Genomic DNA, 57,671 nt, shown 5'->3' with positions numbered 1-57,671 from the left:
CTAGATTATTAAAAAATGTATCAAGTGAGTATGAATTAAGATTTGTTTTTTTTGGAGGTGAAGAAATAGGAGGATTAGGCTCCAGACATTACATAAAAAATTTGTCACCTGATGATAAAAAGAATAATTAAGAGTGAATGAATTCTGGGACAAGTCAGAGATGAATCTTTTAAAGGCACTGGTACTTTAATGTAGTAACTGTATTACCAAAAGAAGATAGGAATCTGGCAACAGCTTATTCAATGCTGGCTACAAAAGATGTATTAACACTTGATGCCATGTTTGCACGGCTTGGTTATACAAATCCAGCTAAAATGCCTTATGCCATATATTCACAGGCAAGTGACAAGATAAAACCAAATATTGTTATAGGCCTTGGTTCAAAACTTCAGATTTTTCAAAATGAGATAGTTTAGAATTTAATAGCAACAAGTGATATAGATCTAACGGAACCTAAATATGAAAAGGTTGCTTATTTTTGTATAATATTTGATTTTACTAAGAAGATATCTACATTAAGGTCCAGGGGCATAATATGCTTTGTAGTATTTCAGAATATAGCCCAGCCGCAGAATAGATATCCTAACAATGCGTGGCTAGAGATTTTGGGTAATTGTGACAGTCAGCTTTTTTGGGTACATCAGATGATGTGGCAGCAAAGCAGGTTTCTGATCACATGGAAAATTCTACAGTAGAAACTCATTCTGAAAACAGGAAATCAGGAATTGAAGGACTTACAGACTTTGGCTCAAAGAATACATCTTCAAGTAAAAGAAATTTATTGAACCCTGATGAACTTCTTAAGCTTGATAAAAGGATACCTAATTAAGTTTTCTTGACAATTATGGTGCTAAAAGCAGCAGTTCCAAACAAAATAAAGATAATTCCAAAAAGGAAGACAACAGATCATTTTGGTAAATGCAGTTTTATAATAAAGTTTGATATTTAAATTGGTTCTATAATCCACTTGATAGAATTAATATCTATCATATAGTCTTAGTTAGTAAACAAAATTATGGTTTAACTCTTGTAGCACAAGATGTTAATTTAATAAAATTTTTGTATACAAAAAGTAAAAATTCGTATATAACAAAATTAGAAAGTAAGAAAATAATAATTTAGTAAGGAGATTATATTATTATTTAATTAAGAGAAAAATCTCAGATTACAATTCCAAAAGAAGTAATAAAAAAGTTAAATTAAAAAATTGGTGACAATATAGATATTTATGCTAAAGATAATAAAATAGTAATTAGACCAGTAGTCGTAGTCCAAAAAGATCAGGTGTGGTTTTGGAGTAAAGAATGGCAGCAGGATGAAAAACAGGCAGATAAAGATATAAAGAATGGAAAAACAAAAAAGTCTGATTCTATTGGGGAGTTATTTGAAGATCTTGATAATTGAGCGTACGGATAAGTTCACTAAATTTATTAAGCATCCATATGCTGAATTTCATCCATCACTAAGAATAAAAAGAATACAAGATATTATTAATATTTTTGAGATGATAATTACGATGGATGTTAGGGAAACATGGCAGTATATAGAAGATGGAATACTGCTTAGAAATATAGGTAAACACGATAAGACGTTAGGTAACCTATAAATTACTTAGAGTCTTATTTTTTTATTGCATTTTAGTCTATATATTACAAATGGTAGTAATCCTAAAAGAAATATTTTTTATCACTATATCTATTAGTTAGCCCTCTATGAATTGATATTTTATCAGGCAGAATTGGCATTAACAAAATGATTATAATTATAGGTACTATTAATATTAGGATATCTAGTATTATGATTCTTTTATTAAATTTCATTTATAACACCTCTTATATTTATATAATTCCAAATAAGTTACTGTCCTAAACAATCTCAAAAAGCTTATCAGAATTTTTTTAATAGGTTTTACCTTTTATGAAAAAATTCTAAACACATGGTATATAATTAATTTAGAAAAGATATTCATATAAGAATAGTTATTTAATATGGAAGAGGGTATTTTAGTATGAACAAGAAAAGTGCAAAATCAGTTTTTAAAGCTGCACTTATGACCGTGGTTTTAACGACAGCTTTATCAGTTGGATCTGTTAAAGCAGCACAAGGACAACCAACAAGAGTAAGTGGTGATAACAGATATGCAACAGTAGCAAAGGTTGCAACAACAAACTGGACAACTTCAGACAATGTAGTACTAGTATCAGGTGAAGGATATGCAGATGCATTAGTAGCTTCTGCAGCAGCAGAAAAATATTTAGCACCATTAGTATTAATTGATAAAGACGATTAAGATGCAATATTAAATGCTTATAGAATATGTAAGAATTAATACTCTACAAACAACTGATTTAGAGTTAGTTGGTGGACCTGGGGTTATATCGCAAGGTTTTGTAGATGAGATAACACCTATATAGCTATAGCTCCATCATACATTCAGATGACACTTCTTTTTAATAGACAGTCCTAATTATCAAATGGAAAACCCCAAATTGTATTCTCATTTCTTGAGTATTCTCTTTAAACTTCCGATATCTAATAGATTCACTGTTTCAAATTTCCCTTTATAAAACACAGCATAGTTATTAAAAACACAAGGCAATTCCTTTGCTTTTTGTAGTATATCCACTTGAATTAAAGATGCAGGAACATCATTCATTTCACAATACTGTTTTATCTTCTCAATATTTTGATAGATATAAGGGCATTGCATATCATAATAAATTGTTAAATCTCTACATTCAATTTCTTGTTTTTTAGAATTTTGTGTGAACTTTGGTGTTGTTCCATCAAAAGAAAGTGCAAGCAGTTCATATCCATTGTCGGTAGTATCAACAACCTCAAAACCAAACTTCTTTGCAAATGATTGATCAGAAAGCCAATGTTTTTGTTTCTTTGCTCCGAGCATGCAAATGCCTGATTTACCATTTTCTCTTGCATCTGCCAAGCAATACTCCATTAGTGATTTACCATACCCTTTTCCTTTATAACAACCAGAAACCCATAAACAATATATATAGTAATAGTTATCACCAGTTATAGGGACCCAAGCTGTTTCAACAGGGGCATATTCAATAAAAACTGTTGCCTTTTCATTTAACTTTCTAAAAACGTGACCTTCATTTAGTCTATCAGAAAGCCATCGCCTTTTTTTGTCAATACCTTGGTGGGGTTTTTTACTGCGTATAATACAGCATAAATGTTCATTAGAAAGATTTTCTGTTGTTAAGTTAACAAAATCAGTACACATATTTTAATTTTCCTCTCTTATAAATTACTATTTATAATACTTAGTCTTAAGTTGAAATTTGTAAGTCCTATACGTTGTAATTGCCTAATTTACTTATAAATTCCTGTATCTCAGAATTTACCTGTTCTGGATTGTCTCCGTTTGAAAAATGTGCTGCATTATTTATTATATGGAGCGGATATCCCTCTTTCTTTGACCATGCTTGACAATATTGATTTACCTTTCCAGTTTTATCGAATTCGCCAAGCAAAATCAGTACTGGAAAAGAAAAACTAACATCTTTATTTTCCTTTGTAAAGGTACCATAAGCAATATCCATTTGTTCAATGATTTGTGATTTTGTAAATGGTGCAAGCATTTCTATCATCTTGTCATATGAATACTTCGTTCTGGAAACGGATTTTGCCATGCTTTTTCGCAAAGCATTTTTTGAAAAACATTTTGCTAGTAAAGCAATATGTTTTAACCACCAAATATCTAATCCTGAGTAATAGCTAATACCAAAAGGTGTGGTATCAAGTGCTATAAAACCTTCTACTTTTTCAGCATAACGAAACGCGAACTCCTGACTGGGATAACCACCCATAGACATCCCGACCAATATTACCTTATTAACTTTTTCCTGATCCAATATTCTCATTAGATCATGTGCACAATTTTCATATGTAAAATTTGAATATGGGCGTGAAAGACCATGGAGAGGAACATCCCATGTAATTACTGTATATTCTTGTTTAAAGTATTCAACTTGTTTTTCAAACATAGAGTGATCGGCGGTTACTCCATGCGTAAAAACGATACATTTTGTGTGCGGATTTTTGTTACGACTAATCCAATAATAAACGATGCCTCTTCTTGTCTTTAACTCCTTACCCTTCACCTTATATAACCTCGCTTCCGTATACATAAAACATTAAATAACCTTGCAACCATTCCTGATAAATTACTATTTATTGAGTTGTTTTATATTTCTCATAAGCCGCATTGATTTATTATTTTGAACAGCCTTTATTTCAATCTCCAAAAATATCAAATTATAATAAAATTATAACACCAATAAAAGTGAAATTTTGAGTCAATAAAAAAATAATTTTATAAACAAGTTTATTTATCAAATAGTCATAACATTTGCTTCAATATATTTAGTAGAGACTCCTCCACCCTAACATATAATGTTATTAGCATATCCTTTATTAAATAATTCAACTGCTTTTACAACTCTTTCTCTCATTATAGGAGAAGGTTTTCCATCCTGTAATGCATGAAAGCCTAAAATAATTATCACATCAAATCTATTCATTTTCAATTTTGTTTCGGGAGACTTATAAAATAAAAGTGGATATAAGTTGATTAATACAAGGATTATGATAATAAGAATAAAAACACTTATTGCTATATACTTTAATAAAAGAATAAAAATATTAGCATCCATTTTCTTTTATACTCCATTCATTGCGTATAATTTATTTATATATGTTTCATAGTTCTTTACTTTTATGTATTAAATTATATTTTGGTAAACATATAGTGTATAAATTTCACTGATGGTTGCTATCTCTGATAACTTTCTTAGCCTTTAAATAGAATAGAAGTTCTTTTTTATCTTCTATATTCCAATCTTTAAAGTCCTGGAGCAGATTAATTATGTGAATAAAATCTGCATCATCAATGGTGCTAGAGAATATACTATCCTTTGAATCTTCTATGAAATAAGAAACTGGGGTTTCAAGGGCAGCAGCAATAAGCTTTAGATTTTCAAAGGAAGGATTACTTCTGCCATTTTCAATATCACTTAAAAAGGATATAGATATTTTACCATTAATTTTAGTAGATAATTGTTTTAGTGAAAGTCCAGTTGCTTTTCTAATCTTTCTTAATTTAGTTCCTATTATACTCATAATATAAGCCTCTTTTATTCCGTAAATAACGTAATAATTAGAGTATAAACAAAATCAGAAAGAATGTAAAATAGCAAGAAAAAATTACAGATATTACGCAAATAACATAACTATTGCTTGAATTAATACGTCAAAATCGTATAATAATATTATGGAGGTGGTAGATTTGGACAATATAGGTAAAAAGGTTAAGGAAGAGAGATTGAAAAGAAGATTAAAACAGTATGAGTTAGCAAAGAAGGCAGGTATTTCTAATACATATCTTTCAGATGTTGAGGTTGGAAGAACAAATCCTTCAATAAAAACATTGGACAAACTATCGAAAATTTTAGAAGTGGATATTAGAAAATTTCTCTAATGTTAAATAATTAATATTTGAGGTGATGAAAAATGATGACAATTTATAGTATAAAATAACTGATATTAATAATAGAATTAAATATGTATAAATAATACATATTATATTTTTGTTTCCTTTATACCAATATATCCCCAAAACTATCCACCATTTTTTATGTGAAAGATAAATAACAAGTAATGCAGATATTAGCAAGATGTTAGGGGACGATATATTTTGAATGAAGTAAAAGATAGATTGATAATTAAAGAAAAGATAGAAAATTTGAGAGAAAAACTTAATAATGATATCATCAAAAATGTAGAATGCAAAGATATTGAAAAAAATAAAGATATATTGGCCGCAAGTGAAGAACTTGATAATGTTATAGTTGACTATATTAAGAATTTTAATCAAGAAATTTGAAGTATTTTATTCGAAATTTATAGAAAAACACAATTCTATTTCATAAAATCAGAGAGGTTCTTATTTTTAATGGGAGTCTCTTTAACTTTATACTGCAAGAAAATATCAAATTTTAAAGCAATGTAAATAGGTTGAAGTTGTTAACTAAGTGTTCTAAAGGAAAGGTAAAGAATTTTCTTTTTCAAATAAGACATCTCCAGTACTTATAAGAAAGAAAAAGAATAATAATTACACAGGAATTGTATTACCTGTTAGATTGGCAGCGAGGGGAAGAACTAATGTTAAGTGAAAAAGATATAAGAGCTACGGCTAGTAATAAAGCAGGGTTATATAGTATAATAAAACATTTTTTAAGAAGCTTATATTATAGAAGCTTCATATTTTTAGTACAATATAATAACCAATTATGGGCATGTGGAAAATATCTTTAGAAAAAGATATTTTCCACATGCTATTTTTTGAGCTTGTGAAAAAAGCTATTCTGGACTTCATTTTTATGTAAAATATATAATACTATGGGACAATGTTATAACGATTAAAACCATTTTGTAGCGAATTACCTTTATATAGAATTATTTTATTTCTACCTTCATTTTTAGCTTTATATAGAGCAGTATCTGCATCACTAAGTAGATTATCTATATTGTTAGTTAGACTAGGATAAGTTGAAACCCCTATTGAAATTGTTATATGAATAGTAGTTTTATTAGAAATATGAAATGAATAAGCTTCAACATTTTGTCTTATTCTTTCAGCAACTTGGATTGCGTCTGCAGTTGGACAATTTAATAGTAATACAGAAAATTCTTCACCACCATTACGGGATATGATATCAAAGGCTCGGCAGGTGTTGGTTAGAATGTTAGCCAAATTTTTCAATACAATATCACCTGAACCATGACCATACTTATCATTTATTTCTTTAAAATAGTCAATATCTAAAAATATTAATGACAAATATTGAATTTCCTCTTTTTTTTGTACTGCGATGCTAATTCGATGTAAACTTTTATTAAATTGCCTTACGTTATTCAGGCCAGTTAAAAAATCTATTGAAGCTTCAGTTCTAAGGGTTCTATATGCTTCAAAAGCTTTTGATAAATGTTCCATAAATTTATATACAAAATATGTTAAAAGTAAATTATTAAGGTAGTAAATTATTAAAAACTGAACTAGCAGCTGTGTATTTTTTATAAGAATTATACTTCCAATAGAGCTTACTACCAATGAATATAAAGTAGAATAAACCCATTTATTTTTTATTGTTGTTTTAGTATTTGAGATAAAAATAAATCCAATTATTAAAAACAAATTAATCACTAAAAAAAATATAGAAACTATAGAAAACCTGAATATCAAGTAAAATAGAACATTAATTATAACAGTAGTTACAATCGTAGATAAAGTTCCTCCATAAATGGATGATAAAATAATTGGTAGAGCATGAAAATTGATTGATAAATCAGGCATAACTTTTATAGGAAATAATATCAATAATATTTCTAGTAAACCACCAATCATACCAATAAAGAGTTTTTCACGTATAGTTGTTGATGACTTTGAAATTAGTATTTTATCTTTAAAAAAAATACTAAGGACACTTATAGAGGTTATAAAAACACAGGAATTGATAAAAAATTCAATAATCATCATATACACCTCTCTACTCAAAATGATTTTGTTAAATATTAAGTCTATATGATATTCGGATAGTATTATACGGACTTTACATTTAACAGAAACGAATTTACTATTTATTTGTTTAAATATGTCGAAAAAATAATTATTTTTTCACTATTAGTTTTAATATAATTATATCATTAAAACAATAATGCAATAAATTTATAAATTACTGATATATTTTGATATTGTAAGATTTAAGTAATGTGCTTACTTCTTTTATGAATTATCATAAAAAACTGTGGCTTTTTTATGAAAGTGCTTATATTAATTACTGAAAGCTTTTGTTATCATCTAAACAATAAATAAATCAAAAAAATTAAGAGGGTGGTTAAATGAATAAAACTGTCAATGTAGGGTTGGTTGAAATGAATTCAAAGCTTGGAGATGTAGAGGAAAGGGAAGGGTCAGACTATAAAGTTTTTAACACTAAATTAGGGAAAATAGGGATTATTATATGTTGTAATGCTGGATTTCCCGAAGCATGTAGAACATTGGCACTTGAAGGAGCAGATATGGTGTTTATTCCTGCAGTATGGAGAATACAAGATGAATATATGTGGGATCTCAATCTTGCTTAGAGAGCTCTTGGAAATGTACTTTTTACTATAGGTGTAAATAGAGTTGGAATAGAAGAAAATTTGCATTTATCTGCTTTCAAGCTTCACCCATAATTTTAGAAGCTGCATCAATAAAATAACTTATATTTATATGTTTTTTAATTGCTTTTTTAATCATATTTATCTCCAATGTTTAAAATATTAGTTTTTGCTTAAGTAGCTAAAATAAAATCTATCGGAAAATTTAATCATGATAATAGGTATGCTAATGTCAAAACAAATAGTGCTATTGGATTATGCAAATTGAGAATAATGTTTAAAGGAATTGAAAATAATATGTAAAGAAATAAATTAATTTATAAAAGGAGGTATAAAGGTGAAGTTAGAAATTGGAAACTTTCATGTCAAGGATATTGTTTTTGGTAAAGTAACAAGCTATAAGGAGGGTATTTTAACAATTAACAAAAAAGAAGCTTTAGATTATGTATTGGAAGATGAGCATATTACTGAGGCAGATCTTTTAATTGTAAAGCCTGGAGATAAAGTTCGTCTTGTTCCAGTAAAGGAAGCTATTGAATGCAGAGTTAAGGTTGATGGATCCACATTATTTCCAGGTGTAACTGGAGATGTAATTCCAGCTGGTAATGGACGTACACATGCACTTAAAGATTGCAGCTTGCTTGTAGTTGGCAAGCATTGGGGTGGGTTTCAGGATGGTTTAATTGATATGAGCGGTGAAGGAGCTAAGTATACTTATTTTTCACAGCTAAAAAATATTGTTCTTATTGGAGATACAGATGAGGACTTTGAAAAGAATGAACAACAGAAGAAAAATAAAGCTTTGAGATGGGCGGGACATAAACTGGCCGAATATATAGGAAATTGTGTAAAGGATTTAGAGCCTGAAGATATTGAAACCTTTGAATTAGATTCTATTATGAAAAGGCATGAAGCTGTTAAAAAACTTCCAGGTGTTGTATTTGTTATGCAGCCTCAATCACAAATGGAAGAAATGGGATATAATGATCTAGTTTATGGATGGGATGCAAATCATATGGTTCCAACATTTATGCATCCAAATGAAGTATTGGATGGAGCTGTGATTTCAGGAAGCTTTATGCCATGTTCATCAAAGTGGTCAACTTATGATTTTCAAAATAATCCAACTATTAAAAGACTTTATGCAGAGCATGGAAAAACACTTAACTTCTTAGGAGTTATAATGTCCAATCTTAATGTAGCATTAGAGCAAAAGAAACGTTCAGCCTTATTTGTAGCTCAAATGGCTAAATCCTTAGGTGCAGATGGAGCCATCGTAGCTGAAGAAGGATATGGAAATCCAGATGCAGACTTCATAGCGTGTATAGTAGCTTTAGAAGATGCTGGAGTTAAAACTGTAGGAATTACTAATGAATGTACAGGTAGAGATGGAGAATCACAACCTTTGGTTGCTCTTGATGAAAAAGCGGATGCTATAGTTTCTACTGGAAATGTTTCAGAGTTAATAGAACTACCTCCAATGGAAACTGTTATAGGCGAATTACAATCTTTAGCTAGAGATGGTTTGTCTGGTGGTTGGGCAAATGATGAAATATTAGGACCTTCAGTAAGAGAAGATGGTTCAATTATTATGGAAAACAATGCTATGTTCTGTGGAGATCAGATTGTTGGTTGGTCACCAAAGACAATGAAAGATTTTTAAGGAGGTGTAGTTTAGATGAAGAAAGCAATTTTATATTTGAACCAATTCTTTGGTCAAATAGGCGGAGAGGATAAGGCAGATTTTCAACCAGAAATAAGAGAAGGGTTAGTTGGACCTGCTTTAGAATTAAATAAACAACTTAAAGGTGCAGAAGTAACTCACACAATAATATGTGGGGATAACTTTATGGGTTCAAATGAAAAAGAAGCAGTAGAAAAAATACTAGGATTTTTGGATGGTAAAGAATTCGATATATTCTTTGCAGGACCTGCATTTCAAGCTGGCAGATATGGAAATGCCTGCGGAGTTATATGTAAAGCTGTAAAAGAGAAGTTTAATGTACCAGTAATATCATCTATGCACATTGAAAATCCTGGCGTTGAGATGTTTAAAAAAGATGTATATATCTTTAAAGGTGGAAATAATGCTGGCAGAATGAGAAAAGATGTAAAGGCAATGGCTGACTTTGGAAATAAAATACTTAATGGAGAAAAACTGCTTTCTGCAGAAGAAGAAGGCTACTATGGAAGAGGAAAAAGACATCAAGTTTGGCTTGAATCAGGTAAACCAGCTGCTGATAGAGTAGTAGAAATGATGATAAAGAAATTAAATGGTGAAAAATTTGAAACAGAACTGCCTATTCCTAAAATGGATAGAGTTCCAATAGCACCAGCTATTAAAGATTTAAGTAAAGCAACTATAGCTTGTGTAACAACTGGAGGTATAGTTCCTGTAGATAACCCTGATAGAATTCAATCTGCTTCAGCAACAAGATGGGGTAGATATGATATATCAAATTTAGACGATTTAGAAGGAGGAGTCTTCAAGACAATCCATGCAGGGTTTGACCCTGCAGCAGCAGATGCAGATCCAGATGTAATAGTTCCATTAGATGCTTTAAGAGCATACGAAAAGGAAGGAAAAATAGGTAAACTCCATGAGTATTTCTACTCTACAGTTGGAACTGGAACTACCCAAGGTGAGGCTGCTAGAATGGCAAAAGAAATTATTGTGCATCTAAAGGAAGCCGATGTAAATGCAGTTGTACTAACTTCCACCTGAGGAACTTGTACACGTTGCGGTGCAACAATGGTAAAAGAAATTGAAAGAGCTGGCTTCCCAGTTGTTCAAATGTGTAATTTGATTCCTGTAGCAACAACAGTAGGTTCAAATAGAATAGTACCAACTATTTCTATTCCATATCCACTTGGAAACCCTGCAGATTCTAAAGAGCATCAGTGGAAATTAAGATATCACAGAGTAGGTGTAGCTTTAGATGCTCTTGCAACTGATATTGAAGAACAAACTGTTTTTAAAGTAAAGATCTAAATCAATAACTAAATAGGTCTTGTTAAAATGGATGAGACCTATTTAGATTAGTTTTGTGAAGGAGGAAAAATTAATTATGTCAAATGAACAAAAAGCAAAAGGCCGTTCTGTTCTGTATGTTTCTGCAGGTATAGCTCTGATATTTGTAGCATTTAGTATAATCCTGCCTTCTCAAATGGCTAAAACATCGAATAGTGTGTTATCATTTTTAACTACTAATTTTGGTTGGCTATATCTTTTATCAGTATTTATATTTACAATATTTATATCTGTTATTGCCCTCAGCCGCTATGGTAAAATTAAGCTGGGAAAAAATGATGAAAAACCGGAATTTACAACTTTCCAGTGGTTTACTATGCTATTTGGAGGGGGAATGGGTATTGGAATGGTTTTTTGGTCCATTGCTGAACCGATGAGTCATTATATGGCACCACCTGTGGCACAACCAGGAACTCCACAAGCTATGCATGATGCCATGAGGATTGTATTTAATGATTTCGGTATTCATGTTTGGATTATTTATGCGGTTTGCGGTTTAGCTCTTGGTTATTTTCAGTATCGAAAAGGTCTTCCATGTTTAATCAGCTCAGCTTTTTATCCAATTCTTGGTGAGCGTATTCACGGACCTATCGGTAAAACTATCGATATATTAGCAGTATTTGCTACGATGTTTGGAGTAGCAACCAGCTTAGGACTAGGAGCTGGCCAAATTGCTACAGGAATACAATATATTTGGGGAATTACAGCGACACCTGGTATGACTGCTGTTATTATTGCAATTATGACAGTGATATTTACGCTTGCTACTGTATCTGGACTGCATAAGGCTATGCAGGCTGTTGCTGACGTGAAGGTATGGCTTTCAATTGGATTTATGGTATTTATCTTCCTGTTTGGTGGAATGGTATTTATACTAAATACTTTTACTCATACGCTTGGTGATTATATTCAAAATTTTATCGGACAAAGTTTGTGGATGGGCAATATTGAATGGACTAAAGCCTGGCCGATATTCTACAGAGCCTGGTATATTGCGTGGGCAGGATTTGTAGGTCAGTTCATAGCACGTGTTTCCAGAGGCCGTACTATTCGTGAATTCATACTTGCATCAGTGTTCTTGCCTTCTGGTTTCTGCTTCTTATGGCTTGCAATCTATGGTGGAGCTGCATTTAATTTAGATGCATTGTCACACGGTGCAATTCAGGCAGCTGTTAAAACTAATATTTCGACTGCTTTATTTGTAACATTACAGCATCTACCACTTTATGTTATCACTGCACCATTGGCGATTATACTGATTGTTACGTCCTTTGCAGGAGCTGCTAATTCAGCAACTTATGTACTTAGTATGCTTACATCAGGAGGAGACTTAAATCCAAGTAAAAAACTTTGTGGTTTTTGGGGAATTGTTCAGGGAGCTGTTACTATAATGATTATTTTAGTAGGAGGCACTGCTGCAATAAAGACACTTCAGACGGCTTCTATTGCTGCTGCTTTTCCGTTCATGCTGATTATGCTTGTTATGTGTTACAGCATATTTAAAGCTCTTCAAGAAGAGAAAGTTTGAAGAAGAAATAGTAGTATCTAAAAATGTTGAACTAAAAGTATATTTACCCAAGTAGTAAGTAAATATTATTGAAACATTAGGAAAGAAGGTGCTATATGAATAATATTTATGATGTCATTATAATCGGTTCCGGTCCTGCAGGGCTTTCAGCAGCTATATACTCAGCAAGAGCTAGATTAAAAACTTTGATACTGGAGAGAAGCAAGGTAGGCGGACAAATTGTAATCACAGATGAAGTAGCTAATTATCCAGGATCAATAAAAGATGCTACAGGACCAAGTTTAATTGGTCGAATGGAAGAGCAGGTTGAAAGTTTTGGTGCTGAAAGAAAAAAAGATAACATAAAACAAGTTGATTTTACTGGAAAGATAAAAAAATTAAAAGGTGAAAAAGAAGAATATTATGCTAAATCTATAATTATTGCTACAGGAGCTAACCCTAGAAAAATTGGTTGTCCAGGAGAAAATGAATTGATAGGTAAAGGTGTATCTTACTGTGCAACTTGTGATGCTGAATTTTTTGAGGATTTAGAAGTTTTTGTAGTAGGTGGAGGAGACTCAGCTATTGAGGAAGCTATTTATTTAACAAAGTTTGCTAAAAAGGTTACTATAGTTCATAGAAGAGATGAATTAAGGGCTGCAAAATCAATACAAGAAAAGGCTTTTAAAAATCCTAAAATTGAAATAAAGTGGAACTCAGTAATCACTGAAATAAAAGGTGATGGAATAGTGCAGTCAGCAGTATTTAAGGATACTAAAACAAGTGAATTGAGTGAATATTTTGCAGATGAACAAGATGGAACTTTTGGAATATTTGTATTCGTTGGTTATTTACCTACAAATCAATTAGTTAAAGAACTAGTTGATATTGATGAAGCAGGATATATTATAACTAATGATAAAATGGAAACTAATATTTCTGGAGTATTTGCAGCAGGAGATATTAGGGAAAAGCCATTGAGACAGGTAGTTACAGCTGCTGCTGATGGTGCTATAGCTGCTGTGCAAGCAGAGAAATATATAGAAAATAATTTTGAAGAATAGAGGATGAAGTTAATATGATAATTTTAGACAAAGAGACATTTAAAGGTGAAGTTTTAGAATCTAAAGGTTATACACTTGTTGATTATTATGGAGATGGTTGTGTACCTTGTCAAGCTTTATTGCCAGATATAGAAGAATTATCAGTTAAATTTGAAGGAAAAGTTAAATTTTGCAAATTAAATACTACAAAGGCTAGAAGATTAGCTATTTCACAAAGAGTACTTGGACTTCCTACAATTGTACTTTATAAAGATGGAGAAAAAATTGAAGAAGTAATAAAGGATGATGCTACAAAAGCAAACATTGAAGCAATGATTGTTAAAAATATAAATGCTTAATTAAATTTATTATATTGAAGGCCTAAATGGCCTTTAACAGATAATTTATGAGTGGGAGCAAATGGGTAAAATTACCCTGTGTTTCCGACTAAAAGGAGGAAAAAGTTATGAGTTTATTAGAAGGAAAAAAAATAATTGCAATAGGTGACAGGGATGGAATTCCAGGTCCAGCTATTGAAGAATGTGTTAAAAGTGCCAAAGGAGAAGTTGTATTTGCCTCCACAGAATGTTTTGTTTGAACAGCCGCAGGTGCTATGGATCTGGAGATCCAACAAAGAGTAATTGATTTAACTGAAAAATATGGTGCTGAAAATGTGATTGTATTAATAGGAGGAGCTGAGGCAGAGGCTTCAGGTCTGTCAGCAGAAACTGTAGCTGCTGGAGATCCAACATTCGCAGGACCACTTGCAGGAATAGCATTAGGTCTTGGAGTATATCATGTAGTAGAACCAGAAGTTAAAGCAGAATTTGATCCAGCTGTTTATGATGAACAATGTGGAATGATGGAAATGGTTCTTGATGTTGATGAAATTATTAGTGAAGTAAAGCCTATTAGAGATGAATATTCAAAGTACAATAAATAGTTATCAACAACTTTAACAGGCTAAAGATGGCATGCAGCAATGCATGCTGTTTTTGAATATATAATAACTGAACATAATGAATGGAGGTTTTAAAAATGAGTTTTCCAGTAATTAAAAATGCGGCTTATGTATTAGTAAATACACCAGATATGATATTGCACAATGGTACTACTCAAACCCTAGAAAGAGAAACAAATCCAGAATCAGAATATTTAAAGGAGATACCAAATCACTTAAGATCTTTTGAAGATGTTGTTAGTTATGCACCAAATCAAACTTATATCGGAAATATGACTCCAGAAGAATTAAGTGAAAGAAAGAGACCATGGTATAATGAAAAAGTTGAAGGCTTATCTAGATTTGGTAAGTTTGGTGAAATCATGCCGCAGGATGAGTTCTATGGTTTAATGAAGATAAGTGACGTATTTGACCTTGTTTTGTTAGAGAAGAATTTCACAGAGTCTGTTAGAGAAAAGTTTAAGTCTCACGCTGTTTTAAAGATTAAAGCTGACGAGTTAAAGGAAGGAATTGACTTATCTGAAATAGAAAAGCTGTTAGAAAATCATGTAGCTGAAGGATTATATGATAATGGTAAGCTTGTTGGTTGTGTAAAAAGAGCTCATGAGTTTGATAAAAATCTAACTTCACATATTATTGTTGAAAATTTAGCTGTTAAGGCTTCAGGAGTTCTTGCATTAATGCATCTAGTAAAGAATTCAGGAGTAGACGTTAATGAGGTAGAATACTTAATTGAATGTTCAGAAGAAGCTATAGGCGATATGAATCAGAGAGGCGGTGGAAACATAGCTAAGGCTTGCGGTGAAATTGCAGGAATTAAAGGAGCTACAGGCTCAGATATGAGAGGCTTTTGTGCTGGCCCTTCACACTCAATAGTTGCAGCAGCAGCATTGGTTAAAGCTGGAATTTATAAAAATGTAATAGTTTTTGCTGGTGGAGCTACTGCTAAGCTTGGGATGAATGGTAAAGATCATGTTAAAAAGGGATTACCTGTTTTAGAAGATTGCTTAGGAGGATTTGCAATACTAATATCTGAAAATGATGGTGTAAGTCCGATATTAAGGACAGATGTAATAGGAAGACATAGCATTGGACATGGTGCTGCACCACAAGCAGTTTTGGAAGCATTGGTTTCAGATCCATTAAGTAAGAATGGACTAAAAATTACCGATGTTGATAAATTTGCTCCAGAACTTCAAACTCCAGATATAACAGAACCAGCAGGAGCAGGAGATGTTCCAACTCAAAACTATAAGATGATAGGAGCACTTGCGGTAAAGAGCGGACAATTAGAGAGAAAAGAGTTAGCAAATTTTGTTGTAAAACATGGATACCCAGGATATGCACCAACACAAGGTCATATACCATCAGGAGTACCTATAATTGGTCATGGTATTGAACATATAATGTCAGGAAAATTAAATAACTTTATGTTAATAGGAAAAGGAAGCTTGTTCTTAGGAAGAATGACTAACTTGTTCGATGGAATTTCAATTTTGGTTGAAAAAAATAATGGTGATTCAGATAGTTCGGCTGCAGCAGTTTCAAAGGAAGAAATTAAGAACATGATAGCTGAAGAATTAAAAAAATTTGCATCTAAAATGATGGAAGAATAAATAATGGTATTTATAGACAGTAGAAAGTATTGAATAGATACTAACAAAGAGGAGGGAGCAGCGTGGAGCAAACTAAAAAAGTAATTTCAGAAGTATTTAATGAAATAGCTGATGGAATAATAAGTGGAAGCTTCGGAAAAAGAGTTAAAATTGGATTAACTACGTTTGGTTCAGAACATGGTGTGGACGAGATGATTAAAGCTGCAGCACTTGCCAAGAGCAAATATGGTGATTTTGATATAGTTTTAATAGGACCTAAAGTTGAAGGAGACTTTGAAATAGTTGAGGTTAGTGATGCTGAAGAAGGCCATAAAAAAATGGTAGAGTTGTTAGATAATAAAGTAATAGACGGATGTGTCACTCAACATTTTGATTTTCCTATAGGAGTTTCAACAGTTGGAAAAGTTACTACTCCAGGGCTAGGAAAAGAAATGATAATTGCTACAACTACAGGAACAACAGCTACCCATAGGGTTGAAGGAATGATTAAAAATACTATAAATGGAATAGCCGTTGCAAAAGCTTGCGGAATAAAAGATCCTAAGATTGGCATATTAAATGTAGATGGGGCTAGAGGTGTTGAGAGAGCACTTAAAGAATTGCAAAGTAGAGGATATAAATTTTCTTTTAGTGAATCTTTAAGAGCTGATGGAGGTTCAGTCATGAGAGGAAATGACCTGCTAGCAGGAACACCTGATGTTATGGTTTGTGACTCCTTAACAGGTAACTTACTTGTGAAGATATTTGCATCATTTACAACAGGTGGGAACTATGAAACTACTGGATATGGATATGGCCCAGGAATAGGAGAAGGTTACGATAAGATAATTAATATAGTATCTAGAGCATCTGGAGCTCCATTAATTTGTGAAGCATTAAAATATTGTGCACTTTCTGCGAAGAATAAGCTACTACAGCTTGCTGATGTTGAGTATAAAAATGCTAATGCAGCAGGTTTAAAAGAAATAATAGGAAAAATCCTTGAAAAGGAAAAGCCTGCAGCTGCAGTAGAAGAAGTTAAGATTCCACCTAAAAAAGTAGTAACCTATGGGATCCCTGGAATTGATATTCTTGAGCTTGAAGATGCTTGTAAGTCACTTTGGAAGGAAGGAATATATTCTGAGAGTGGAATGGGCTGCACTGGCCCAATAGTTTTAGTAGCAGAAGATGAAGCTGATAAAGCTATAAACGCATTGAAAAAAAATGGATTTAAATAATTTAAAACCGGTATATCAACGAGTTAAGTGGTTTTATGAAAAAATAATTTGATTGAAGATAAGATTGCCTCATTTAGAATTTATAGAGAATGCAGATATGATAGGAATTATACATACTATATATATTAGAACATCTTGATAAGTCTAATGAGGCATCTACTCTTTTAAGAAAGATGGTTAAAGGAGGAGAGTTAGGTTTTAAGAGCAGTAAAGGATTCCAGAACTGGGATCGAGAGCAAGCTAAGTAATCAAGCGAAGGACTAAGAGAGTACTTGTTTAAAGTATTATATAGAAAGAGTTAAATAAGTGCACCATAAAATTCTATCTTGTGTAAAATAACGAAAATTGATGAACAATCATGTAACCAGGAGGATATTTTAATGGAGTTTAATCAAATAGAAGCATTGATATTTCAAATATAGATGTGTATTTTGAAGTGAACAATCTAGATGCACTTTATAAGTTTGTAAAAGTAAACAGCTTAATTATATTATAGCTGTATCATAAAATATGATACAATTAATAACATAAAGTGATAAGAAAATAGACGAAAAATGTTGACATAATAAATGGTACATCTTATAATACTTTGTGTAATTAAATATGGGAGTAGATAGGTTCTGGTGTTCCTGGCGGTCTTCAAAACCGTTCTGCCGTGCTAAGACCATGACGGGTGGGTTCGATTCCCACATATTCCCGCCATTAATAGGATAAAAGGATATTTAGTAAATTTGTAAAGTTTACTAAGTATCTTTTTATTTAGTAGAAATTTAAAACTTTTTTAATCCCCAAAACATCCATTATATATTTTAATGTGAATGTTATACAATAATAAAATTAACTAAAAGAAAGAACACCCTATTTTAGAAGAAGGATGTTGACAACGAAACAAGAAAAGTATGTTAGAAAATGCTGCATACAGAAAGGAACGTCCATCAATAGTGTTGCTAGAAAAACAGGACATGATTGGAGAACGGTTAAGAAGTGTATAGAGAAAGAGGATTATAATCAAAAAGTCACATTTTACCTTTACTCAAAATAACTGTAAAGAAGAAACTACTTCCACTTGGTTAATTGCAAATGGTAAAACTTTTGAGCTAGCTGAAAAAGGCTATTTTGCTAAGAAAAAAATTAAAGAGGATATCAACTAGTTGCCCGCCTTTACTGGTGAACATTCTGAAACAGCAGCAATGTTTTTAGATTCTGGAAACACCCATTATACTGATCAATAAAGAATACTTAAAAATAAAATATAATAAACAAAAAATAATTTTATTTGGGCATTCCTGGTGAACTATTTTAGAAAGTATATTTATAAAAAAATATCCGAAAGAAGTAGCCTATTATATTGGAGTAAGATGATTTATTTTGTATACAAAATTTATAAGTTGCAAAAACTATATAATAGGAGGTGCTTTCTGTGAAAATTGCTATTTTAGGTGCTGGGATGTCAGGCTTGTCTTGTGCAATAACATTAGAGAAACATGGAATTATACCAACAATTTTTGAAAAAAGAAATTGTGTTGGAGATAGATTTGTTAATGCTGAAGCAATGTTTAGTTTACTAGATAGACCTATTAAAGATTCTCTGCATTTTCTCTCTAAGAATTATGATATACATTTGAAACCAATAAATGCTGTTAATAAATTGGTTGTCCATTCAAAAAAGCAAATAGGGAGTATTGATGGAAAAATCGGATACACAAATGTTAGGGGAAGGCATGAAAATTCATATGAATGTCAACTAGAGAAACAATTGATGACAAAAATTAATTTTAATTCAACTTGTGAATATGAAGAAGCATGTAAAAATTTTGAGTATGTAATATTAGCAACAGGAGATGGGGAATATGCTTCACATTTAGGAAATTACAAGTGTGATCTTACATTTACATTAAGAGGTGTAACAGTTGAGGGTAAATTTGCTACAGATATTTCCCATGCATGGTTCAATTATGACATCATACCTAAAGGATATGCATGGATTGTACCATTTTCTGAAAAAGAAGCTAATATTGTTATAGCTTACCCTGACTATCCTGATAATATAAAATTAGATATAAATACAATATGGGAAAGATTTTATAATTTAGTTTGCAAAGATTTAGATCAAAAATTTAGAATAACAGATAAGTTTGAGATTACAAAATATATGACGGGAATATGTAATGTACCCAAGGTTGATAATACTTATTTTGTTGGGAATTGTTTTGGAGCTCTTTCTCCTGGATTAGGATTTGGGCAATTTGCATCAATACTTACGGGGATATATTCAGCTTATGATATATGTGGAATAGGAAAATATGAAAAACTTGTTAAACCCTTATTTAAAAACTATAATCACTCCCTTGTTTTAAGAAGGTTCTTGGAAAATTTAAATGACAAGGATTTGGATTTTGCAATTAAAAATTTAGATAATAAATTAGTACATAAAATCATCGATACAATATGTAGTACTGACAGTAAAATTGATGTACTTCAAGGGATGACTCCATTAATGAAATTATGGAATAAGTATAATTTTTAATAAGAAAAATAGAAAAAACTGTTAGCCAGATATCTACATATCTGGCTAACAGTTTTTATGATAACTTCTCCACCATATCGTAAATAGAGCCATTTTACTTATATGAATTTATAATCTTAGATTTCCATAAACTTCTTAATATCATTTTCAACATCAGTTATTCCACCTATTCCAAAGTTATCCACTAATACCTTAGCAACATTTGCTGAAAGGAACGCAGGAAGCGTTGGTCCTAAGTGAATGTTCTTAACACCTAAGTGTAATAATGATAATAATACTATTACAGCTTTTTGTTCATACCAAGCTATATTATATGATATAGGTAACTCATTTACACTCTTCAATCCAAATACTTCTTGAAGCTTAAGTGCTATAACAACTAATGAATATGAGTCATTACATTGTCCTGCATCTAATACTCTTGGAATTCCACCAATATCACCTAAATTCAATTTGTTATATTTATATTTAGCACAACCTGCAGTTAATATAACTGTATCTTTTGGTAACTTTGAAGCAAATTCTGTATAGTAATCTCTTGATTTTGCTCTTCCATCACATCCAGCCATCACAAAGAATCTCTTTATAGAACCTGATTTAACAGCTTCTACAACCTTATCAGCTAAAGCTAAAACTTGATTATGAGCAAATCCACCAACTATTTGTCCTTTTTCTATTTCTGTAGGTGCACTGCATTTCTTGGCCATTTTTATAACCTTAGAAAAATCTTTTGTTCCATCAGCTTTAACTTCTATATGGCTACATCCTGGCATTCCCGTATCACCTGTCGTAAATAATCTATTCTTATAGGTATCTTTTGGTATAACTAAACAATTTGTAGTCATGATGATTGGGCCATTAAATTTTTCAAATTCTTCTTTTTGCTTCCACCATGCATTACCATAATTTCCTGCAAAGTGCTTATACTTTTTAAATTTAGGATAGTATTGTCCGGCAAGCATTTCACCATGAGTATATACATCTACTCCAGTTCCTTCTGTTTGTTCCAGTAACATTTCTAAGTCTTTTAAGTCATGTCCTGAAATTAATATTCCTGGATTACTTCTAACTCCAATATCAACGGTTGTTATTTCAGGATGTCCATAACTTTCAGTATTAGCTTTATCAAGTAATGCCATGCCATCTACACCAAATTTACCTGCTTCAAGTGATAAAGCTACTAGATCATCAACAGTTAAGCTGTCATCTATTGTAGCTGACAATGCTTTTGCCATAAATGCATGAATCTCTTCACTATTGTAATTCAAATTCATTGCATGCTTCATATAAGCAGACAATCCTTTTAATCCATAAGTGATAAGTTCTCTTAAGCTTCTTATATCTTCATTTTTTGTTGCAAGAACTCCAACTTTTTCAGCTTTTGCATCAAATTCTATAGTATTATCAGCTGTCCAAACTGCTGCATCTGGCATAATCATCTCTGTGGTTTGTATTCCAAATATCTTCTTGAAAAAGCCACCAGTTACTTTTACTTCTCCAACTTTACCGCCAGCACTAATTACTTTAGATTTTAAATTTTCTCTTATTTTTAAAGTTTCTTTTACCTTGCCTAAAATAAAATTTCTGTGAAAGTTAGCATTTGTAATCGTTGTAAATAAATTTTCTACTATAACTTTATCAACATTGCTGTCTTTAACTCCAACTTTTCTTCCTTCATTGCTTACAATAGCTAATCCCTTAGTTACATATATTAATAAGTCTTGAGCTTTTGCAACATTTTCATTCTTACCACAAACTCCTACTTTAGTACACCCCTTGCATCCAGCTGTTTCTTGACATTGATAACAAAACATTGACATTTAAGAATTCCACCTTTCACCTTAAAATTTATACCTACGAATTTAGTACTTTCTTTGCTATGATTATATATTACTAAAATACTGTAATTTAATCTGTAACAATAGTTACAAAATAAAAAATAACAAATATAAGATTAAAAGAGATTTCAAAAATATAGCCAATTTCCAGGTAAAAAAGGATGATATAGAGAGGAGAATAGAATGAACTGAAAATTATCAAATTAGATATACAGTATGTGTTAACATTTCTATTTAACGTAACACTTAAAAAGTAAATAATTTACTTAAACGCCGTATTACTTTAAAAATCTTATAGCGTTTTTATGTTCGTAAATCAAAGATTATATTCAGCTCTTTGTATTGAAATATATAGGTAAAATTAGTAGTTCCAAATGTATAATTAATACCCTATATTGTTAAAACAACATAGGGTATTAAGATTATATTTAAAAGGCTTTATCCTTTTATACTTGTTCCAAGACTTGAAATAATTCCTGCAACTGGTTGCACAAGTTGATTGATTTGTGGTGCAGTTAATGGGGTAGAAGAAGTCAGTCTAACACAAGGAAGTTCGAGTGTTAGATTAAGGCCCAAAAGTACGATGTTTATTGGACAAGGAATAGAAATACAAAGTATTTCATTTCCAGTGCAACATCCTGATGGACACGTAGATTGTTGAGGTTCAGCAGTTTGCTTGAGGTCCTCTTTCATAATATCGCCTCCTAATTCTCAATAATTATAATATGGCAATATTGGTAAAGTGTGAATATGTTTGCTTAATTACCTATATGGCAAGCATGCATAAAATGAAAGCTACTGGATAAAGCAAGATTATATTACAAGAATTTTAGGAAGAAGATATACCTGCAGCACTAAGAAATCCAATTGAATGTCCAGACTAGTTCTTTTATTGTTGAACAATAGTTAATTTTATGATATCATGTATATTAATTAAATAATATGATGCTTATTCTTATCCCCGGGTAAGGATATTAAGAAGCACTGAATATATTCCATTAGGGCCTTTTTAAGGAGGAATAATATTCAGTGCTTTTGTGTTTATTAGAGGAGGTTAAGCATTATATTAAAATCTAATATTATATATATGGAGGTAATTTAATGAATTGGAACATTAAAAAGTTTAATCAATTTAAGGTCGAAGAAGTATACAAAATTTTAGCATTGAGAAATAAAGTATTTATTGTAGAACAGGAATGTGCATACCTTGATTGTGATGATAAAGATTTAAATTCATATCATTTATTTTCTGAAGAAAATGGAGAAGTAGTTGCATACTTAAGAATTTTGGAAAAGGGAGTTTCTTACGATGAAATATCAATAGGAAGAGTAGTCGTAAAAAGAAATTATCGTGGTAAAGGAATTGCAAGAGAAATGCTGTTGAAAGCTATTGAATTTATAGAAAATACTTTAAAAGAAGATACTATAAAAATTCAAGCACAGGCATATTTACTTAATTTTTATAGTAGCCTTGGCTTTAAAGCAGTTTCAGAAGAATATCTAGAGGATAATATCCCACATATAGATATGTTATATAAAAAATAAATTATGTTTTCAAATATAGCTACTATTAATTTATCAAAATTTGAGGAATACTCCTGTCTTCTATAAGCTATGCATTGCACACATTAATGGTAATTAATTACCATTAATGTGTAAAAAAACAAACTCATAGATAAATTGAACATTTTATATAGCTTAATTGGAACATACTGGTGTAAATTGATGCTTTAAAGCTCTTTTTACATCTCAAAACTTTATAATTAATCTGCAATTAATTGGTATTAATTTCTTGGCGGATACTCAAAAATCCGTATTCCATAAGGCTTGAACAGCTTACCAATTAAATTCCAAAGTTATGTGCAATGTATAGCCTGAAGAAGTGGGGATTTTTTATCAAGTGAATATCGGCTTTGAATCAATCCATGTCATCCCGAAGTGCGTCAATAATATTTTCTTTCTTTATTTTTCTAATAGAATACAGCATTGTAATGAACACTATAAATAAAACGCCAAATATACTGATTCCGATACTGGCCCACGGCATCACAAAGCTTCCACTTTCACTGCCGTTCATTTCTTTGTGCATGAACCATGAGAATATGATTGCCAGGGGAAGCCCGAAGATCAGCGCCTTCATGCCATAAAAGATACACTCGAAATTCATCATCTTTTGGAAATCGTGGTCGGACATTCCCACAGAGCGAAGCATGGCAAGTTCACGTCTGCGCAGCTTGATATTCGTGGAAATTGTGTTGAACACATTGGCAACTGCAATCAGCGAAATCATAATTATAAAAGCATAAGAGAACACATCGGCAATGAATATCATATTGCGGCTCTGATCAAGCGCTCCAGACATATTCAAAAGGATGTACGGGGTTGTAATTCCCATATCCTGAACTATCTCTTTCATTTTATCCGATGACTTCGATGGATTCTTTGACTGAAATGTCATGCCCTTAGTTATAATATCTGCAGGAGTACCAGTGGCATTAAATTTTTCCTTGAGTGAATATGGGGCAGTTACATAAATTCCACCTGATTTTTGTTTTATGTCTGTTAAGATAGGAGGTGTATCAGGCGGCATAAAATTGTTCATAAATGTAATACCTACATTATATCCCTGTTTCATCTCCGGCTTGCCATTTGTTTCGGGAAAAATGGTAAAATTGGTGACAGAACTCTTGAACACATTTGGAATTTGGCTGGCCGTTTTCTGATTGTCGTGGCTGTCCACTTTGGCAACGCCGATTAATTTCGCATTTTGTCCGGTATATTTATCTGCGGGCAAACCTAAACTTTTGACAATCTTCAGATAGGTACTGTCATCTAAAAATTGGATTTGCACTGGCAGATTCACCGTTTCGTTCGGCGAATGTGAACCTTCCGACTTCTTGTAAGCGTCTGAAAGATCACTGCCCTTGGCAGCACAGAAATAATTCATAACAACTTGATACGAACTTTCGTCAACACCATCGACGTTTCTTAGTTCATCGTAAAGTTGCAGCATTTCGCTGTCTTTCATATCATGTGTGCCAAAACCGACATCACTATTAGTAACCTCTTTTGCACCCGCCGACACCTGTTTCAAATCTATTACCATGGCACTGGTCGATATAAATAACACTACACTTAAAACAAGTGACAGCACAATGCTGCGATAACGCTTTTTGTTCCTCTTAAAGTTCTTTAATGCAAGAGTTCCCTCCAATCCATAAATACGCTCCACAAGTTTTGACGTTTTCACAGCTTTTGATTCGACTTTGACATCATTCGTCTGGCGAATACACTCCATAACTGGCATATTGGCAGCCTTGCGAGCTGGAATATCTGCCGAAATCAGGATTGTGATCATGCTGGTCACTACTGCTGCAATGATTGCGGGAGCGGACACTGTCAATGTCAAAGGTACATTGGCGAAAAGAACGTTTGCGAAGTTTTTGGCGACAATACTAATCGCAAGTTTGATGCTGGCTATACCAATGATAACACCAATTGGGATACCAATAGCACCAATACAAAGTCCCTCAAACAGCACTGAATGGCGCAGCTGCTTTGGGGTGGCTCCCACCGATGAGAGAATCCCGAATTGGTGTGTGCGCTCGTTCAAGGAGATGTTGAATGAATTATAAATCAGAAAAATAGAACCAATCATAATTATGATGAGTACAATGGCACCGGCTGAGTACAAAAATGCATTGAACACCTTATCGCTTTGATCGTTTGAAAGAGCAATGAAACGCAGCACATCACTATTAAAGATGTAAGCATGACCTTCAGCTGCATTTTTTGCATAAGTATGAGTCTCAAACGGTTTTTTTAGCGTGACAAACAAGCTGAGATTGTTTGCTGTGTCTGCTGCATCTGCAGTTGTAATTGCGGTATATCCAGGTGCAGAATCTTCATCAAAGTGAGGCGTTTCGCAGAAACCGACCACTGTATAAGTTTTCTCTGTTTTGGGCACAAGAGTTTCTTTCCCGGAAATGTAAGGGTCATGTTGACCAAGACTTTTGTTTCCATTCATGCGGCTTCCAATAGCAAGGGTAAGCGTGTCACCCACACGTAACTTAATGCCATCTTTTATTACAACTCTCTCAGGAACAACAATCTCTCTGTTGTTTTTTGGCAACCTGCCGGCACACAATGTGAGGGGAAGAGCATTAAATGTTTTCTTGCTGAATCCGGCGATAAAAAAATACGGTTTGCTGTGAATTTTTCCACCATTAAGTTTTGCGTAGCCAATATTTTTAAATGATGTGGTGTTTGCAACTTTGTTGTTACTTGCCTGCTTAGCTGCGAAAGAAGAATCCACATCCTCAAATTTGATGTGCCAGCCGCCGTATTTGTGAGCCTCACCGTTTGACATATAGTTCAGCAGGGAAACGCCAAAAGTGACGACTGCCGTAATCAAGGCAGCAGACAGTACAACTCCGATAATCGTTACAATTGTTCGTGTGCGGCTCTTTTTCATGCCTTGCAGGGTAACTTTGTTGAAAATGTTCATGGTCTCACCTTCTCGTCTCTCACTACTTTGCCGTCTGATATGCCGATAATGCGGTCTGCTTGCAAAGCAATATTTTCGTCATGTGTAACAACAATAAGTGTCTGATTATATTTTTTATTGCTTTCTTTAAGCAGCTTTATAATTTCATGTCCATTTCGGCTGTCCAAACTACCCGTTGGCTCGTCGGCAAGCATGACCGCCGGAGCGTTCATCAAAGCACGTCCTATGGAAACACGCTGCTGCTGACCGCCTGAAAGCTGATTGGGTAAATGTGTTTCTCGTCCCTTTAGCCCAAGCAATTCCAGCAATTCATTCAGCCTCTTCTTATTGACCTTTCGTTTGTCCATCAGTATAGGCAATGTGATGTTTTCAACAACATTCAGAGTGGGAATGAGGTTGTGAAACTGGTAAATCAGTCCAACCTGACGCCTGCGGAAGATGGCAAGTTTTTCATTGTTCTGGGCATATACATCCTGACTCTCCAAATATATCTTTCCGCTTGTTGGCACGTCCACACCAGCGATAGCATGCAGCAAAGTGGATTTACCAGAGCCAGAGGAACCGATAATTGAAGTAAATCCTCCTTTTTCTATTGTAAGTGAAACATGGTCAAGCGCGGTAACCTGATTTTCACCAGTGCCGTAGACCTTGCATAAATTTTCAATTTTTAAAAACTCCATTATGTGAGCCTCCCTTTTCATGTTTTACCTATATAATAGAACTCTCAACTTACATCTATGTGACTTTAAGGTGAGAGATTCGTCACTTTGGGAAACGAAGGTCAAACATGGCGCCGCCCTGCGGGTGATTTTTGGCGGTAATCGTTCCGCTCTGACGTGTTATAATCATTTTGCAGAGAGCGAGTCCAATCCCGTATCCTGTGGCACTTGAGTTTTTCCCACGATAGAACCTGTCAAACAGGCAGGGTAAATCTCCTTTTTCAAAGCCTGCACCGCTATCGTGGATGATAATTTCGGTAAACAATGGGTTGTCCGTGCAGACAATCTCAATCTTCCCATTATCCCCTGCACTTTCCATGCAATTTTTGATGATGTTTTGAATTGCTTCCGAAAGCCAACCAGAATCACCCTGAATGATTATCCCTTTCGGTACGTCTATTTGTAAAGCAATATCGTGCAGTTCCATTTGGATCAAAAACGGGTGAATCGCAGCGTTTATCAAAGTATTTACATCTATCTGTTCAGCTTTAAAAACCACAATGCCTGCGTCCAGGCGGGATAATTTGAGAAGGGAAGTAAGTAGCCAATCCATATGTACAAACAATTCCTTTGTTTCCCGTATCAATGCTTTCCGTTCATTTTCGTCAGGGTTATTCTCTAACAATGATAGAATGAGGTTTACGGATGTGAGAGGAGTGCGGAGTTGATGAGCTATGTCGGCCAGTGAATCAGCAAGATGTTCTTTTTCTTTTTTCAGTGCATCATTTTGCTCCCGAATACGCAGCGTCATTTTTGTTATCTCGCTTTGCAGAATGGAAAGTTCGCCCTCATCTAATTCACCAATATACAGGTGATCAGCATTATGAAGCACAATATCAATTTGATCTGAAATTTGCGCAATGCTTTTATATCGAGCTTTGGTAAATGCAAAAAACGCTATTCCAAAGGCGGTGGCAGAAGCAATGGCAAGAATTCCAGCTGCCGCATTAATTGCAAATCCCAGCGTCACAGCGGCGGCAGCTATTAAGGAGAACAAAATGGCAAACTTTCTAAACTCTCTATTCCGAAACATACCCGCCCCCCAATCTATATCCAGTCCCGCGAACGGTCAGAATTATTTGCGGGCTTGCTGGGTTGTTCTCTATCTTCTCACGCAGGCGTTTAATGTACACGGTCAATGTATTGTCATTGACAAACTCGCCCGCAGCGTCCCACAATTCGTCAAGCAGTCTGCCCCTCGTGATAATACTTTTGGGGTTGTTAATAAACACCAGAAGTAAGCGGTATTCTAAGGCTGAAAGAAAAACTTCGCTGTCGTCCTTTTTCACGACGCCACTTGCCATATCGATATGAAGCCCACAGACTTCAAAAGCCGATGGAGAACGTCCGCTTTTTCGCAGGGCAGTTCTGATTCGTGCAATCAGTTCACGCGGACGAAAAGGCTTGGTAATATAGTCGTCGGCACCCATGTTTAGCCCGGTAACAACACTCGCCTCATCACCAGAAGCAGTTAGAAAGATAACGGGAACATCCTGTATTTCTTTGATTTCCGTGCAAACCGTAAAGCCATTTCCGTCAGGCAAAGAAATATCTATAAGTGCTAGGTCAAATTTATTCCCAGCAAGCATGGCAAGGGCATTACTACGCGTAGGTGCGTGAGTGACTGTAAATCCCTCCGAGCGGAGCAAAAGCACAAGGTTTTTAGCAATTTCCTTATCGTCCTCAACCAAAAATATCTGCTTCATTTATTTTCACCATCCTTTGCTTTACTGCTCCTATATCGTCCGTCAGCCGGTTTTTCAGCGTGAGCAGGAACAAGCCATGTATTTCCCATTTTTTCAGCTCCCTTAATCCGTCCAGCAGAGCAATAGTACACTACCATTCTGTCTGTGATTCCCCAATCTTTAGCTGCTTCTTTTGTTGTTATATAATCCACGTATAGCACCTCCATAATTTTATTATATTTCCTTTAACGGAAATATACAAGCTGAGTATAAATGACATTAAAACTATTTTGGTTGCATACATACTAACTTTTTAAGCTTTTCCAGAAAGCTTCTTAAATGAAGCCGCATATAAAACCATTCCTACTAGAGTAAATATAAGTCTACTCATTATAAAATTCAAATGCAAACTAAAAATAGGTTCTCCGAGACTATCAACAGATATAACTGTAGGCATATAAGTCACATACCCTTTGGCGAAAATATCAATAAAAGGTGCGCTGTTAAAACTTACAAGTGACAAAATCAAAACAATTGGAATCCAAGCATAAAGCAAGGTTTGGCTTTTGCTGCCCAAGAACATACTGGTTCCAAGAACAAACACAAAAGTAGGAAGTAATATTATTAACATTGGTAATAAAAAATTTTGAAAACCTGCAAAATTAAATGTTGTCTTGTAAAACACAAAACTTATGAAAATGCAGCATATGGCAATAATTAAGTAAGAAATAGACAGAGCTAAACTTTTTGTAGCCAAATATTTTTTCTTTGGTAAAGACGTACATGAAGTAATTTCTCTTACTCTTTGTTCATTTCTAGAAAAAAGTCCTGTACAAGAAAGCATTAAAATTAATAACATAATTGTATTTATGTCACACAAAAACTTGCAATAACTCCATTTTGAAAAAGGTGCTGTACCAGAAACACCTTGTATTATTTCTGTATAGAGGTCAATCACCGAAAAGAAAAGTGCAATTATGAAAGTTATTACAAATATCCTTGAAAAAATTATTCTCTTTAGTTCGTATTTAAGAATTTTTGTATCCATTGACCACTACCTCCTTTTAGCACCAGTAATATTTAAAAACTCAGAAAAAGATAGTTTTTTATCTTTTTTACCATAATATTCTTGGTAAATAACTTTCATGGAATTAAAATAATTTTCTTCACCAATGTTATTATAAACATTGTAAATTTCAAGTGGTGCCAAATGATACATTTTATCATCCTTTAAAATTAATGTAACGAAATACTTTGGAAATATTGATAGTTTGTTCATGTATTCAGGATTTCTTTGATAAAAGTTTCGATTCAATTTATTTGCTCCTTCTTTCCACTTTTTCACCAATAAATTTTCTGCATAGTCTTTTCCAAATTTGTTTTTCAAGAATAAATAAGTGCTAAAATCCGCAAAAGCTTCACTTGACCATTCATCGTGATTTTTATCTATTTGATTAAGGCTGTTTGGGTTAGATACATCTATCCCAGTGCCCCACCATTGATGAGCAATTTCATGCGTGAGCAAAGCAAAGGTGTCAGAAGAAGATGCTGTGGATGATTCCACGTTGGATTTTTTCTTTAAACAATCTTCGGAAACATAAGAAATATTTCCGTTTTGAAATCCACCTCCGCCTTGTACTCCTGATGTTACGACTACTTTAAGACTATCTTTGCCTAGTGATCCAAATTTTTCTGAAAAGAATGAGAATATATCAAGTGTGTCATTTCCTCTGGATTCAAATTCTTTTCTCGCAGCCAATGGATAGAAAAACTCCACATTTGTGCCCTGTGCTTTTCTTTCAAATATTCCATATCGTCCAGCTGTCAAAGATAGGTCACTTAGTTTATCCCAAGAAAAACTCCAAGTAGTAAAACCATCCTGCTCAGAAATTTTGCGATTTTTTTCTCCCTGAGTTATGACTGTAAACTTTGAATCCATTTTTATTGTTCCTTCAATAATCCTATCCTTTTGTTCAACACAAACAACAGGAGCAATGTCCGTGGTGCCATTTAACCTTACATAATTTTTGCTTATTCCTTGGGAAAAATCTTTAGTTGTACTTTTGGCTTTCGGTGTACCTGAGTATCTTATGCTTAATTTAGTTTTAGTGTTTCTTGGAATGCTTATTTCAAAAACGTTGTTAAGTTTTGCACTGCTCAAAACCTTGGGCGAAACCTGTATACAACTTATGTCTTTGTTGCCTAACTTGATTTCACTAATCTGATAACCATCTGCTAATTCAAAATATACATTTTGAGGCTTATCAGTTCCGTTTTGCAGCTCCTCACAATAAGCTCCACTAGCACAATTTTTATCTTTTTCTATCTTAAGATCTACAAACATATTTGAAGTTCCTATAACATTAGTGTTTACAGGCGTTTCTTTTTTACCATTAATCAATACTGACACCACATCCGTAAGCGAAATTGATTTGAAAATCGGTTCATTTTGAAAAACAAAAAATGCTCCAAAAAGAGAAACCAAAAAGCAAATTGGTATGAGCTTATATTTTTTACAGTTTTTAAAGATAGATTTAAATAATCCTTTTTCATAACATCTATGGCACAACATACCGAATAAAAATATGGACATAGCTACCGATAACCCAAAGAGCCTATTCCAGAGCATTCCCAAAACGATATTACCGCTTCCGAAATTTTCGGAAAGTCCACTAGCACCTGTCTGAACCCACATATATTGATAATTGATATTTCCTGTTAAAAAACTAAAAAGCACCGCTAAAAGCATAATAATGCAGGTTATATTAACGTTCCTAAATATAAGATAAAATCCTGCGGTCATAAGAATTGTTAGCACAATGGAGCCAAAAATTATTAAGGTGTAACTGAGCAGGAAATAACTAAAATCGGTTAGACTGCCCACGTTAAATATATAGTGAGGAATCATAATTATCATTGAACCCACTGTTGAAATAAGACCGGCACACATTAAGCCTGCAATTTTGGTTAAATTTATCTTTATAGAACTTGATATTGGCTCAATTATATAATTGACTCTAAACCTAAGTATTTTGTCAAACTCAAAAACTGTTAGTGCCGTAAACGCAAAAGCTCCAATTACTGCTCCTACCTTTGCAGGAAAAAGTATAGTTTGAGATAAAAGAGTAGAGCTATTTATTCCAAGCATCATACTGCTAATATCTTCGCTAATGTAGGTTGAAAGTAGTACACCAATCAAAGGAAAAACTGACGTTAGCAAGATTATTATTTGAGTAAACTTTGACTTCAGAATTCGCTTTGTTTCATAGGTAAAAAATGTATTTCTCATTTAATGAACACCCCCATTGTGTATGACGTATGTATACGCATCTTCAAGGGTAGGCTCGATAAGTGGAATAGAGCTTTCTATTTCTTTGCCGATAACACGACAGGAGATGCCATTACCAGTAAACAACTTAGATGTGATTTTGTACTTACCTCCAATTCTTTTTTCTAAAGTCTCGTTATCTTTTTCCTCAACAAAACCAACATGTCCGTGTACAGCTTTTATTAAATCCGGCGAAGTTCCATCAAATAAAATCGTACCGTTATTAATGATTATAATTCTATTGCAAATGGCTTGTATATCATCGATGATGTGAGTAGAAAGTAACACTATCTTGTCATTTGCAGTCTGTGAAAATACATTTCTGAAATTAATTCTTTCTTCTGGATCAAGTCCAACTGTAGGTTCATCTAAAATTATAAGTTCAGGATTTCCAAGTAATACTTGTGCTATACCAACACGCTGCCTCTGACCGCCTGAAAGAGTTTTAATTTTGAAATTTCTTTTTTCTTGCAAATCAGTCCTTTCAATAGCTTGCCCAATAATACCTTTCACGTTGTTTTTAATTTCTTTTAATGCACACATGTAATCCAAAAACTCATAAACTGTTAATTCATCATATAAACCAAAACTTTGCGGCAAATACCCAAGCTGATTTCTGAGTTCTTTTTCGTATTTTTGGATTGGTCTACCATCAACAATTATTTCGCCGGCCGTCGGTATTATCTTCGATATCAATAGTTTCATAAAGGTACTTTTCCCAGCACCATTAGGACCCAAAAGGCCTATAAAATTTGGACTCTTCATCTCCAAACTAATGTCGTTTAGTGCCTTTTTCCCTGTTTTGTATGTCATACTCACATTTTTGATACTAATTTTCATAAATGCTGTTACACCCCTTTTTCATGTTTTACCTATATAATAAAACCTTCAACTTACATCTCTGTGACTTTCAGGTGAGAGATTCGTCACTTTCTATGTAATTTTTGAGGATGTTTTGAATTGCTTCCGAAAGGTTTCTACTCGATAAGACTTAAAAAGCATACTAAGATATATGTTGCTACATAAATAAAGTTTTGCTTGACATAACAATAAGTTTTCTATTATTATGCAAGTTTTAAAAGAAAAAATTAGAGATAAGATATTAAAAGCTGATGAAAACATATTTTATGAAAAAGGCTTTAAACAACATATGATCATGACTCTAAATAATCATATGAAGGGTATGGCACATTTAATGTAAAAAATTTTACTGAAATTAAGATTTTCTTTGTTTCTTATTTTAGTAAAAAATTTTTATATAATTAATGAAAGAAATATTATAAATATAAAATAAATATTGACACTTTGAATTCTAATTGTTAGACTATAAATAGTTAGAATTCTAGTAGAATTTTAGGAGGAATTTGAATGACTAATTCTAGATACTCTATACAAACACCATATTCACAATTAATAAGAAGTATTGCCATAAAAATGAAACTCAGTTCTGATGAAAAGGTAAAAAAGTTAGGATTAAATTCTCAACAAGGACGCATGATAGGTTATATTTATGAGCATCAAGACAGTGGTATTATTCAAAAAGATTTAGCACGAGCATTTCAACGTACAGAAGCAAGCATTACAAGTATGCTTCAAGGGTTAGAGAAAAAGGGATATATAGAAAGAAGAATTCCTAAAGAGAATGAGAGACAAAAATATATATATGTATTGCCTAAAGGTGCTGAATTAATAGAAGATTTTAACAAATCAGTGGTTGAGACAGAGGAAAATATTATTGAAAGCTTGACGGATCAAGAAAAAGGGACGTTGTTAGCTTTGCTATTGAAAGTAGATAGAAATTTATAAGTTATTAATATAATAACTTATACCTAAAAACTTAGAATTCTAAGAATATGAATTCTAAGAATACTTATTGTGGAGGATGAAATTATGAAACAAAAATTGTCAAACGAATATTATTTAGAAAATGCACCAATTACTAAGGCAATTGCACATTTATCTATTCCTATGATGATTGGTATGTCAGTAGGTACAATATATAATGTTATTAATGCTTTTTTTATTGGACTATTAAACAATACAGATATGTTAACTGCTGTTACTTTAGGACTACCAATCTTCACTATATTGATGGCTTTTGGAAATATGTTAGGAGCTGGAGGCGGAACATTTATAACTCGTCTTGTTGCAAAACAAAATATAGAGAAAGCTAAGAAGATAGCAGGATATACTTTTTATAGTAGTATCATAATAGGAATTTTGCTTGGAATAATCTTAACAATAGCACTTACTCCTATTGTTAAGATTATGGGTGCAGATACTTCTGCTATTATTAATTATACAAAAAGTTATTCTTTAACTATGTTTATTGGTGGTTTTGCAATTGTAATGAACTTTGCATTGGAGCAAGTTGTGAGAGCAGAAGGAGCATCAAAAGAATCAATGTACGGAATGGTTGTAAGTACAATTTTTAGTCTTATCTTTGACCCATTATTTATACTATTATTTAAATTTAATGTTGTAGGGGTAGCATTATCAATGATTTTAGCTAATATAGCTTCATCTTTATACTATGTTTACTACTTGGAAACAAAAAGTGACAATTTAAAAGGATTTATTAAGAATTTTAATATTTCTCTTAAAGATAAAATAGAGATATACAAAATTGGGGTTTCTGAATTGTTCCTAGCTGGTTTTCTAATTATTACAACTCTTCTTTTGAATAATTATTCAATTAGATATGGAGAAAGTGTAGTAGCTAGTTTTGGGATTGCTTTGAGAATTGTACAAGTACCAGAATTTCTTGCAATGGGGCTGGCGCTAGGAATTGTTCCTTTGATTGCATATAATTTTTCTAATGAAAACTTTAAGAGATTAAAAGACAGTATAAAACAATCAGCTTTATGGATTTTGGGATTATCAGGCGGGGTTGTTACTTTAGTCTATATTTTTAGAAATGTAATTATTCATCTGTTTTCTAATGATGCAGCAGTATTAAGTGTTGGAGTTTATATCATGGCTGCCATGCTTATTTCCGCATTCTTCAATGGATTTACAACATTATTTATAGGAATTTTTCAAGCATCAGGTCAAGGAACACCATCAACAATTATGTCAATTACACAAGGAATTCTTTTTATTCCTGTGATAATAGTATTGAATAATTTCTTTGGATTGCATGGTGTTATATGGTCTATGACCATTACAGAAATAATTACCTTTTTAACTGGAGTAATACTATATATTATTTTTAATAATAAACTAAAGAAGAATCAAGTAGTAGCAAACTAGCATCAATAAATATTGTATCTATATAACTATTTAGTTTTAATAAAGTGAGTATAATAAGAAAGGAAGTAAGCGGGCTTATCACTTGCTACTTATATGGTAAAAACAAGTAGATAAAGCATATCATAATATCATAAGTAATGATTAATGTATAATTTAGTACGCAATTTTCTTATCTTGTGACGCAAGAGTAATTTATTGTTCATCAATTTTTTGTGATTTGGATATTATAATATTATACACAAATTTAAAAATATAAAAGGAGTGTATCAGCATGAATGACAAAAAATATGGTACAATTTTTATATGAATTAAATTACAATGGCAAATTATTGAGTATATATATTGAGGTAAGGATTAAAAGAAATGTTTTCATTCATGATATTTGCTGTCTTAAGAAAGGAATCGATATAAGTATGAAAACAGTAGTAATATATAAATCAAAAACAGGTTTTACAAAGAAATATGCAGAGTGGATTTCAAAAGAATTGTCAGCAGATATTTTTGATGCAGCAAATGTTAATATTAATATGCTGGCTAAATATGACACCATAATCTATGGTGGGAGTTTGTATGCAGTAGGTATTATTGGCATAAATTTAATTACAAAAAACCTTAATAAATTAAAAAATAAAAAGATTGTAGTTTTTGCCACAGGGGCGTCACCTTCAAGAGATGAAGTGATAACTGAAGTTAGGAATAAAAACTTTACTACAGATCAACAAAAGTCTATCGAGTTTTTTTATTTAAGAGGTGGATTTAATTATAGTAAACTAAACATTTTTGACAAATTTCTTATGACACTATTGAAATGGAAAATAAAAAATAAAAAGCAGGAAGATTTATCGTCTGATGAAATAGGCATGCTTTCTATATATGATAAACCAGTAGATTATACAAATAAGAAAAATATAGAAAAAATAATAACTTATATTAATTCGTAAAGTTCTTGTACTATTCATCAACTAAAAAGACAGCACTACTTTTTTGATTTCTACTCTATGGTTACATGGATGATCCTATTGTTGCGATATATACTCATATTTAAATTTAAAACATTTGTTTATCAAATTAAAAAACTTCTGGGAAATAGAGGAAAATAAAATGGTGCCAGCACTAAAAAAATATGAAAAAGGAAAAAGTAAATATAATCTATTACTTAAAAAGCAACAAAAATGTATAGATACTATAAGTAGACTAAGATTTGTTGTTTTCATACTAGGACTTATAGTTTTAGTAAGAATGTATATATTAAAAAAGCCTTTTTTATTTAATTCTATAGTTTTAGGTATGCTAATTCCTAATTATATTCCTGTTATTTTTATATTGATTCAATTCATTCTCTTAAGAATAAAAAGAGAAGATAGAATGAAAAATTTAATTATTGCTGAGAAATATAATGATAGCATAAAAGTATATAGAAATATGCTTAGACTTATAGAAAAGTATAAATTTAAGTCAAGGTATATTATGAATTTATGCAAAGAACTTTATAGCAAAGATGAATTAAGTGCATCTAAACAAATAGATACTTTTTCTAAAATTTGTAAATCTATAGCTAATAGACGTAATATGATATATTCTATTTTAAATCCGATTCTCATGATAGAATATCACTGGACTATTTCTATTGAAAGATGGAAGATAAAATCAGGAAATGATTTTAAAAAGTGGATTAATATAATAGCAGAATTAGAGGCATTATGTAGTATTGCAGTTATTAAACATGATAATCCATATTGGAGTATGCCTAAAATTATAACTGGATCGTCAAGAATTATAGCGAAAAATATGGGACATCCTCTTTTAGGAGAAAATCGAGTATATAATGACTTAAAAATAGAAGAACCATATCCAGTTATGCTTATAACAGGTTCAAACATGTCTGGAAAGAGTACATTTATGAGAACCGTAGGAATTAACATTGTATTAGCATACGCTGGAGCTCCTGTATGTGCAAATGGATTTTGCTGCACTATTATGGATATATATAGTTGCATGAGAATAGATGATAATCTAGGACAAAATATATCTTCTTTTTATGCAGAAATATTAAAAATCAAAAATATTGTTAAAGCTTCAAAAGAAGGGAAAAAAGTATTATTTTTATTAGATGAAATTTTTAAAGGAACTAATTCAAAAGACAGGCATACTGGAGCTATGATTTTAGTAAGGCAATTAAGTAGAACTGGAAACCTGGGATTTATATCTACCCATGATTTAGAGTTAGGTGAAATGGCAAACCATAAAAACTCAAAAGTTAAAAATTATCATTTCTCTGAATATTATAGAGATAGTATGATTTATTTTGACTACAAATTGAAAGTTGGAATTTCAACTACAAGAAATGCAATGTATTTAATGAAATTAGCTGGGATCAATGTAGAAGAAAATAATACAATTCAATAGCTTAAGGTTATGAAAATAATTTTTCATAGTGTCAAGATATTATTCATTAATTATAAAAAAGAGTGGGGGCTATAGTGTGAGAAAAATAGCCATAATTTTAACCACTATAATGTTGTTTATGGTTGCAGGTTGTTCAAATAAAGACGTAATTAAACATAACTACACTTATAAAGGAGAAAATGAATTTTGGACTGCCCAATATAAGGTGGATTCCACAGGTACATTTACTAATGTGTCGCAATTTACTTATAATACGGATCAGTTAAACAAAATTGTTCTTTGTAATTAGAGTGATAGTAAATTTCTATAGAAGTGATTAGTTGAAGGGGTAAAATCATGAAAAAGTTCCAGCAAAAAGTGAAATTAAAAAAACTAGAGGTCTAGTAAATTATAATGACATAAAGTAGCATTTTGGGAACTTAATAAAAGACTTAGCAAGAAAATTTAATTGTTAATACAAGAGTGACATAATCAAATAAGCATAATTAGAAATTATTTTACTGCGGAATATTTTTAGGGGGATAAGGTTGAAAATTGGTATTAATGCTTCATTTAAAAAACTTCATTTAATCAAGGAAACATTTAAAGAGTATAATATTCAACATATACAAATTGCATTACCAGCAAATCTTGATATGATTAGCAATGATATATACAATATGGTAAGTAAGTATAAAATTGAAAACCCGGGTATTGAAATTAGTATTCATGCTTATCCGTTCAACTTCGCTGAATCAGTAGAAGTAGTAAGGAATACATGGATAGAACTAGCCCATAAAACTATTGATTTCGCTAATAACATAGAAGCAGTCTTTGTAAACTTTCATTGTGGTTATGGCATTGATGCTGGAAAACGAAAACAGCACGATGAAGTAGTAAGAAAATTAATACCAGTGCTATATAAAATTACAGACTTAGGGGTACGTAACAATATAGAAATTCATATAGAAAATTTATATTCAGAACAAAGAAATAGTGATTTTTGTAAAATTGGAGATAGGTTAAGTGATTTTCAAAAAATATTTGAAAGTATTGACTCCTCAATGTTAAAGCTTTGCTATGATTATGGACATGGAAATTTAGATGAGAATGGCATTGACATACTTCGCAAGTTTTATTATAGGCTGGGAAGTATACACGCGCATGATAACGACCAATTAGCTGATATCCACTGGCCAATTGGAAATAGAGATTTGGGTTCAATTAAATGGGATGAAGAAATTAAATTTTTGAATAGCATTAATTATAAAGGTGCTTTTATTTTGGAAGGTTACCCGAATGACCAGTTGGAATCTTTAAAGTATCTTAAAAAATTAAATTTAGAAGGGTAATTTTATGAGTAAAAAGAGAATTTAAAGAGAAATTGAAACTGAGAAAGTTGAATTAGAACCAAGACCTGCTTATGACGGCAGGCCTTATTTTTTTAAAAAAATAGTGAGAAAGTATCAAAAAATTACCTAACAAATAATCCAATAATAAGACATAAATTAATTGACTAATATCCATATTTAGGTATGGCCCTTTTGTAATAAATTTATTTTTTCTTTATTTTTAATACACTTTTAATATATTTTTGCCTTTTATAATTGTAAATATTGGTAGCAAATAAAATCTATTAAAAGAGGATGATGAAAGTGGCGGAGAAAGTTTTAGAATTAAAAAACATTTCTAAAAAGAGAGGTAAAAAGCAGGTATTAACTGATGTTAATTTTTCCATAAATAAAGGTGAAATATGTGGCTTTGTAGGCAGAAATGGTGCAGGCAAGACTACTTTGATTAAGATTATAACAAGCATGCTATTTCCCGATGAAGGTGAAGTTATAATCTGTGGAAGGAATCTTAAAACTGAAAGAGAAGAAGCTTTAAAAAATATTGGAGCAGTAGTGGAAACACCTGTAATGTATGAATATATGACTGGAAGACAAAACCTAAATTATATATCAAGCGTACTTAAAGATGTAACAGAAGATCAAATAGAAGATGCTGTAAAATCATCTAATTTAGGTGAAAAAATTGATGAGAAAGTAAAAAAGTATTCTCTAGGTATGAAACAAAGGCTGGGACTTGCAGAAGCACTAATGGGAAATATATCATTACTAATACTAGATGAGCCTACAAATGGGCTAGATCCAATGGGAGTTTTTAAACTTAAAAATACTATAAACACTTTAGCTAAAGAAAAAGGAGTAAGTGTTTTTATATCTTCACATATCTTAAGTGAAATAGAAAATATATGTACAAAAATTGTATTTATAGATGACGGAAAAATTATTAATATTCAGGAAATAGGTGATAACGCAAAAGTTAGCAGTGAAAAAAATATGTTTATAAAAACTAATTTTCCAGAAAAATCATCAGAAATTATTCAAAATATACTTGATGTAAAATTATTAAAGGTAGAAAAGGATGGTATTTCAATTTTAATAAATACTAAATTACATGATATTTTTGATATATTAAAGAGATTACATGAGGCTGGAATAAATGTAGAAGGTTTCTTTGAAGTAAAGCAAAATTTAGAAGATAAATTTATAAAGATGATGGGGGAAGATAGTGATGAGTAAATATATATGGCAGGAATTTAAAAGATTTATAATTAAAAAGAGGCTTTTACTTATTGTTATTCTTATTATTACAGCAGCATTTGGTGTAATAAATGTATCAAAGACAAAAACTTTGGAAGGACAGCTTCAAGGAGATAAGGCCCTTCTTAATATTTAGAAGAGTGGTAGAGATAAAGCTGACAGTGAAATAAAAAAAGCAGATTTTTCTAGAGATATATTAGAAACTGAAAAAGAAATAAAGGACATAGAAGAAGAGTTAGATCAAATAAATAGCTATGATAAATTAAAGTTAGACGATCAAATTCAAAAATTAGAAAAAGAAAATAATCCTAAAAATGAATACAAGTTGCTTCAATTAAAATATGAAAAAAAATACAATATAGAAAAAAGCGAACTGACACCAAAGGGAATGTACGCAGCTATTGAAACTTTAATGGATTTTATACCACTTTTTCTGCTTATTACTATTGTACTATTATCTGACATGGTATCTGGAGAATATTCACCTAATACAATTAAGGCTTTAATTACCAAGCCTATTTCAAGAAAAAAGATTATAATATCCAAATTCATTGTTTCAATAGCTTTAAGTACAGGCACTATAATAATAAGTGCAATAATATTTATTGTAGAAGCTGGAATTCATTTAGGTTTTTCAGATTGTAGATTACCTTTTGATGTAGGTGCAAAATATGTTTTAGATAAATCACTGCCATTGACTTCAGTAACCTCACAAATGAAATATGTAAGTGGAAGCAGGTCAATAATTCCCCTCTGGACTGCAGTTATTAGTTTGATATTAATTGCAATAGTTATTTCAGCAGCCATTGTATCAGTAATACTTTTTATATCAACCATTTGTAGAAATTCACTTATTTCATCAATTGCAAGCTTTACATTGATTGGAGGTGCTACAATCTGGTACATGTTAGGATTCATGGGTAGATATCTTGTATCGGCCAAGTATGGAACATTTGTAAAATTTTTGCCTATTCCATATATGATTGATAATATGGGTACCTTAAACGGAGATATTTCCATACAACTTACAAGTAGTATAAATGTATTTTTTGCTTTCATGGTATGTCTGGGATGGATTTGTATTACTACATTTTTAAGCATCTACTCTTTTGAAAAAAAGGACTTTGACTAGTTGATTTTCTAATATACCATAAATAAAAAGTGATATAATTTTAAATTGGGTGATGGTTATGAAAGAAAATATATTGATAATAGATGATGACAAAGATATAAGAGAAATGCTTGTAAATTATTTTTCTAAAGAAGGTTATATCATGCAAGCTGCCTGTAATGGAGAAGACGGACTTCAGATTGTAAAATCAAAACCGATTTCTTTAATACTTCTAGATGTTATGATGCCTAAAATGGATGGTTATACAATGCTCATCAAGCTCCGAGAATTTTCAAGCATACCTGTTATACTGCTCACTGCAAAAGACCAGCAAATAGACAAAATAAAGGGATTTATAGATGGCTGTGATGATTATATAGTAAAGCCCTTCGATTTTACGGAACTTTCATTAAGAGTCATGGCTATACTCAGGAGGAGTAATGTTAATCATGCAGTGAAAAATCATATACTCAATGTTAAGGATATTGAAATCAATACTTTAGAACATACAGTAAAAAAAGGCAACTTAGAAATAGTATTAACTCCCAAAGAATATCAAATTTTATACACATTGGCATCAAATAAAGGTAGGGTGTACTCAACCAAAATGCTTTATGAAATGCTTTGGAAAGATACATTTATGGAAAACGACAATACTGTAACCATGCATGTTAAAAATCTTAGGAACAAGCTAGGTGATAACATTAAGAAGGGCAAATATATAAAAACTATCTGGGGAGTTGGTTATAAAATTGAGAACGATATTTGAACTTATTATTGTTATAATACTATTTTCTGTAACTTTAAAATTAAAAAGAATATTTAAACTTAGGAGTGAACTAGTTTTTTGTGCAATTGTTTCTGGACTTATATCATTTATGCTTGTAGTTTTTTTAAAGGAATATATTTTAGGCTCATTTTTGAACAATTCTAAAGACACTCCTATATATATACATAGACATATAGTTTCTAGGATTGAAGATGATTTAAAAAACATGGATATTAATAATTCCAGCAAACTACAAAAATATATGGATAGAGAATTTAATATGTCATGTTATATTTTTGTGGTAAAAAAAGATGGAAGGGTAATAGCTGCAAATAATAGAGAAATTAAAAATATAGATATTCATGAAATTGCAGACGGTAAAAATACATTTAAATTTTTAGATACTAGTAGAGATAACATATTTAAAATAACTAGATGTGATTACTTAAAAGATGGATATTATCTATATTATATATATATAGGTTATGGAAAATTAGACACTGAAAACAGTGTAGGTATACTATGGATTGTAACTTTTGCAATTACTTTTTTCTTGCTCATATGGAAGCGTATTTCCTATATATCTAAAATAAAATCAACAGTTAGGAATATTGCAGAAGGCAATTTATCCAATCGCGTTCCATTAAAATACAAAAATGAATTAGGTGAACTTGCTGAAGACATAAACTACATGGCTTCAAAAATTGAGAAAGAAGAGAAAAGCAGAAATGAATTCATGACCAATATATCTCATGATTTGAGAACTCCGTTAACTACTATCCTTGGATATATAAATATGATTAAAAATAACAAATATGAGTCAAAAGGTGAGCTTGACAATTACGTTGACATAATGGATAAAAAAGGTATTTATTTGAAAAACATGCTTGATGATTTTTTTGAATACTCAAAGCTCTCTTCAAATGATATCATACTTGAAAAACAGAAACTTGAGTTAAATGAACTTGCAAGACAGATAGCTGAAGAAGAGGAAGATGAATTCACGCAAAAGGGATTAAAGCTTTCAATTAATCTGCCCCAGGAATCTATTTATATTGAAGCAGATCCCGGCTTATTTTTAAGAGCGGTGAATAATCTCTTAAGTAATGCATTTAAATATTCCAAAGAAAATACAGTTGTGGAGTTTAATATTAGCAGGGAAACTTTTAATAATACTCCTTATGCAGTGCTTTCAGTGTCAAACATTCCTAATGATCCAATCTCAAAGGATGATATGGAAAACTTCTTTGAAAGATTATATAAAAAGGACTCCTCTAGACAAAAAGAAGGCAGCGGTTTAGGCTTATCGATCGTTAAAAACATAGTAAAACTTCATGGTGGATTTGTAAAAGCTTATAAGCAGGATAATAAATTAGTATTCAAAGTATATAATCCATGCTAATGATCTAATTACTAAGACTGTTTAATGATATTTTATATATGGTATTAAACAGTTTTGTATTTTTATATGAAAAAATTTTATCTTACATTTAGTAAGGTCTTAAATAAGGGAGCTTAACCTGGGGACTCTGTCCCCAAACCACTGAGGTTTATCGATTTTTGTCCTTCCAGAAACGGGTAGTTTAAAGCCATCTGTTTCTGGAAAGGACACCAATAGATGTTTAGTTTGCTCCTTATTATTGTCTTATCCTTTAGCAAAATTATCATTACCTTTTTTCTTGAAAACTTCATCCCATGTTTTTTCTGCATATGGAACAAAATCTTCCGCTGATTTTGTTATTTTTTTATGAAATTCATTGTCATGAAGCATTTTTTCTGCTCCAGAATCGTCAGGCTTTGCTCCAACCTCCTTACATACATTAATTATAACATTCGTGTTATCTATCATCATACACGGTCTTAACATATTTTTATTATAAGGCTGTATTGACCTTAGCTTTTTGAAAAAAGGATCCCTAAAAGCATCAATTAAATGCCTGCCCTTTAAGTTAACTGTTGAAAAGTGAGAAAATATGCAAGGTTCAACATCCTCTTTTGAATTAACATGGAAATAATATTTACCTGCTATACACCCACCTACATATGGAGCATCATTGAAGAAGTCTAAAGTAAAATATGGTTTATTAGCTCTTATTTCTCTAGCTCTTTTCCCAAGGTAATCTCTCTGTTCTGCTGTAAGCATCATATTAAAATCTTCATCTTCGCCATTAACAGGCATGAATAAAAAGTACCAGCTCATTTTCGAACCTTTTTCAATTAACATATCGGTAAATTCATCACTGAGTACGGTGTTTATATTAGTTCTTGTAACTGCTGAAGATACTCCAAATAATATACCTCTTTCATGGAGCATGTCCATAGCCCTTAAAACTTTTTGATATGTTCCTTTTCCTCTACGAGCATCAGTATCATTTTCAAATCCTTCAATTGAAAGCATAGGTATTACGTTACCACATTTCTTGATTCTATCTGCAATTTTTTCATTGAGTAAAAGTCCGCTAGTAAATGGTGTAAACATTACATCGTCATATTTTTCATATATATCCAGAAGATAATCGTTGAAGAAAGGTTCGCCACCTAGAATAATAATATAATAAATTCCAAGATCTCTTGCTTCTCCTATAATTCTATCAACTTCTTCAGGGGGAATATCATCTTTTTTACTGTAGCTTGAAGCATAGCATCCTTTACAGTGAAGTGGACACCTCATAGATGGACTTAAAAGCATGACAAATGGTATCTTAGTATTTTCTTCATCCATGTATTTTTGTCTCTTAGGACCAGCATACCAATTTGCATTTGCAAAAAAGTTAGTAAAAAACTTCTTTAAACATTTAGTATCTGTATTTTTTAAAATATCCTGGATAAATTCATGCTTGGATTTATCGTTGTTGTAGTAATTCTCAACAAACTCAATCTGAGCTAATGCAGATTTATCTTTTGTCAGCAGTTTAATAGCTGAAAAAATTTTATCTACATTTTCTCCTGGGTTTTTATCAAGATAATTAACGATTTTGTTTACAATAGCTTGTTTAGTGTTTTTTTCTAAAGCATTTTTTATTTTCATATAAGAGTCCTCCTAGTAAATTTTAAAAATTTTTTTGACTATATCTCCATAAAATTTTTAGTATATTATGCGAGTGCTATAAACAGAGTTCTTGGCATCAGATGGAGTTTTGACTCCACCTGATGCTTATATTAACAGAATTCTTAGTGCTTTAGCACTTAGAAAGCGTTATCCAGGGACGTAGGTGCCCTTTATTCCCACTTGGAGAAAAGCAGATATCCCAAATCTTCGATTTGGTGATAGTCGCTTTCGCTGTGTGCAAGCAGATATCCCAAATCTTTGATTTGGTGATAGTCGCTTTCGCTGTGTGCGTGGGAATATTAGAGCAGGTAGTCATCGGATAAATTAAAATTGAACTAAAGAATATAATTCATCTTTATTTTCCTGAGTTATCCCAATATATCTAAGAGTAATCTTTTTTGATGAATGATTAAATGTATCCATAATAAGGCCGATATTGTATCTGTTCGTCTTATAAGTCCAGTATCCCCATGTTTTCCTTAAGCTGTGAGTACCAAAATTATTTATATGCAGACTTACAGCTGTAGACTTTAGAATCCTGTAAGCTTGTGTGACACTTATGGGTTTATTTAAGCCTTTTCTGCTCTGAAAAATATAAAAAGTTTGTCCAAGATTATTATGCTCTATATAGGCATTTAGAGCTTTTTTAAGGCTGTTATTTAATTTGATTTTCTTTTTTTGAATCATAAGATCATCCTTGAGACTAAGATAGGAAGTCATTAGATCCTGTACTCTAACTTTAATTACGTCACTAATCCTTAATCCAGTGTTTAATTGAAATTTTGCTAACAGCCAGTCCCTTTCACTTTTATCCTTTAAATGCATGAGCAATGCGTCTATCTTGTTTTTATCTCTAATTGGATCCACAACCATCACTTTTTCCTCCTAAAAGTTATGTATTGTTTTATATATTATATCATAAAAACAATACATTGGAACAAAAAATAATATTTCTCATGCATTATATAACCGTTGATCTTTGACTTTCAGTCGTTTTATCCCATGCATAGTAATTTCTTCTTGGCACGCTTGAAACCTTGCATAGCTTCGCTATTCTCTAGTCTTGATAAACTCAAATCTTTCTATTTTATGAACTTTGACAGTATCTATTTTATGGTTATAGATTAGGGTGTATTATCAATAATATTTGTATTTATTGCATTTATGTTTAATTGGTTATTTTTTATATACGCAGGTTTTGTTTTTAAAAATAAATGGTTGATATATGCAGCATTAGTATATGCTATACTTTTTATTTTGACACTGCTTGATCAAGGAAATATAGCTTATCAAGTTTGGTATATCTTTTGGATAATTAGTTTGGTACATGCTATAAAGGCAAGACAAGAATTTTTAAATAGAAGGAATATTATAAAAAAATTAAATATATGAAAAAGAATTAAGGAGAAAAATGTCGTAATGTTAAAAACAAATAGGCATGAAGATTTTAGATCGGGATCTTTTAAAACAATAAAAAGGAAAAAGAAGAAGTTTAAAAAAGTAAATGAAAGCTTTAAAAGTAAAACTTTATCTTTAAGTATAGAAGATAAATGGCTGAAAAGGAAAGATGTGGCGATACTAGCAAGCATTTTATTGATTATCATACTTGCAATAGTTAAGATACATAAACCTACTTATAATTATAAAACTATATATTTAGAGAAAAAAGTTAGTACCTTAAAGGAAGCAATCAAGTTAACTGATACTCAGGCACTAAAAATTGATAAAAAAGTTAATATTGCACCAGGAATAAAAGCTACGAACTTAATGAGGATGATTTTTTATATGATAAAAGCAAGCTAGAAATAGATGATATATACAATGATAATAGATAAAAAAATAAATATGAAAGAAGTACTTAGTGGATATAAACCCAATATAGATTTTGATATGCATAATAGCACCTGTTCGATATATGTAACTTACTATAAAAATAAGGATGCAGATGAATCTAAAAATGCTTCTAGGGTTCAATATACAATGGAAGTAGATTTAAGAACAAAGCAAATTAAAAATTTTAACAAGAATGAATAATAAATATAATTGGAAACGATATATAAATATAATTTGTAACGGCTGTGATTAGATAGATATTACAGCCGTTAGTAGTATACCTAATAATGTGATGTAAAGAGCAATTATGTTAAAAATTTTTTGCACATGTAATATAACTTTAGAATAAAATGAAACGAGTATGTAAAAAAGGAAGTATATATAATGTTATCCAATATGAAATTTGTTAAACAATCTCTAGAGTTAAATTTATTCTTTATGAGAATTGCGAAGGAGCATGCTATTTTTCTTGAGGCAGGATTAACATCTAGAGACTACAAATTAGCTTGTCAGGCAAATGTGTTGAAAAATGAATTTACCCAGTTACTTATTGAGACCATTAGACTTTCTGAAGGAATCATCAGTCCTGAAGTAGCGCACTCGGGAGAATTAGTGACAGATTTAACGCTAAATGCAGAAAGAGAAACTGAATTTTATTCGGCAATTAAAATTGACAGTAATGTTACAAGAATGGAATTAAACTTAGTACAGGGTAGATATGACAGTGACGAACTTGTTAGAACTGTAGCTATGTTAAATAATAGAGCAATGGCTGCAACAAATAGGATAGCTTTATTTAAGTCGAGATTATTAAATGATGTCCTAACTTGCAAAACATTTACTACAAACTACCCGCTACTTATAGATCATATATTAAGAGAAGCTAAATTTTACTTAAGAATGTTAGTTAAATTGCAAAATCGGGAAGAAATGGATTTAGTTAAAGAGGCTGTTTATCAAGAAGGTTTTTGGAATAGAATTATGGCAGAACATGCAAAATTTATACGGGGCTTATTAGATCCAACAGAAGTTAAATTATTTGATACAGCTAATGATTATGGTAAAAAATTTGATCAATTAACTCAAGAATCTTTAGCTTTAACACAGAATATAGGGTTGTTGCCTGAGGTGAGTGAAAAAACATTAAATGCTACTGTGGGAATTAGAAATTTCAAAAAACAGGGAACAGAAGGTTTGATAAATTGTACTATTAGATCCATAGCTTATCCTCTACTTGGTGACCACGTAGTTAGGGAGGCCAATCATTATATTAGGCTGTTAAAAGGTTATAAAAATATAAACAGAGAAATGGATAGCATAAAAAATCTAGAGAATATTTATAAATAGATTTTTGCGATAAAATAAGGTGAATAAGTGGTATTTTCGTTTCCGAGTAAGAAGTCAGATATTTTTTCTAACTCCTTTTCTTATTTATATGATTTTTTAGCCCTGAACAAGTTTTTTTATATTTTATAATAAGTATATTCTAATACTTAAACCTAACTTTAGGTAAACATTGAATTGAAATTTATTAGAGGTAATTATGACCTATTCTATTGGCGATATTTCAAAGATGCTAGGTATATCTATATCAACCCTGCATTACTATGACAAAGAAGGGCTTCTTCCTCTTGTCAATAGAACGCATGGGAATATTCGAGTATTCGATGATACTGACATTGAATGTCTGAAAATGATAGAATGTTTAAAGAATACAGGCATGGCACTTACCCCCATCTTTTATCAAAGTGTGGGATAAGCACTGTTATGCACCTGGATAAGTGATTCCCCTAAAGGATAACGTATTCTAAGTGCTAAAGACACTAAGAATACTGTTAATAAGGTTCAGCTGGAGAAAGTCACCATTATAAGCAAACTCCATCTGAACCTAAGAATCACTTGATAGTAATCAACTCATATTCACGGCTGCCAAGACCTATTTTTTCTGCATGGGCGAGGCAGGTACTCCACTCCGATTCCGGTGTGGAGTTGGTAAAATGGTCATGATGATCTTTAAAGTTAGGTTTTGACATATTGTCTGATAATTGGCTGTTTGGCAGCGGTGCAGCTGACATACAGGCATCCACACAGGCCTGATCCAGTGCTAGCGGATCGAAGGAAGCGAACATTCCTAGATTTGGAAGGATCGGAGTATCATTTTCGCTGTGGCAGTCACAGTTAGGTGAAACGTCTATCACAAGGGAAATGTGAAAGCAAGGGCGGCCGTCTACTACCGCTTTGGTGTATTCCGCCATGCGGCAATTCAATTCCTTATTGGCTGCCCAGTTTGTAAATGCGATAGCGCCAAAATTACATGCACCTAAGCAGCGTCCGCAGCCTACACAATTTTCTGTATTGATAGTCATTTTCTTTTTCACATCATCAAACATCAAACCGTTATTGGCGCACTCTCTTTGGCACCTGCGGCACCCCTTACACTTCTCCTGTATGATATGAGGTTTACCATTAATATGTTGATCTTTTTTCCCAGCACGAGAGCCGCAGCCCATACCAATGTTTTTGATGGTACCACCGAAGCCGGCTGCTTCATGGCCTTTGAAGTGAGTGAGGCTGATAAGTATGTCAGCATCCATAATTGCATGACCGATTTTTGCCTCTTTTATATATTCACCACCTATTACCGGTACCATGATGTCATCGGTACCCTTTAGACCATCACCAATGATAACGGGACAGCCTACTGTAAGAGGAGTAAAGCCGTTTTCCCATGCACATTCCAGATGCTCAAGGGCATTCTTGCGGCTGCCAGGGTACAGGGTATTACAGTCAGTTAAGAATGGCTTTCCGCCGAGTTCCTTAACAACGTCGGCGACAGCTCTTGCGTAATTTGGGCGCAGAAAACCTAAGTTGCCTAGCTCGCCGAAGTGCATTTTGATGGCGACGAACTTGTTATCTATGTCGATTTGTTCGATACCTGCCTTTTTAATCAGCTTTTTTAACTTGGTTGGAAGACCTTCTCCAAGTTTTGTACGAAAATCTGTAAAATATACCTTTGATTTTTTCATTATAATCACCCCTGTTTTAAAAAGTATTGATTGATTTTATGTATTATGTGCGGTGAAATCACCTATATCTTCCTTTTTCTAATTCTAAATTTACTATATCATATTTATTGTAATGGATAAAGTTAGCTTTAGGTCAAGAGATTTTTTATGAATTTAAAGATTGTAATGAAAAAGACATAGAACAATACTTTGAAAATTGAGTAATACGGTGTAACATATAACTAATGCTAGTTAATACAAAATAGCAAAATATTATGAAGTTAAAATTAATTATGTAGCACACATATTACAGAAATAGAAGGTGAATTATAAATGGTGGTAAAACCTATGGAAACAGAAGTATTATATGTTAAAGATTTAAATGCTAATTACCAGAACATTGTAAAAAGTGCAGAATATCTAAAAAAGGGGGAAGTTGTTGCAATTCCAACGGAAACTGTGTATGGATTAGCTGCAGATGCTTTTAATGAAAATGCAGTAAAAAAGATATTTAAAGTTAAAGGAAGACCACAAGACAATCCATTATTGGTACACATATATAAATTAGAACAAGTTTATGATATATGTAAGGATATTTATAAAGATGAAGAGAAAGTATTTGATGCTTTCTGGCCGGGATCAGTAACTTTGATTTTCAATAAAAAAGATTGTATTTCAGATACAGTTAGTGCAGGAATGAAAACTGTGGGAGTTAGATTCCCAAAAAGTGAAGTAGCAAGAGCTATAATTAAAGAAAGCGGAACTCTACTAGTAGCTCCATCTGCAAATTTATCAGGGAAACCGTCAACTACTAGTGCTGAACATTGTTATAATGACTTAAATGGAAAAATTCCTTGTATTTTGGATGGAGGTCCATGTTCAATTGGATTAGAGTCAACAATTATAGACATGTCGACTCCAGATCCAGTACTTCTAAGACCTGGGGCTATAAGCTTGGATGATATACGTAAGGTAATTCCTAATCTTGTATATAAAAAGAATTTATTAAGTGTTAAAGGAAATGAAATTCCCAAGGCTCCAGGAATGAAATATAGGCATTATGCGCCAGATGCACCAGTAACATTGGTTAAAGGAGATTATGCAAAAACATCTAAATGGATTAAAGAAAATGCAAATGAAGAAAATGCTGTAATTTGTTTTCAGGAATTTTTAAAAGATTTTAGAAATTATGAGCATGTGTATAGCTTAGGAAGTTTTAAAACGTTAAATGTAGCAGCACAAAAGACATTTGATTTGCTTAGAGAATGTGATAAATTGAATGTAAGTCATATTTATGTGCAAGCACCTAAAGACAGTGGTTTAGGAAATTCTATAATAAATAGATTAGAAAAAGCAAGTGCAGGGGATGTTATTAATATATAAATTAACTATAAAAAATTAAGTAATTGATGGGATAGTCAGCCGTGTCATGTATTGAAAAGTATGCACCATATAAGGGTAATTTATGAGTATAGTAGTTGTATATAGAGACCATATGATAGGATTAATATCTATCGTATGGTCTTAGTTAGTAAACAAAATAAGAAGTTTACAAAATAAATAAAGATGTGTATGTTGCACGTTCAGCCCCATTATTGGCTATATATTTAATTTCATGTATGAAAACATGGCATTGAGTTTTATAGCTTAACTATCATTCATATGTAAAAACGAAAATATACAATAAGAAACTAACTATATGGATAGTTTCAAAAGTATTCTACTTTTTTAAATTTTTATATCTATCTAAAAAATATTTTAAATATAGAATTCTTTTTTCTATATCATTTTTCCAATCATCAAGTTGATTCAATCCGGTGTCAGTAATAGTATAGATTTTTTTGGCAGGTCCTGAATTAGTTGTATCCCACGAAAATATTACTGCACCATCATCTTCAAGTTGCTTAAGAGTACGGTATATAGCTCCTTGGTCACACTGAAAATCAGGTATATTTTCTATAAGTGAAGTATATATTGCACCACCATATGCAGAACCTTCAGCTAGTGTCAGTAAAATAAATGCAGGAAGATGACGAGATTGTTTTCTTTTACCAGCCATAAAATATCTCCTTTTTATTTATAGTATAATAACATTATATTACTTCATACACCTTATTGCAAATAATATATTAATGTTATTGACACTATCAAAAAATAGATGTATGCTAATAGTGCTAAATACACTATTATATTTATTACACCATAGTGTTTAATTTTACACAACTAATTATATGAGGAGGTAAAAAAATTTTATGTTTACTATGGGATTATACTTTTTAATGTTTATTTTATTACTTGTATCATTAATTAAAAGCCACGAAAAAACTTTACTGGCTCTAAAAAAAGCTTGGAAGTCTTTTGAAAATATCTTGCCGTTATTCCTTTCCATATTGTTTATTATAGGAATTATGCTTGCTATTTTAAGCCCGCAGGTTATTTCAAAAATAATGGGTCATCAATCTGGTATATTAGGTTTAGCGTTAGCTGCACTTATTGGATCTTGTACTGTAATACCTGGTTTTGTCACATTTCCATTAGCAGCTAATTTATTAAAAAATGGAGCTGGCATGGCTCAAATAACAATGCTTATATCAACGTCAGTCATGGTTGGAATTATTACAATTCCTATTGAATCAAAATATTGGGGTAAGAAAGCCACATATGTTAGAAATTCACTTGCCCTTGTGTTTTCTTTTGCAATTGCTTTTGTGATGGGAGTGTTAATATGATGAAAAGAATATTAAAAAGATATAGAGTTTTTGGTATTATTTTAATAATAAATTTAATTTTATTGTTAGTAAAACCTTCATTGGGAATAAATTCGTTAGAAGGAACGGCAGATAATTTAAAGGAACTGCTTGCTATTATGCCTCCGGTCTTTATTTTGATGGGGCTTTTGGATGCTTGGGTACAAAAGGAGACAATGATAAAACTTATGGGAAAAGGTTCAGGATTAAAAGGTATGATTATTGCTTTTCTATTAGGTTCATTTGCTGCTGGACCGGTATATGTTTCTTTTCCTTTTGCTGCAGTTTTGATGAAAAAGGGAAGTGCTTTTTTCAATGTGCTAATTTTTATAGGAGCATGGTCTGCTACAAAAATACCTATATCATTATTTGAAGCATCAGTAATGGGATGGAAATTTATGATTACCCGATATGCTATCGATATACCTGTAATTATTATAATAGCATATATTACAAATAAAGTTATTTCATCTAATGAGAAGAAAACCATTTATGAAAATGTTGAAATACTTAAATAAAAATTTAATAGAATAGATGGATATAATGACTGCTAAGAAAGATGCAATATATTTATTAGGCATCAGTATAAAAATAACTTTAATATAATATAGAAGTTGAAGAAGAAGGATATGCTGAATTAGAGCTAATCCAAATAAAAGGAGATGTCTTATTATAAAGATAGTGTTATTTCTTTTTAGGAAATAGCTTGTCTTTATAGTAAGAGTCTGCTTGATATATTGCGCCTAATGGATTATGTGCCAAAACCCTATCTTTTACTGCAAAAACAGTTATTGGAGCTTCTGAATATTTTATAAACAAAGAATCATGTCCAACACATAAGCCCAAAATAATATTTAAATCTGTTTTAGCTTCATTTAAAAAATTCGCCTGACCTATTGGATTACACATTGGTACATTTGAATCTATATCAATAAAATCTTTTGATATACCTCCATTTTTACAAATTACAGAATTTACAGTAAATCCATTATAACTAAGAACTTTACTTAAAATCTTAGCTTCGTTAGATAAGCCAACACAGAATGCAATTCCTATATTTTTATACTGACATCTTTTAGCAAAATCAATTGTTTCTTCTAATCTTGTCTTTTCACCATATCCCTCACTCACAACTAATGCTGATGCTTTAGCAATTTTAAAATTTTCTTCATCTTTATAGACCTCTGTAATTTTTTTCATTTTCTCATCAAGACTTGGACAATTTTTTGGCGCTTTATCCAAATCCTTTTTATTACAAGCATGAATAGTACATAATGCACAATAATACATAAAAATCCCATCTTTCCTATAATCTTTACAAATATTTTAACATCATATTTCATTTAATAATTTACTTCGTATTAATTTTACCTTTTCGAATCAACTTATAAGTGAATTATGTCATTATTTATAATATAGGTTAAGTGAAAAGATAATTTACAATATGAATTAATAAGGCAAATATATAAATAATAAGTATTATAATTTATTATTTAGTTTAAGTAGTAGTGAGAGCAGGTGATTATAATATCGAACTTAATGAAATTTAGTACAAATAGTAATATATTTCATAAAGGATTTGAAATTGGAATATTAATAAAATTTATTGATGGTTTTTTAGAAATTATAGGTGGGGTTTTATTACTTTTTTTAAATCCGAGTAGATTAAGTGATTTAGTTGTTTTGTTAACACAACATGAGTTATCGGAAGACCCAAGAGATGTTATTGCAAATTTTATGATAAAATTAAGTTCAAAATTTACCATAAGTACGCAATATTTTGGGGTGTTCTATTTGATTTCTCATGGAATAGTCAAATTAATTCTTATAATATTTCTATGGAAAAGAAGGTCTTGGGCTTATCCACTTACTATAATGTCATTGATTTTGTTTATAATTTACCAAATTTATAGATATATACTTCATCCTTCAAGTTGGCTAATAATACTAACTGTTTTTGATATTATAATGATAATATTAACTTTCATAGAATATAGAAGAATAAAAAGTTTCCATAATCCAAAGCATAGCTGAGGCAATTTTTGTTCAAAATCTTGACTTTTTAAAATAACTGAGTATAATTTAGTTATACAAATCATACTTATCATACAATATTAATAATGAAAAGAGGAAATAATATGAAGCACCCAAAAGACAAGTATGCGTGGACAGTAAAAATCGGTGAAAAAGGTCAATTTGTTATACCAAAGGAAGCTAGAGACATTTTTGACATCAAACCCGGTGATACTATTATAGTTCTTGCTGATAAGAAGAAAGGTATTGCTATACCTCCAAAGTCACTTTTTACTAAATTAACCGAAACAATTTTCGACGGAGATATTTCTGAAAGAGAAGGTGATAAGGAATGAGTGTACTTGAAGTAAAAAATCTATGTAAGAAATATCCTGCTTTTGAACTGAAAGATGTATCATTTTCCCTTGAAAAAGGGAAAATTACAGGATTTATAGGTAGAAATGGAGCAGGTAAATCTACAACATTAAAATTATTGTTTAATTTTGTACATCCCGATAATGGGGAAATTTTATTTTTTGATAATAACTTTTTAAATAGTGAATTTTTGACCAAGCAGCGTGTAGGCTTTGTTTTAGGTGGAATTGATTATTATACAAAGAAAAAAATTAAAGTGATTACCAATATTACCAAATCATTTTACGATAAATGGGATGATACTGCTTATTTTAAATATATGGACATGTTTAAGTTAGATGAAAACAAAACACCTGCACAGTTGTCAGCGGGTATGAAGGTCAAATATGCGCTAACTCTTGCGTTGTCACATAATGCAGAGCTGCTTATTCTTGATGAACCTACGAGTGGACTTGATCCTGTTTCAAGGGATGATTTGTTAGATGTATTTATGGAACTTTGTGACAATGGAATTACCATATTGTTTTCAACTCATATTACTTCTGATCTTGATAAGTGTGCCGATAACATTATATATATCAAAAACGGTATGATTCTTGCCGATTCGGATATTAAATCATTTGTAGATAGCTACAAGGTTTTGCAGGTTACGAAAGATCAATTAACCGAAAATTTGCAGCCAAAGTTGATTGGTTGTAAAAGGAGTAAAAACGGTTTTTCAGCACTTATAAGAACAGATGATATTTCAGATATAGGTATTGATTATATAAATGCAGATTTAGAGTCAATTATGGTTCATCTTGAAAAGGAGGAGGAAAAGTAATGAAAAAACTTTTAAAAAAAGAAATATTTCTTTCTATGCATCCCACAGCACCTATTTTCATCATCCTTTCAACTATGCTAATAATACCTAATTATCCCTATTACGTCGTGTTTTTTTATACAGGATTGGCTGTATTTTTCACTTGCTTAAACGGCAGAGAGAACAATGATGTTTTTTATACTCTAACACTTCCTATTGCTAAAAAAGATATTGTAAAGTCACGATTTGCTTTTGTAATTCTTTTAGAATTAGCACAGGTAATTGCAGCAATACCTTTTGCAATTATACGTCAAAACCTTCCATTACCAGGTAATCAAGTTGGTATGGATGCAAATATTGCTTTGTTCGGTTTTTCACTTATAATGCTTGGTTTATTTAATTACATTTTCTTTGAAATTTATTATAAGGACATTAACAAGGTAGGAACTGCTTTTGTATGGTCAAGTACTGTTATATTTGTTTACATAGTAATTGCAGAAACTAGTGTGCATATCCTACCTTTTGTAAGAGATTATCTGGACACAAAAGACCCTCAATATCTTGTTTATAAGTTGATTGTGTTGGCAGTGGGAACAATAGTTTATATTTTTCTCACATATGCTGCTTACAGAAAATCAGTTAAATCTTTTGAAGCTTTGGATTTATGATAGATGGTTTTAAAGAAAAATTAGATAACTATAAGGAAATTCATGTTATTATAATTATAAGGGCAAGAAAGAGATAAATTGCAATTTAGAAAGGAAAGAAATTAAATGATACGTTTGCTTCAGGAAGAAGATATAGAAATTGTTTGTAAAATTGTCAATGATAATTGGAGGTCTGTATATGATGGCTATGTAAATGAACAATTGCTCAATGACAATGGTTGTTTTAATAGGAAAAAGAGATTGAAAACAGATTTCTTATCTGGTAGATTATCAAACTATGTTTATGAATGTAATGGGCATATTGCATCACTATTATCTATTGGAGATACAGTTGACAACGATAAAATAGGAGCTTTTGAAGTTTGGCGTATTTATATTTCCGAGGCTTATCAAAATCAAGGAATTGGAAGCCAATTACTTAGCTTTACAGAGCAGCAGGCATTTAAATATGGTTATAAAGAAATTGTAATATGGGCTTTTAAGGGAAATAGTAGAGCTATTTCATTTTATAAAAAACATGGATATATAAAAGATAAAGAAGAATATTTTGGAGAGCCATATTTAACGTATGCTGTTAGATTTAATAAAAAATTAAATAAGTAAGTTAAAAATTAAAATATCGACAAAATGCAGCAATTATATATTTTTAAACCATTTCACTTTTTGCCTCAAGCTTGGAATACATCTTTTCCTGCTGTTTTGTTGTAAATTGAAAATATATTTCTGTATTTGTAACAGACTTATGCCCAAGCCACCATTGTAATTCTTTTATATCCATATCGGACTCTGCTAAATGAACTGCTGTAGTATGTTTTAGAGCATGAAAATGATATTTACTCTTATCATGAATATTAGAGTAAGAACAATATTTTTTCATAAGATAATCAAGA

General features: G+C 31.6%; 60 protein-coding genes, 1 tRNA gene and 2 pseudogenes (1 of these 63 running past the window's edge). 42 read left to right on the top strand and 21 right to left on the bottom strand.

The window, feature by feature from the left end; all coding sequences use genetic code 11:
- The 5 genes and pseudogenes from CLCOS_RS21300 to CLCOS_RS03325 form a co-directional block, all read left to right on the top strand.
- A protein-coding gene (locus tag CLCOS_RS21300) for a M28 family peptidase (RefSeq protein WP_082853586.1) crosses the window boundary here: on the top strand, positions 1-131 show its 3' portion. It extends 118 nt beyond the left edge of the window; the window shows 131 of its 249 coding nt (coding positions 119-249); its start codon lies beyond the left edge, outside the window; it ends in the stop codon at positions 129-131.
- Between the two features lie 111 nt (positions 132-242).
- A complete protein-coding gene (locus CLCOS_RS22245; protein ID WP_156496171.1) occupies positions 243-416 on the top strand; it encodes a hypothetical protein in 174 nt (57 codons plus the stop codon).
- A 6-nt stretch (positions 417-422) separates the two neighbouring features.
- Positions 423-829, top strand: a pseudogene (locus tag CLCOS_RS23145) (TraG/TraD/VirD4 family protein).
- Between the two features lie 564 nt (positions 830-1,393).
- Positions 1,394-1,606 carry a hypothetical protein gene (locus CLCOS_RS03330; protein ID WP_242866978.1) on the top strand — a complete coding sequence of 71 codons (213 nt, stop codon included), beginning with the start codon at positions 1,394-1,396 and terminating at the stop codon, positions 1,604-1,606.
- Positions 1,607-2,008: 402 nt separating this feature from the next.
- On the top strand, positions 2,009-2,290 hold the full coding sequence (locus tag CLCOS_RS03325; protein WP_013239390.1) for a cell wall-binding repeat-containing protein: 282 nt from the start codon (positions 2,009-2,011) through the stop codon (positions 2,288-2,290).
- A gap of 207 nt (positions 2,291-2,497) precedes the next feature.
- On the opposite strand, the gene CLCOS_RS03320 is transcribed toward CLCOS_RS03325, so the two are convergent.
- From CLCOS_RS03320 to CLCOS_RS03305, 4 genes are all read right to left on the bottom strand, one after another.
- Complete coding sequence (locus CLCOS_RS03320) at positions 2,498-3,247, bottom strand: GNAT family N-acetyltransferase (RefSeq protein WP_013239389.1); 750 nt, start codon at positions 3,245-3,247, stop codon at positions 2,498-2,500.
- Positions 3,248-3,314: 67 nt separating this feature from the next.
- Positions 3,315-4,127: an alpha/beta fold hydrolase gene (locus CLCOS_RS03315; protein ID WP_063601948.1), complete on the bottom strand. Its 813-nt coding sequence runs from the start codon at positions 4,125-4,127 to the stop codon at positions 3,315-3,317.
- 282 nt (positions 4,128-4,409) lie between these two features.
- Positions 4,410-4,547 (bottom strand): hypothetical protein, encoded by a 138-nt coding sequence (locus CLCOS_RS22720; RefSeq protein ID WP_242866977.1) that lies wholly within the window; start codon positions 4,545-4,547, stop codon positions 4,410-4,412.
- Between the two features lie 238 nt (positions 4,548-4,785).
- Positions 4,786-5,145 (bottom strand): helix-turn-helix domain-containing protein, encoded by a 360-nt coding sequence (locus CLCOS_RS03305; protein ID WP_013239386.1) that lies wholly within the window; start codon positions 5,143-5,145, stop codon positions 4,786-4,788.
- Between the two features lie 166 nt (positions 5,146-5,311).
- Between CLCOS_RS03305 and CLCOS_RS03300 the strand changes: the two genes are divergently transcribed.
- The 3 genes from CLCOS_RS03300 to CLCOS_RS22240 all read left to right on the top strand — a co-directional run bounded on the left by CLCOS_RS03300 (position 5,312) and on the right by CLCOS_RS22240 (position 6,339).
- Positions 5,312-5,503: a helix-turn-helix domain-containing protein gene (locus CLCOS_RS03300; RefSeq protein WP_192847929.1), complete on the top strand. Its 192-nt coding sequence runs from the start codon at positions 5,312-5,314 to the stop codon at positions 5,501-5,503.
- 216 nt (positions 5,504-5,719) lie between these two features.
- Positions 5,720-5,908, top strand: a complete 189-nt coding sequence (locus CLCOS_RS03295; protein WP_063601946.1) for a Spo0E family sporulation regulatory protein-aspartic acid phosphatase — start codon at positions 5,720-5,722, stop codon at positions 5,906-5,908.
- 278 nt (positions 5,909-6,186) lie between these two features.
- Positions 6,187-6,339, top strand: a complete 153-nt coding sequence (locus CLCOS_RS22240) for a hypothetical protein (protein ID WP_156496172.1) — start codon at positions 6,187-6,189, stop codon at positions 6,337-6,339.
- Positions 6,340-6,421: 82 nt separating this feature from the next.
- Here CLCOS_RS22240 and CLCOS_RS03290 read toward each other — a convergent pair whose 3' ends face one another.
- Positions 6,422-7,558 (bottom strand): GGDEF domain-containing protein, encoded by a 1,137-nt coding sequence (locus tag CLCOS_RS03290; protein WP_013239385.1) that lies wholly within the window; start codon positions 7,556-7,558, stop codon positions 6,422-6,424.
- Positions 7,559-7,923: 365 nt separating this feature from the next.
- Here CLCOS_RS03290 and CLCOS_RS03285 point away from each other — a divergent pair, with 365 nt between their 5' ends.
- The 11 genes from CLCOS_RS03285 to CLCOS_RS03230 all read left to right on the top strand — a co-directional run bounded on the left by CLCOS_RS03285 (position 7,924) and on the right by CLCOS_RS03230 (position 20,089).
- Positions 7,924-8,169 carry a nitrilase-related carbon-nitrogen hydrolase gene (locus tag CLCOS_RS03285; RefSeq protein ID WP_063601945.1) on the top strand — a complete coding sequence of 82 codons (246 nt, stop codon included), beginning with the start codon at positions 7,924-7,926 and terminating at the stop codon, positions 8,167-8,169.
- 355 nt (positions 8,170-8,524) lie between these two features.
- Positions 8,525-9,850, top strand: a complete 1,326-nt coding sequence (locus CLCOS_RS03280; RefSeq protein ID WP_063601944.1) for a glycine/sarcosine/betaine reductase component B subunit — start codon at positions 8,525-8,527, stop codon at positions 9,848-9,850.
- 15 nt (positions 9,851-9,865) lie between these two features.
- The gene (grdH, locus tag CLCOS_RS03275; protein WP_082853584.1) at positions 9,866-11,179 is read left to right on the top strand and encodes a betaine reductase selenoprotein B; all 1,314 of its coding nucleotides are present in this window, start codon (positions 9,866-9,868) and stop codon (positions 11,177-11,179) included.
- Between the two features lie 76 nt (positions 11,180-11,255).
- Positions 11,256-12,746 carry a glycine betaine uptake BCCT transporter gene (locus tag CLCOS_RS03265; RefSeq protein ID WP_013239381.1) on the top strand — a complete coding sequence of 497 codons (1,491 nt, stop codon included), beginning with the start codon at positions 11,256-11,258 and terminating at the stop codon, positions 12,744-12,746.
- A gap of 95 nt (positions 12,747-12,841) precedes the next feature.
- Complete coding sequence (trxB, locus tag CLCOS_RS03260) at positions 12,842-13,789, top strand: thioredoxin-disulfide reductase (RefSeq protein ID WP_063601942.1); 948 nt, start codon at positions 12,842-12,844, stop codon at positions 13,787-13,789.
- A gap of 14 nt (positions 13,790-13,803) precedes the next feature.
- Positions 13,804-14,127 (top strand): thioredoxin TrxA, encoded by a 324-nt coding sequence (gene trxA, locus CLCOS_RS03255; RefSeq protein ID WP_013239379.1) that lies wholly within the window; start codon positions 13,804-13,806, stop codon positions 14,125-14,127.
- Positions 14,128-14,234: 107 nt separating this feature from the next.
- The gene (gene grdA, locus CLCOS_RS03245; RefSeq protein WP_013239378.1) at positions 14,235-14,711 is read left to right on the top strand and encodes a glycine/sarcosine/betaine reductase complex selenoprotein A; all 477 of its coding nucleotides are present in this window, start codon (positions 14,235-14,237) and stop codon (positions 14,709-14,711) included.
- A 95-nt stretch (positions 14,712-14,806) separates the two neighbouring features.
- Entirely contained in the window at positions 14,807-16,345 is a 1,539-nt protein-coding gene (gene grdC / locus CLCOS_RS03240; RefSeq protein ID WP_063601941.1) for a glycine/sarcosine/betaine reductase complex component C subunit beta, read from the top strand.
- A 62-nt stretch (positions 16,346-16,407) separates the two neighbouring features.
- A complete protein-coding gene (grdD, locus tag CLCOS_RS03235) occupies positions 16,408-17,562 on the top strand; it encodes a glycine/sarcosine/betaine reductase complex component C subunit alpha (protein ID WP_063601940.1) in 1,155 nt (384 codons plus the stop codon).
- Between the two features lie 605 nt (positions 17,563-18,167).
- Positions 18,168-18,264 (top strand) — tRNA-Sec (locus CLCOS_RS21740).
- A 718-nt stretch (positions 18,265-18,982) separates the two neighbouring features.
- Positions 18,983-20,089, top strand: a complete 1,107-nt coding sequence (locus tag CLCOS_RS03230) for an FAD-dependent oxidoreductase (RefSeq protein WP_063601939.1) — start codon at positions 18,983-18,985, stop codon at positions 20,087-20,089.
- A gap of 116 nt (positions 20,090-20,205) precedes the next feature.
- On the opposite strand, the gene hcp is transcribed toward CLCOS_RS03230, so the two are convergent.
- Together hcp and CLCOS_RS03220 are read right to left on the bottom strand one after the other, a co-directional pair.
- Positions 20,206-21,909 (bottom strand): hydroxylamine reductase, encoded by a 1,704-nt coding sequence (hcp, locus tag CLCOS_RS03225; protein WP_063601938.1) that lies wholly within the window; start codon positions 21,907-21,909, stop codon positions 20,206-20,208.
- A 456-nt stretch (positions 21,910-22,365) separates the two neighbouring features.
- Positions 22,366-22,620 (bottom strand): hypothetical protein, encoded by a 255-nt coding sequence (locus tag CLCOS_RS03220; RefSeq protein WP_013239370.1) that lies wholly within the window; start codon positions 22,618-22,620, stop codon positions 22,366-22,368.
- Positions 22,621-23,028: 408 nt separating this feature from the next.
- On the opposite strand from CLCOS_RS03220, the gene CLCOS_RS03215 reads away from it, so the two are divergent.
- Positions 23,029-23,472 (top strand): GNAT family N-acetyltransferase, encoded by a 444-nt coding sequence (locus CLCOS_RS03215; protein WP_013239369.1) that lies wholly within the window; start codon positions 23,029-23,031, stop codon positions 23,470-23,472.
- A 373-nt stretch (positions 23,473-23,845) separates the two neighbouring features.
- Here CLCOS_RS03215 and CLCOS_RS03210 read toward each other — a convergent pair whose 3' ends face one another.
- The 8 genes from CLCOS_RS03210 to CLCOS_RS03175 all read right to left on the bottom strand — a co-directional run bounded on the left by CLCOS_RS03210 (position 23,846) and on the right by CLCOS_RS03175 (position 33,006).
- Positions 23,846-26,434 carry an ABC transporter permease gene (locus CLCOS_RS03210; protein WP_063601937.1) on the bottom strand — a complete coding sequence of 863 codons (2,589 nt, stop codon included), beginning with the start codon at positions 26,432-26,434 and terminating at the stop codon, positions 23,846-23,848.
- Positions 26,431-27,114: an ABC transporter ATP-binding protein gene (locus CLCOS_RS03205; protein WP_013239367.1), complete on the bottom strand. Its 684-nt coding sequence runs from the start codon at positions 27,112-27,114 to the stop codon at positions 26,431-26,433. The genes CLCOS_RS03210 and CLCOS_RS03205 overlap by 4 nt, the downstream gene beginning before the upstream one ends.
- A gap of 82 nt (positions 27,115-27,196) precedes the next feature.
- The gene (locus tag CLCOS_RS03200; RefSeq protein WP_013239366.1) at positions 27,197-28,186 is read right to left on the bottom strand and encodes a sensor histidine kinase; all 990 of its coding nucleotides are present in this window, start codon (positions 28,184-28,186) and stop codon (positions 27,197-27,199) included.
- Positions 28,173-28,859, bottom strand: coding sequence for a response regulator transcription factor (locus tag CLCOS_RS03195; RefSeq protein WP_063601936.1), 687 nt, complete (start codon positions 28,857-28,859; stop codon positions 28,173-28,175). The genes CLCOS_RS03200 and CLCOS_RS03195 overlap by 14 nt, the downstream gene beginning before the upstream one ends.
- Positions 28,856-29,050 carry a transposase gene (locus CLCOS_RS03190; RefSeq protein ID WP_013239364.1) on the bottom strand — a complete coding sequence of 65 codons (195 nt, stop codon included), beginning with the start codon at positions 29,048-29,050 and terminating at the stop codon, positions 28,856-28,858. Before CLCOS_RS03190 ends, CLCOS_RS03195 begins: the two co-directional genes overlap by 4 nt.
- A gap of 101 nt (positions 29,051-29,151) precedes the next feature.
- Positions 29,152-29,886, bottom strand: coding sequence for a hypothetical protein (locus CLCOS_RS03185; protein ID WP_063601935.1), 735 nt, complete (start codon positions 29,884-29,886; stop codon positions 29,152-29,154).
- Between the two features lie 6 nt (positions 29,887-29,892).
- On the bottom strand, positions 29,893-32,127 hold the full coding sequence (locus tag CLCOS_RS03180) for a hypothetical protein (RefSeq protein WP_013239362.1): 2,235 nt from the start codon (positions 32,125-32,127) through the stop codon (positions 29,893-29,895).
- A complete protein-coding gene (locus CLCOS_RS03175; protein WP_013239361.1) occupies positions 32,128-33,006 on the bottom strand; it encodes an ATP-binding cassette domain-containing protein in 879 nt (292 codons plus the stop codon). It lies immediately after the preceding gene.
- Positions 33,007-33,534: 528 nt separating this feature from the next.
- On the opposite strand from CLCOS_RS03175, the gene CLCOS_RS03170 reads away from it, so the two are divergent.
- The 10 genes and pseudogenes from CLCOS_RS03170 to CLCOS_RS03125 all read left to right on the top strand — a co-directional run bounded on the left by CLCOS_RS03170 (position 33,535) and on the right by CLCOS_RS03125 (position 43,691).
- Positions 33,535-33,972, top strand: coding sequence for a MarR family winged helix-turn-helix transcriptional regulator (locus CLCOS_RS03170; RefSeq protein ID WP_063556119.1), 438 nt, complete (start codon positions 33,535-33,537; stop codon positions 33,970-33,972).
- 84 nt (positions 33,973-34,056) lie between these two features.
- On the top strand, positions 34,057-35,418 hold the full coding sequence (locus CLCOS_RS03165) for an MATE family efflux transporter (RefSeq protein ID WP_063601934.1): 1,362 nt from the start codon (positions 34,057-34,059) through the stop codon (positions 35,416-35,418).
- 413 nt (positions 35,419-35,831) lie between these two features.
- On the top strand, positions 35,832-36,359 hold the full coding sequence (locus CLCOS_RS03160; protein ID WP_063601961.1) for a flavodoxin domain-containing protein: 528 nt from the start codon (positions 35,832-35,834) through the stop codon (positions 36,357-36,359).
- Positions 36,360-36,519: 160 nt separating this feature from the next.
- Positions 36,520-37,824, top strand: coding sequence for a MutS-related protein (locus tag CLCOS_RS03155; RefSeq protein ID WP_063601933.1), 1,305 nt, complete (start codon positions 36,520-36,522; stop codon positions 37,822-37,824).
- 76 nt (positions 37,825-37,900) lie between these two features.
- Complete coding sequence (locus tag CLCOS_RS03150) at positions 37,901-38,113, top strand: hypothetical protein (protein ID WP_082853583.1); 213 nt, start codon at positions 37,901-37,903, stop codon at positions 38,111-38,113.
- 238 nt (positions 38,114-38,351) lie between these two features.
- Positions 38,352-39,155 carry a sugar phosphate isomerase/epimerase family protein gene (locus CLCOS_RS03145; RefSeq protein ID WP_063601932.1) on the top strand — a complete coding sequence of 268 codons (804 nt, stop codon included), beginning with the start codon at positions 38,352-38,354 and terminating at the stop codon, positions 39,153-39,155.
- Positions 39,156-39,452: 297 nt separating this feature from the next.
- On the top strand, positions 39,453-40,388 hold the full coding sequence (locus CLCOS_RS03140) for an ABC transporter ATP-binding protein (protein WP_063601931.1): 936 nt from the start codon (positions 39,453-39,455) through the stop codon (positions 40,386-40,388).
- Positions 40,381-41,541: pseudogene (locus CLCOS_RS03135) on the top strand (ABC transporter permease). The gene CLCOS_RS03140 and the pseudogene CLCOS_RS03135 overlap by 8 nt, the downstream one beginning before the upstream one ends.
- A 58-nt stretch (positions 41,542-41,599) precedes the next feature.
- Positions 41,600-42,289: a response regulator transcription factor gene (locus tag CLCOS_RS03130; protein WP_063601930.1), complete on the top strand. Its 690-nt coding sequence runs from the start codon at positions 41,600-41,602 to the stop codon at positions 42,287-42,289.
- Positions 42,273-43,691 (top strand): HAMP domain-containing sensor histidine kinase, encoded by a 1,419-nt coding sequence (locus tag CLCOS_RS03125; RefSeq protein WP_192847928.1) that lies wholly within the window; start codon positions 42,273-42,275, stop codon positions 43,689-43,691. Before CLCOS_RS03130 ends, CLCOS_RS03125 begins: the two co-directional genes overlap by 17 nt.
- A gap of 243 nt (positions 43,692-43,934) precedes the next feature.
- Here CLCOS_RS03125 and CLCOS_RS03120 read toward each other — a convergent pair whose 3' ends face one another.
- A complete protein-coding gene (locus CLCOS_RS03120; protein ID WP_063601929.1) occupies positions 43,935-45,317 on the bottom strand; it encodes a radical SAM protein in 1,383 nt (460 codons plus the stop codon).
- A 345-nt stretch (positions 45,318-45,662) separates the two neighbouring features.
- The gene (locus CLCOS_RS03115; protein WP_063601928.1) at positions 45,663-46,211 is read right to left on the bottom strand and encodes a tyrosine-type recombinase/integrase; all 549 of its coding nucleotides are present in this window, start codon (positions 46,209-46,211) and stop codon (positions 45,663-45,665) included.
- A gap of 546 nt (positions 46,212-46,757) precedes the next feature.
- On the opposite strand from CLCOS_RS03115, the gene CLCOS_RS22715 reads away from it, so the two are divergent.
- The 4 genes from CLCOS_RS22715 to CLCOS_RS03095 all read left to right on the top strand — a co-directional run bounded on the left by CLCOS_RS22715 (position 46,758) and on the right by CLCOS_RS03095 (position 48,930).
- Complete coding sequence (locus CLCOS_RS22715; RefSeq protein ID WP_242866975.1) at positions 46,758-47,141, top strand: hypothetical protein; 384 nt, start codon at positions 46,758-46,760, stop codon at positions 47,139-47,141.
- 18 nt (positions 47,142-47,159) lie between these two features.
- Positions 47,160-47,372: a hypothetical protein gene (locus CLCOS_RS22710; RefSeq protein WP_013239347.1), complete on the top strand. Its 213-nt coding sequence runs from the start codon at positions 47,160-47,162 to the stop codon at positions 47,370-47,372.
- A gap of 183 nt (positions 47,373-47,555) precedes the next feature.
- Positions 47,556-48,518 carry a DUF2935 domain-containing protein gene (locus tag CLCOS_RS03100; RefSeq protein WP_063601926.1) on the top strand — a complete coding sequence of 321 codons (963 nt, stop codon included), beginning with the start codon at positions 47,556-47,558 and terminating at the stop codon, positions 48,516-48,518.
- A gap of 196 nt (positions 48,519-48,714) precedes the next feature.
- Positions 48,715-48,930 (top strand): MerR family transcriptional regulator, encoded by a 216-nt coding sequence (locus CLCOS_RS03095; protein WP_275507156.1) that lies wholly within the window; start codon positions 48,715-48,717, stop codon positions 48,928-48,930.
- A gap of 136 nt (positions 48,931-49,066) precedes the next feature.
- Here the strand turns inward: CLCOS_RS03095 and CLCOS_RS03090 are convergent, their stop codons facing one another.
- Positions 49,067-50,197, bottom strand: a complete 1,131-nt coding sequence (locus tag CLCOS_RS03090) for a DUF362 domain-containing protein (protein ID WP_063601925.1) — start codon at positions 50,195-50,197, stop codon at positions 49,067-49,069.
- 327 nt (positions 50,198-50,524) lie between these two features.
- Here CLCOS_RS03090 and CLCOS_RS03085 point away from each other — a divergent pair, with 327 nt between their 5' ends.
- The gene (locus tag CLCOS_RS03085) at positions 50,525-51,559 is read left to right on the top strand and encodes an L-threonylcarbamoyladenylate synthase (protein ID WP_063601958.1); all 1,035 of its coding nucleotides are present in this window, start codon (positions 50,525-50,527) and stop codon (positions 51,557-51,559) included.
- 337 nt (positions 51,560-51,896) lie between these two features.
- Here CLCOS_RS03085 and CLCOS_RS03080 read toward each other — a convergent pair whose 3' ends face one another.
- Positions 51,897-52,235, bottom strand: a complete 339-nt coding sequence (locus tag CLCOS_RS03080) for a PadR family transcriptional regulator (RefSeq protein ID WP_013239342.1) — start codon at positions 52,233-52,235, stop codon at positions 51,897-51,899.
- A gap of 193 nt (positions 52,236-52,428) precedes the next feature.
- On the opposite strand from CLCOS_RS03080, the gene CLCOS_RS03075 reads away from it, so the two are divergent.
- A complete protein-coding gene (locus CLCOS_RS03075; RefSeq protein ID WP_063601924.1) occupies positions 52,429-52,905 on the top strand; it encodes a permease in 477 nt (158 codons plus the stop codon).
- A complete protein-coding gene (locus tag CLCOS_RS03070) occupies positions 52,902-53,441 on the top strand; it encodes a permease (RefSeq protein ID WP_063601923.1) in 540 nt (179 codons plus the stop codon). The genes CLCOS_RS03075 and CLCOS_RS03070 overlap by 4 nt, the downstream gene beginning before the upstream one ends.
- Positions 53,442-53,607: 166 nt before the next feature.
- On the opposite strand, the gene CLCOS_RS03065 is transcribed toward CLCOS_RS03070, so the two are convergent.
- Positions 53,608-54,213, bottom strand: a complete 606-nt coding sequence (locus CLCOS_RS03065) for a DUF1847 domain-containing protein (protein WP_063601922.1) — start codon at positions 54,211-54,213, stop codon at positions 53,608-53,610.
- 249 nt (positions 54,214-54,462) lie between these two features.
- Here CLCOS_RS03065 and CLCOS_RS03060 point away from each other — a divergent pair, with 249 nt between their 5' ends.
- The 5 genes from CLCOS_RS03060 (at position 54,463) to CLCOS_RS03040 (ending at position 57,384) form a co-directional block, all read left to right on the top strand.
- Positions 54,463-54,957, top strand: a complete 495-nt coding sequence (locus CLCOS_RS03060) for a DUF2127 domain-containing protein (protein WP_063601921.1) — start codon at positions 54,463-54,465, stop codon at positions 54,955-54,957.
- Positions 54,958-55,061: 104 nt separating this feature from the next.
- A complete protein-coding gene (locus CLCOS_RS03055; protein ID WP_013239335.1) occupies positions 55,062-55,292 on the top strand; it encodes an AbrB/MazE/SpoVT family DNA-binding domain-containing protein in 231 nt (76 codons plus the stop codon).
- Positions 55,289-56,134: an ABC transporter ATP-binding protein gene (locus tag CLCOS_RS03050; RefSeq protein WP_063601920.1), complete on the top strand. Its 846-nt coding sequence runs from the start codon at positions 55,289-55,291 to the stop codon at positions 56,132-56,134. Before CLCOS_RS03055 ends, CLCOS_RS03050 begins: the two co-directional genes overlap by 4 nt.
- Positions 56,134-56,781 carry an ABC-2 transporter permease gene (locus tag CLCOS_RS03045; protein WP_063601919.1) on the top strand — a complete coding sequence of 216 codons (648 nt, stop codon included), beginning with the start codon at positions 56,134-56,136 and terminating at the stop codon, positions 56,779-56,781. The genes CLCOS_RS03050 and CLCOS_RS03045 overlap by 1 nt, the downstream gene beginning before the upstream one ends.
- Before the next feature lie 105 nt (positions 56,782-56,886).
- Positions 56,887-57,384 (top strand): GNAT family N-acetyltransferase, encoded by a 498-nt coding sequence (locus tag CLCOS_RS03040; RefSeq protein ID WP_063601918.1) that lies wholly within the window; start codon positions 56,887-56,889, stop codon positions 57,382-57,384.
- 43 nt (positions 57,385-57,427) lie between these two features.
- Here CLCOS_RS03040 and CLCOS_RS03035 read toward each other — a convergent pair.
- On the bottom strand, positions 57,428-57,671 hold a 244-nt coding region (locus tag CLCOS_RS03035), incomplete at its 5' end, for a site-specific integrase (protein WP_153042902.1).

This window comes from Clostridium coskatii (assembly GCF_001675205.1).
GTDB classification, from domain to species: domain Bacteria; phylum Bacillota; class Clostridia; order Clostridiales; family Clostridiaceae; genus Clostridium_B; species Clostridium_B ljungdahlii.
Note: the sequence above shows the minus strand (reverse complement) of the source record. Positions and strands in the feature narration are given on the sequence as shown.

Coding starts and splice junctions, on each gene's coding strand:
- CLCOS_RS22245 (WP_156496171.1), top strand. CDS start 243: ATGCTGGCTACAAAAGATGTATTAACACTTGATGCCATGTTTGCACGG.
- CLCOS_RS03325 (WP_013239390.1), top strand. CDS start 2,009: ATGAACAAGAAAAGTGCAAAATCAGTTTTTAAAGCTGCACTTATGACC.
- CLCOS_RS03320 (WP_013239389.1), bottom strand. CDS start 3,247: ATGTGTACTGATTTTGTTAACTTAACAACAGAAAATCTTTCTAATGAA.
- CLCOS_RS22720 (WP_242866977.1), bottom strand. CDS start 4,547: ATGAATAGATTTGATGTGATAATTATTTTAGGCTTTCATGCATTACAG.
- CLCOS_RS03305 (WP_013239386.1), bottom strand. CDS start 5,145: ATGAGTATAATAGGAACTAAATTAAGAAAGATTAGAAAAGCAACTGGA.
- CLCOS_RS22240 (WP_156496172.1), top strand. CDS start 6,187: ATGTTAAGTGAAAAAGATATAAGAGCTACGGCTAGTAATAAAGCAGGG.
- CLCOS_RS03290 (WP_013239385.1), bottom strand. CDS start 7,558: ATGATTATTGAATTTTTTATCAATTCCTGTGTTTTTATAACCTCTATA.
- CLCOS_RS03285 (WP_063601945.1), top strand. CDS start 7,924: ATGAATAAAACTGTCAATGTAGGGTTGGTTGAAATGAATTCAAAGCTT.
- CLCOS_RS03265 (WP_013239381.1), top strand. CDS start 11,256: ATGTCAAATGAACAAAAAGCAAAAGGCCGTTCTGTTCTGTATGTTTCT.
- trxB (WP_063601942.1), top strand. CDS start 12,842: ATGAATAATATTTATGATGTCATTATAATCGGTTCCGGTCCTGCAGGG.
- trxA (WP_013239379.1), top strand. CDS start 13,804: ATGATAATTTTAGACAAAGAGACATTTAAAGGTGAAGTTTTAGAATCT.
- grdC (WP_063601941.1), top strand. CDS start 14,807: ATGAGTTTTCCAGTAATTAAAAATGCGGCTTATGTATTAGTAAATACA.
- hcp (WP_063601938.1), bottom strand. CDS start 21,909: ATGTCAATGTTTTGTTATCAATGTCAAGAAACAGCTGGATGCAAGGGG.
- CLCOS_RS03220 (WP_013239370.1), bottom strand. CDS start 22,620: ATGAAAGAGGACCTCAAGCAAACTGCTGAACCTCAACAATCTACGTGT.
- CLCOS_RS03215 (WP_013239369.1), top strand. CDS start 23,029: ATGAATTGGAACATTAAAAAGTTTAATCAATTTAAGGTCGAAGAAGTA.
- CLCOS_RS03210 (WP_063601937.1), bottom strand. CDS start 26,434: ATGAACATTTTCAACAAAGTTACCCTGCAAGGCATGAAAAAGAGCCGC.
- CLCOS_RS03205 (WP_013239367.1), bottom strand. CDS start 27,114: ATGGAGTTTTTAAAAATTGAAAATTTATGCAAGGTCTACGGCACTGGT.
- CLCOS_RS03200 (WP_013239366.1), bottom strand. CDS start 28,186: ATGTTTCGGAATAGAGAGTTTAGAAAGTTTGCCATTTTGTTCTCCTTA.
- CLCOS_RS03195 (WP_063601936.1), bottom strand. CDS start 28,859: ATGAAGCAGATATTTTTGGTTGAGGACGATAAGGAAATTGCTAAAAAC.
- CLCOS_RS03185 (WP_063601935.1), bottom strand. CDS start 29,886: ATGGATACAAAAATTCTTAAATACGAACTAAAGAGAATAATTTTTTCA.
- CLCOS_RS03180 (WP_013239362.1), bottom strand. CDS start 32,127: ATGAGAAATACATTTTTTACCTATGAAACAAAGCGAATTCTGAAGTCA.
- CLCOS_RS03175 (WP_013239361.1), bottom strand. CDS start 33,006: ATGAAAATTAGTATCAAAAATGTGAGTATGACATACAAAACAGGGAAA.
- CLCOS_RS03170 (WP_063556119.1), top strand. CDS start 33,535: ATGACTAATTCTAGATACTCTATACAAACACCATATTCACAATTAATA.
- CLCOS_RS03165 (WP_063601934.1), top strand. CDS start 34,057: ATGAAACAAAAATTGTCAAACGAATATTATTTAGAAAATGCACCAATT.
- CLCOS_RS03160 (WP_063601961.1), top strand. CDS start 35,832: ATGAAAACAGTAGTAATATATAAATCAAAAACAGGTTTTACAAAGAAA.
- CLCOS_RS03155 (WP_063601933.1), top strand. CDS start 36,520: ATGGTGCCAGCACTAAAAAAATATGAAAAAGGAAAAAGTAAATATAAT.
- CLCOS_RS03140 (WP_063601931.1), top strand. CDS start 39,453: ATGAAAGTGGCGGAGAAAGTTTTAGAATTAAAAAACATTTCTAAAAAG.
- CLCOS_RS03130 (WP_063601930.1), top strand. CDS start 41,600: ATGAAAGAAAATATATTGATAATAGATGATGACAAAGATATAAGAGAA.
- CLCOS_RS03120 (WP_063601929.1), bottom strand. CDS start 45,317: ATGAAAATAAAAAATGCTTTAGAAAAAAACACTAAACAAGCTATTGTA.
- CLCOS_RS03115 (WP_063601928.1), bottom strand. CDS start 46,211: ATGGTTGTGGATCCAATTAGAGATAAAAACAAGATAGACGCATTGCTC.
- CLCOS_RS22715 (WP_242866975.1), top strand. CDS start 46,758: ATGTTAAAAACAAATAGGCATGAAGATTTTAGATCGGGATCTTTTAAA.
- CLCOS_RS22710 (WP_013239347.1), top strand. CDS start 47,160: ATGATAATAGATAAAAAAATAAATATGAAAGAAGTACTTAGTGGATAT.
- CLCOS_RS03100 (WP_063601926.1), top strand. CDS start 47,556: ATGTTATCCAATATGAAATTTGTTAAACAATCTCTAGAGTTAAATTTA.
- CLCOS_RS03095 (WP_275507156.1), top strand. CDS start 48,715: ATGACCTATTCTATTGGCGATATTTCAAAGATGCTAGGTATATCTATA.
- CLCOS_RS03090 (WP_063601925.1), bottom strand. CDS start 50,197: ATGAAAAAATCAAAGGTATATTTTACAGATTTTCGTACAAAACTTGGA.
- CLCOS_RS03085 (WP_063601958.1), top strand. CDS start 50,525: ATGGAAACAGAAGTATTATATGTTAAAGATTTAAATGCTAATTACCAG.
- CLCOS_RS03080 (WP_013239342.1), bottom strand. CDS start 52,235: ATGGCTGGTAAAAGAAAACAATCTCGTCATCTTCCTGCATTTATTTTA.
- CLCOS_RS03075 (WP_063601924.1), top strand. CDS start 52,429: ATGTTTACTATGGGATTATACTTTTTAATGTTTATTTTATTACTTGTA.
- CLCOS_RS03070 (WP_063601923.1), top strand. CDS start 52,902: ATGATGAAAAGAATATTAAAAAGATATAGAGTTTTTGGTATTATTTTA.
- CLCOS_RS03065 (WP_063601922.1), bottom strand. CDS start 54,213: ATGTATTATTGTGCATTATGTACTATTCATGCTTGTAATAAAAAGGAT.
- CLCOS_RS03060 (WP_063601921.1), top strand. CDS start 54,463: ATGAAATTTAGTACAAATAGTAATATATTTCATAAAGGATTTGAAATT.
- CLCOS_RS03055 (WP_013239335.1), top strand. CDS start 55,062: ATGAAGCACCCAAAAGACAAGTATGCGTGGACAGTAAAAATCGGTGAA.
- CLCOS_RS03050 (WP_063601920.1), top strand. CDS start 55,289: ATGAGTGTACTTGAAGTAAAAAATCTATGTAAGAAATATCCTGCTTTT.
- CLCOS_RS03045 (WP_063601919.1), top strand. CDS start 56,134: ATGAAAAAACTTTTAAAAAAAGAAATATTTCTTTCTATGCATCCCACA.
- CLCOS_RS03040 (WP_063601918.1), top strand. CDS start 56,887: ATGATACGTTTGCTTCAGGAAGAAGATATAGAAATTGTTTGTAAAATT.